We start from the raw sequence: 55,202 nt of genomic DNA, 5'->3' as shown, positions 1-55,202 counted from the left end.
CGCGAACACCCCGACCACGGAGCAGATCCGCCGGGCGCCCAAGGTTCTGCTGCACGACCATCTCGACGGCGGTCTGCGTCCCGGCACCGTCGTCGACCTGGCCCGCGAGTGCGGGTACGCCCAGCTTCCCGAGACCGATCCCGACAAGCTGGGCCTGTGGTTCAGGGAGGCCGCCGACTCGGGCTCCCTGGAGCGGTATCTGGAGACGTTCTCGCACACCGTCGGGGTCATGCAGACCCGCGACGCGCTCGTCCGGGTCGCCGCCGAGTGCGCCGAGGACCTCGCCGAGGACGGTGTCGTCTACGCCGAGGTGCGCTACGCACCCGAGCAGCACCTCACGGGCGGGCTCACCCTCGAAGAGGTCGTCGAGGCGGTCAACGAGGGCTTCCGGCTGGGGGAGCGGCGCGCGAGGGAGGACGGCCGCCGCATCCGGGTCGGCGCCCTGCTCACCGCGATGCGGCACGCCGCCCGCGCCCTGGAGATCGCCGAACTCGCCAACCGGTACCGGGATCTGGGCGTCGTCGGCTTCGACATCGCGGGCGCCGAGGCCGGTTATCCGCCCACCCGGCACCTCGACGCCTTCGAGTATCTGAAGCGCCAGAACAACCACTTCACGATCCACGCCGGTGAGGCGTTCGGACTGCCGTCCATCTGGCAGGCCCTGCAGTGGTGCGGCGCCGACCGGCTGGGGCACGGGGTGCGCATCATCGACGACATCCGGGTCCGCGACGACGGCACGGTGGAACTCGGCCGGCTCGCCTCCTACGTCCGGGACAAGCGCATCCCGCTGGAACTGTGCCCCAGTTCCAATCTGCAGACCGGGGCGGCGGCCTCGTACGCCGAGCATCCCATCGGGCTGCTGCGCCGGCTGCACTTCCGGGCGACGGTGAACACGGACAACCGGCTGATGTCCCACACCACCATGAGCCGGGAATTCGAGCACCTGGTCGACGCATTCGGTTACACGCTCGACGACATGCAGTGGTTCTCCGTCAATGCGATGAAATCAGCGTTCATTCCTTTCGATGAACGACTGGCCATGATCAATGACGTCGTCAAGCCCGGTTATGCCGAGCTGAAATCCGAATGGCTGTTCCGTCAGACCGTCTCCACCAGCGACTCTACGGAGACGGAGGGCTGAGAACGGCGTTCACGGGAAAACGGGAGAGCGGTCGCCGTTCACATGTCGTCCCCATTTCGCTGTTTGCGGCGGAGGGCGGCGGTGATTACGGTCTCAGCACCGCTCACATCCCCGTATCCCATGTCGAGGACGCGTTTACATGAAGCAGTCTGCTGCCAAGACCCTCGGTGTCGCCGCTCTGGGTGCCGCCTTCGCCGCCGCCGGCGCCGGCGCCGCCAGCGCCGCCCCGGCCCTCCCGGACGCCGCCCCGGCGCTGGACACCGTCACCCAGGCCGTACCGGCGGAGAAGGTGACCACCGCGCTGCCCGAGTCGGAGAACGCGCTGGCGACGGGCCAGGAGCTGGCGAGCCCCGCCGCCCCGGCCACCGGTCTGCTCGGCGGCCTGCCGCTGCAGAACCTGCCCACCCAGGGCGTCACCCTCAACGGGGCCCCGCTCGGCGCCTGACCCGCCGCACCGCACCGCACCGACGGGGCGCGACCCGGAAACCGGGCCGCGCCCCGTCGGCGTACGCGCCGGGGACGGTGCTACGGCGTCACCAGGCGGCCGCCCGTGTCTTGTCCTCCGAGGGCAAGAGGATCCACAGCGCTATGTACAGCAGGAACTGCGGCCCGGGCAGCAGACACGACAGCAGGAAGATCACCCGCATCGTGGACGCGGAGGTGCCGAAGCGCCGGGCCAGCGCGGCGCACACTCCGCCGATCATGCGGTCGTGGGTGGGGCGTGCGAGGCTGCTCATGACTGCTCCCTGATGGACGGTGCGAGGCCTCCCGACCGGCTGCCTCTCTACCCTCCACGTTACGGAGACGAAGGGGGCAAAGCGTCGCTCCATGGGGCGATCCCGACCCTGGGAATCGTCGGGGTCCTACCCTGAGCCGGCTCCTCCGGAAGAAGGGCCGTACCGGACCGCCGTACCGCCCGGCGCAGCCAGGCACGGCCCGCGGGCACCACCGCCGCGTGCGCCAGCGCCGCGCCCGCCGTGTTCAGCAGCAGCGAGTCGACGTCCACGACCTGCCCCGGCACCGCCGTCTGCAGCATCTCGATCGCCAGCGACACCAGCGCGGTCGCCGTCACGGTGCGGATCAGCGAACCCAGCCGCGACACGGTCAGCCGGCCCCCGGCCATCGGCAGCAGCACGCCCAGCGGCGCGAGCAGCACCAGCCCCTCACCGAGCCGGCGGACCCCCGTCCGCCAGCCCTGCGCGAAGTCGCCGCGGATGCCGTCCAGCGGCCGCAGACTGGCGGGCATCACCCAGGGGACGTCCAGGGGGCGCAGCGTGTACCAGGCGACGAACGCGAGATACACGGCCAGGAGGACACCTCCTGCCACATGGATACGGGTCGCGGCGGATCCGCCGATGAAGCCTTGACGCTGCACGACCCCCTAGACGCGGCGTTCGGCACGATCGGTTCCGGGATGTCACCCGTTCACCGTATGAGGCATGCGCCACAGCGGGCGCTCACTCGTCGGTGACCTCGGAGGACGGCGGCTCCCCGGCGTCGTCCGGACCCGACCGGACCTCGTCCGTGCACCGGTAGCGGCGCGGCCGGGTGTCGTCGGGGCCGCCCAGGATCACCGAGCCGTCCCCCTCCGCCGCCGCCGAGTCGGAGAACGTGCACACGATCTGCGCCAGCCCGGCGGGCGTGAGGCTCCCCGGCGCGGTGCTCAGCCGCAGCGTGTCCTCCGGATCACCGGAGCGCGGACCGCTCACGGCCGTCCCGCTGCGCACCCGCGTGCTGTACCCGGCCTGCTCCTCGGCGGCCGACGGCTTCTGCGACAGCTCGTCCAGCAGCCCCTGCGCCACCACGGCCCGCCGCGAGTCCGCCGCCCCCTCCGGCACCCGCACCGTCCGGTCGACGGCCACCAGCGAGGACCCGCACAGCAGGAACACCTGAACCGGCAGCCCCCGCTGCGCCTGCGTCGTCACCTCCGGCGTGGCCGGTGAGCAGCGGGCCCGTGACGGTGCCGGACCGAAGTCGGTCGGCACCTCCGTGGCCCGTATCCCGCACCCGGCGAGCAGCGCCGCCAGCGCCCCCACCGCGAGCGGTCCGCGCGCACGCCGTACAGCAGTCCCTACGTTCATCAGGCGTCCCCCTCGGCGCCCTCGTCCCCGACGTCGCCGGTCTTCTCCGAAGCGTCCCGCGCGGACACGTCCCGGGGCAGTCGCAGCGTGAACACCGCGCCGCCCTCCGGGGAGTTGGCCGCGGTGATCTCACCGCCGTGGATATGGGCGTTCTCCAGCGCGATGGACAGACCCAGACCGCTGCCCTCCGAACGCGGCCGGGAGGCACTCGCCTTGTAGAAGCGGTCGAAGACGTGCGGCAGGACCTCCTCCGGGATGCCCGGCCCGTGGTCCCGCACCTCGATGACCAACGCGTCCCCGTCCCCGGTGCCGTCCGTGTCGTCGACCCGTACCGCCACCCGTACCGGCGACCCGCCGTGCTTGAGCGCGTTGCCGATGAGGTTCGCGAGGATCACATCGAGCCTGCGCGGGTCGATCCGTGCGTGGATGCCGCGTTCGGCGTCCAGGTCGACCGCGTCCAGCCAGGCACGCGCGTCGATGCAGGCGGTGATCTGGTCGGCGATGTCGACGTCGTCGAGGACCAGCCGGGCGGTGCCCGCGTCGAAGCGGGTGACCTCCATCAGGTTCTCCACCAGGTCGTTCAGCCGCCGGGTCTCGCTCACCACCAGCCGTACCGCGGGCTCGATCATCGGATCGAATCCGCCGTTCTCGAACTCCAGCTCCTCTTCCAGCACTTCGGTCACGGCCGTGATCGCGGTCAGTGGCGTACGCAGCTCGTGGCTCATGTCGGCCACGAACCGCCGGGACGCCTCGTCACGGCCGGCCATGTCCGCCACCCGCTTCTCCAGCGCCTCGGCCGCCTTGTTGAACGTCCGTGACAGATCCGCGAGTTCATCCGTGCCGGACACTCTGAGCCGGGTGTCCAGCTTCCCCTCGCCGAGCCGCCGCGCGGCCACCCCGAGCCGCTGCACCGGCTTCAGCACCGTCGTGGCCGCCGCGTGCGCGAGCAGCGCGGAACCTATCAGCGCCAGACCGGTGGCGATCCCCAGCGACCAGGCCAGCGAGTTGAGGTCCTTCGCCTCCGGCTCCAGCGACTTCAGCATGTAGCCGGTCGGCCCGCCGCCGATCAGCCGCGTCCCCGCCACCAGATACGGGGTGCCGTCGTCGACGATCCGCTGCCAGTACAGATGGTGCGGATACTTGTTCGTCGACGTGATCTCCTGCCGCTCGGTCACCGCCTCACGCAGCGAGACCGGCACGTCCTCCAGCGAGAAGCCGTTCAGCCCGCCCGAACTGCCGTACACCGTCCGCCCGTCCGGGTTCTCGGCGACCAGCAGCACGGTGAAGCGCTGGCTGCTGGTGGCCATCTGGCCCGCCGTACGCTGCAGTTCGTCCTGGGTCGGACGCTCGGACAGCGTGCCCGCCCGGTTGCGCATCTCCTGCTCGAAGTCGCGCAGCACCGCGTCCTGGGTACGTGTCAGCACCGACTCGCGGTTCAGCCAGTACGCGATACCGGACGCGGACACCGCCGCCGTGAGCGCGACCAGCCCGAACACCACGACCAGGCGCAGCCGCAGGCTGGTGAAGCGCAGCCGTGACCAGACTCCCTTGCGCGCCGCGGACCAGCCGCGGCTTCCCCCCTGGTGCTCCTGTGTCACTGAGGCGGGTCCAGCCGGTAACCGACACCGCGCACGGTACGGATCAGCGTCGGGGACGACGGCACGTCCTCGACCTTGGCGCGCAGCCGCTGCACACACGCGTCCACCAGACGGGAGTCGCCCAGGTAGTCGTGCTCCCACACCAGCCGCAGCAACTGCTGCCGGGACAGTGCCTGCCCCGGCCGCCGGCTCAGCTCGAGCAGCAGCCGCAGCTCGGTCGGGGTGAGCTGCAGATCCTCGCCGTTCTTCGTCACCGTCATCGCGGAACGGTCGATGACGAGGCTGCCGAAGGTCGCCGAGTCACTGGACTCGCGCTCCCCGCGCCGCAGCACCGCCCGGATCCGGGCGTCCAGCACCCGCCCCTGCACCGGTTTGACGACATAGTCGTCGGCGCCGGACTCCAGCCCGACCACCACGTCGATGTCGTCGGTGCGCGCGGTCAGCAGGATGATCGGCAACTGGTCCGTGCGCCGGATGCGACGGCACACCTCGAAACCGTCGATGCCGGGCAGCATCACATCCAGCACGATCAGATCCGGCCGCTGCTCACGCAGCAGCTTCAGACCGTCCTCACCACTGGCAGCGGTCGCCACCCGATGGCCCTGGCGCGTCAGTGAGAGCTCCAGGGCCGTGCGGATGGCGTCGTCGTCCTCGATCAGCAACAGGGAAGGCACGCACTCATTCTGGCCCATGAAGGCCTCCCTGTTCGACCCGTGGGCGACAGATGCCCATGGGGACCCCATACATGCCGATTCATGCACGGACGCGTGTGAAGGATCTGTGGTGCCACGGTGGCCGACCCCTGTGACACGTCTGTGACAGTCGGCTGACACGGCCATGAAGGTCCACCGGCAAGCTTCTCGGCACAAGCACAACAGCGGAGCAGAACACCGGAAGTCCACGACGGGGGGCGCGAGATGAACACGCTGCACGGCACCAGCTCCAGCGCAGTGATCACGCGACTGCACGACGTGCACCGGGGTTCCGAGAAGTCCGGTGCGGCGGGCATGCGGGGGTGCGCCCGCGGCACCGGGCGCCAGCACACCACGATCATGGCGGTGGTTGACGCACCCACGGGGGAGACGAACGGGGGAAGCGCGTACGGGGAGGGCTCGGGGGAGCGCCGCTCGCTGTCGGAGGCGGAGTTCACCGCCTACGTCCAGGAGCGCCGCGCCTCCCTGTACGCCACCGCCTACCACCTGACCGGCGACCGTTTCGAGGCCGAGGACCTGCTGCAGAGCGCGCTGTTCTCGACCTACCGGGCGTGGGACCGGATCAGCGACAAGGCCGCGGTCGGCGGATACCTCCGCCGCACCATGACCAACCTGCACATCAGCGCGTGGCGCCGCCGCAAGCTGAACGAGTACCCGACCGAGGAACTGCCGGAGACGGCCGGCGACACGGACGCGATGCGCGGCACCGAGCTGCGTACGGTCCTGTGGCAGGCCCTGGCCCGGCTGCCCGAGCTCCAGCGCACGATGCTGGTGCTGCGCTACTACGAGGGCCGCACGGACCCGGAGATCGCCGACATCCTCGGCATCAGTGTCGGCACGGTGAAGTCCAGCATCTGGCGGTCGCTCCGCCGGCTGCGCGAGGACGAGGTCCTCAGCTTCGGCCGTGACGAGGAGAACGCCTTCGGGGAGCTCGTCGCCTGAGGGTTACGGGGGAGTCGCGGGGGTGTCGGGGGACGCTTCCGTGACGATCGGGGGGCCACGGGGATGTCGGGGGACGCCACCGTGGCAAGCGGGGGAGGTCGCGGGGATGTCGGGGGACGTCGCCGTGACGATCGGGGGAAAACGCGGGGGCGTCGGGGGACGTCACCGTGGCAAGCGGGGGAGCACGGGGGAGTGCGAAACAGCGGGACTGGAAGGGCCGGGGGGCCCGCCCAGTCCCGCCTTTCGTGTGCGCGGGGCGCCCGCTACACCGCCGTACCCGCACTCGTACTGCCCGCCGTCGCCGAACGCCCGGCGACGGCCGCCTTCGCGAGACGGCCCAACGCCTCGTCGCGGTCACAGGCGTACGCGCCCAGCGCCGTCTGACGGGCCACGATCGACCGCTCCAGCCGCATCAGCCGCCAGCCCCGGCGCAACAGGAACGGCACCGACTTGCGGCCCTCCCGCAGATCCCGCAGGAACCGCCGCCGGAACGTCCGCACCGGCCCCCGGCTCAGACACAGCGCGTCGGCCAGCAGCCCCCGTTCACGGCAGCGCTCGACGATCTCGGCGGCGAAGACGCCCTCGGCGATGAACAGCGGGGTCCCGCCGATGTCGACGGTGGTCTCCCCGGTACGGGCGCTCAGCGAGATGTCGTAGACGGGCACCGGCGTACGACGGGAGCGGCACAGCCGCTCGATCGCGGCGACGGCGATGTCCGCGTCCCAGGAGCCGGGGTGGTCCCAGTCGATGTCGGAACTCCCCGCCACCAGGGGGAGGGTCGGGTCGTCGCCCTCCTTGTAGAAGTCGTCGAGACGCAGCACGGGCAGACCGGAACGGGCCGCGATGAGGGACTTGCCGGAGCCGGAGGGGCCGCAGAGCAGCACGACTCGCGCGGGGAGGGGCGACTGGGAACTCACAGGACACCAGTCTGAGGCATCATCCGGGCGGCGTAGACCCGGCGGTACGGCTTTGAAGCGCGCATCACACGTCAACTACCCTTCGCGTCGACCCGATTACCGAGTGAAGCTGACAGGTGGCACTGCGATGGCCCGACACAAGGCACCCAAGACGCCGACCGCCCGACGCGCCCTGGCCGTTCTCGCGACCGCCGCGGCGGCGCTCGGGGCGGGCGCGGCGACGGCGGCGGCCGCGGACTCCGGAACACTCCTCGACGACGCACGCGGCTCCGTCGGCGCGGTCGCGGACCTCCAGCCCAACCCCCTGGCCGGCACGGGCGTCGACCCCCTCGACAACGGCGTGGGCACCCAGGTCGCCGACTTCGCCCCGGTCGAGTCCCGAGCGGTCACGGGCCCCGTCGCCCAGGCCCCGTCGGTCGACAGCATCCCGCTGGCGGGCCGGGCGACGGACACCCTGCGACGCTGACCGCCGACCGGGACGAGGCGCGTTCCCGGGGAGATGGAGGGCGCCCCTTGCGCCGGAACGGGCGGGCACGTGCGCACGGCGCGACGCGTGTCCCGGCATCCGTTTCTCCCGTGATGTCATTCCAGCGCATCCCCGAAGAGTTTTCCCGCGGTACCTCTTCCGTTGGCCGTGCCTGGCTACCTTTGTCCCGCCCCGCCCGGCCGCAGAAGAGGTATGTCCATGAGCATCCCGGCCCGCCATACCTCGGCACGGCAGTCCGCGGCCGTCCCGACGTCGGCCCGGCAGCGTCAGGAAGGGAGCCGGGCCGGGAGTCCGTCCCGGAACCCGGTGGGGCAGGCCTTCCTCCAGATGCAGTCCAGCGCCGGCAACCGGGCCACGGCCGCGGCGGTGCAGCGTGCCAGGAGCGCGGACAAGGGGAAGGCGCCGGAGAACGGTGACGCGTCCGCCGGGGCGAAGAAGAAGAGCTATCGCGACCGGATCGCCGGGCTCCTGGACAGGTTCAAGAAGAATCTCGAACCCATCGACACCTTCATCAAGGGAGTCCAGACCCCCGTCAACGCGGGCTTCACCCAGCAGGCCGCCGCCGCGGCCAACGAGGGCCTCAAGCACTCCGCCGCCGCCTCGGGGACCTCCGCCGCGTCGGGGAACCTCCTCACGGAGGCCTCCGGCGCCGTGGTCAGCGGCATGGACGCGTACAAGAACATGAAGGACGCCAAGACGCACGAGACCGGGGCCAAGCACCACACGGCGCAGAAGAAGGCCAAGGTCAAGGGGACCGACGCGGTCATCGCCGCCGCCGGTTCGGGAAGCTACAGCGCGGCCATCGCCAAGGAGGTGACCAAGGTCCAGAAGGCGGCGGACGCCGCGGTGGCGTCCGAGGCGAGCGGTATCGCCAGTGCTTCCGTCGGCGCGATCAAGGGCATGCGGGCGGCCTTCCGGGTCGGGGGAGCGGCCCGCAAGTACAAGAGGGTGAAGGAACTCGGAGACCCCCACCTCGTCCAGCCGGCCGCGCTGACCCGGCTGAACGAGTCGTACGAGCAGGCCGAATGGGCCGCGGCGGAGGCGTACGTCGCGCTGGACGCCTACTGGGACCACGAGGGCGAGGAACGGCTGGAGCTCGTCTCCGAGGCCATCGACGCCGCCTGGGAGGCGATGGGTGAGGTCCGTGACACCGCCGAGACCATCCACCGCACGGAGAGACGGTGGGAGGGGGAGGCGGACAGGCTGGCCAGGGCGCAGGAGTACGCGAAGAAGAAGCAGCTCACCAAGATCGGCAAAGAGGCGATCGGCGGCGCGGTGGGCGAGTCCACCAAGGCCGCGGCCGGCGTGGTGACGGCGGTCGCGGCGGGAACGGCCGGGCTGGCGAGCAACCCGGTCGGGTGGGGCCTCGCCGGGGCAGGCGCCGGCCTCGTCCTCGGCGTCACCCTGTACAAGGCGCTCCGCGCCGCCACGAAGCGCTACGAGGAGAAACGCCACCCCGAACGCTGGGCGCCGGAGGGCGAGACCCCGGCGGACGCCGCATCCCGAGGTGACTCGCTGAAGCACGCCCTGACGTTCTGGAAGAAGGTGTCGAAGGGCGAACGCCAGGCCATGGCGCGCGAGATCTACGCTCTGGCGGCGGGCCCCGGCATCCCCGGCAGCGGCGACACGACGCCCGAGATGAGGGAATCCGCGAGGTCCCTCCTCATCGCCCTCAAAGCGGGCCCCACCGACCACAGGCTGGACCCTGAAGCATGGGCGCAGACCCTCGACGACCCGGCGAAGACCGCAGGCTGGATCAGTGAGATAGCGGAACAGCTGGCCTCGGGGTGACGGGGAGGCAGGGAGCGGGACGGTTCACCGCGCGGGCGGATGCCGCCCGTCGCCCGGTAGACGAGTGCGTCGTCCAAGTGGGTCGGGGGCGACAACCGGGCCCACCTGTTCTCACGCAACCTTCGGGACGCCCTGGACGTCTCCGACGTCAACCCCAAGATCCAGGCCACGCTGCTCAGCGAGCCCCAGCACTTCTGGTACTTCAGTAGCGGCGTGAATCAGGCGACACGGGACCTGTTCGAGACTGCGGGGCTCGGGGATCTGCTCGACCTGCGGTGGCATGAGCAGGGGCGGGACCTGGGGTTCGCGCAGCGCGGGGTGGATACGACGACGCTGCGGGCGCTGAACTTCCAGCCACGAGCGCGGACGATACTGCGGCGGATGGGGGCGGTTGAGCATGTGACGTTGGGGGAGGTCTGCCAGGGTGGCCAGATGAGCCGCGGCCTGCGCTTTCCGCGCGTCGACGGCGAGCCTGGCGATACATACAGCTACCGACTGGTGGGCCGACGTCAGGCATTCTGGCTCCGGCCGGAAGGGCGATGGATCAATAAGGCGCACACTTCGAAGGAGGTGTTGGCGGAGGACGAGACGGTTTTGATCGCTTCGCAGCGCGACAAAGCCGATCGCAAGGAAGACCAGGTCCTGACCCGACTGGAAGAGGCTATGGCTCAGCACGCGGGTGTAACCGGTTGAGCAGAGGACGCCCGCTCCCGGCGGGCCGTGGCCGGGGCTTGCCACGGCCCGTTGCTGCCCCTACTTTGAAGCCTGCTTGATGCTTCCAACGAACTGCGCCCAGGCTGGACGCGGGATCATCAGAACGGGGCCCTCTACGTCCTTGCTGTCCCGGACGGGCACAGCGCCGGGGAAGCCGTCGGCGACTTCAAGGCAGTTGCCCCCGTCCACATTGCTGTAGCTCGACTTGCGCCACCGTATGGGGCTCAGTTCGGTTGCTGCTCGCATGGGTTGAAGCCTTCCATCGCTGCTTCGATCATCGCGGCGGACTCCCGCGGCGACAGGGCGTTGGCCCTGAGTAGATCGTAAGCCCGACGTCGCTTCATGGCCTCGGCCGGATCCTCGATGAGTTGGCCGGAGTAGTTGCTCTCCACGTAGGCAACTGCCGTGGTGTTCGGCAGGGTCAGGAGCGTCAGGGTGCTGTCGAGCAGTGCGTGTTCCCCATGCGCGTACGGGATGACCTGCACCTCAATGCGCGGTGACTCGGCGAACGACAACAGGGCCCGGAGCTGCTCACGCGCGATGGCTGGCCCTCCAACGGGACGCCGCAGAACGCCCTCCTCCAGGAGTGCCCACAAGCGGGGCCCCTCCCCCTCCCCCAACCGCCCCTGCCTCCCCACCCGAAGCCCCACCTTCCGCTCGATCTCCTCCCCCGATGCCTCCGGGTCCCCCACCCGCAGCAGCGCCCGCGCGTACGCCGGTGTCTGGAGCAGCCCCGGTACCAGGTGGCCGGCGTATTCGTGGATGTCGGTGGCCTGGTCGGCGAGTTCCATGAAGCGGCGGTAGCGGTCGGGGTAGCGCTCCCGCTGAATGATGCTCCACAGGCCCTCGAACAGCCCGCCCGTGCCGAACGCGGCGTCGAGCTTGGACGAGAGCGGGGGCAGCGGCAGACGCTCGGCGGTCTCGACGCCGTGGAGCTGGGTCTTGCTGTAGTTCACGATGTCGGACAGCCGGTCCAGGGACACCCCGGCAAGCTGTCGCTGACGCCGCAGTTCCGTGCCGTAGAGCTCCCGCGCCGAGCGGGCCGGGTCGAGCTTCTGGGTCTCGGAGGCCATGTGCTTCCCCTGGTGCCGTGCTGTTCAGCGATCCCCGAGCGGGAGGCCGCCACTGTCCACGGTAGTTGCGGACAGTGGCGTAGCGGATGCGAACGGTGAAGTTCCGGAGTGTACGGTGAAATTCTGGAGCCGTCTCCGAGGTAACTGCGGAAGCCGACCCATCCCGAGGGGCTTGCGTACTACCAGCGTCGGATCTGATGTACCGGCCAGGTCGGCACGACTGCCCGGCGCCGGACGACCGGCAGGAGGGCTGGGCGGCCGATCAAGGGCGGGCGCGCACGATCAAGGTCCCGATGTGTCCCGGCCTGGGTGCGTCCACGACCGATGCCTCGACCGAGGAGAATCCGGCCCGGAGCAGGTGTCTCTCCCACACCGTGGGCTTGTAGCTGTAGCGGTAGGTGAACATCGCCTTGCCCGCGAAGCCGCCCTTGTACATGCCTTGCGGCCCGTAGGCGCCGGGGATGGCGGGCGGTTGGGAGAACGCGAACACGCCTCCCGGAGCCAGGTGCCGGCGGACGAGCGGGAACAGCCGGGACGGATCGGTGAACCAGGCCGCGCCGAAGATGGAGTACACGGCGTCGTACCGGTCCCGGTCGGCGGCGAGCCAGTCGAGGACCTCTCCCTGCTCGATCCGTACCCCGAGCGGTGCCCACTTCTCGCCCGCGCGCCGCGCCATCCGCGGGGACAGGTCCACGCCGGTCGCCTTCACGCCCTGTCGCGCGAGGTGGGCGAGGGCCCTCCCGGTGCCGCAGCCCAGTTCCAGGACCGTCTCCGGCGTGCCGAGGAGTTCGGTGCCGGGGCCGTGGCCGGTGTACTGGGTCCAGCAGAACGACGGCTCGGCGTCGTCCTTGAACGCGGACTCGGCGTAGGTGTCCCACAGTTCGGCCTCGGCAGCGATGTTGTGAGGTACGGGCACAGCGGTGGTTTCTCCAGTTGTCGGGATGCGGGAGCCCCGCCCTCGGGATGCCGTGAGGGCGGGGGCGACTGTAGCGCCGGTTCAGTGGCTGTCGGGGACCTTGTCGTCGCACGGTGAGCAGTCCGCACCGTCGACGGCCCACAGTTCCTCGTCGATCGCCCAGCCCTGGTCTCGCAGGAAGTCCCCGGTGCGCAGGCACAGGCCGTCGCTGCGGCGCTTGACGAACGGGGCGTGGTGCTTGAACCGGCCGCCGTTGTACAGGTGGCAGATTCCCCACCAGACAGGTGTGTCGAGGATGAGCTGGTGGACGCCGATGTCGACGAGCCGGCCGACACCGAGGTGGACGCCGGGGTTCTCGATGGAGCCCATGACGTACATGACGGCGTTGCCGAGGATGCGTTCGGCCATGTCGCGGACCATGGTGTGGTCACGCAGGAGCAGGGCGATCTCGCGGTCCCACAGGTTCATGCCGGAGTCGAAGACGTTGACGGTGAGTTCGGTGATGTGCGGGGCGACCGCGTTGAGGAGTTGCTGCGGGTCGCGGGTCCGTGTCGCGGCAAGCTGTTCCAAGGCGAGGGTCACGTCTTCCTCCAGCGGTGAAGTGATGCGGTACTCGGGCCGTGACCAGGACGGTACGGAGGCAGGCTGCGGGTATGTATGCCGATTGCCGCTGATTGCCGAAGGAACTGTCGAGTTGTGGCGGGTTGTTCAGCGCAGGTCGACGGAGGCGCGCGCCCGGCCGATCAGCCGGCGGGCCTGCTCCCCGTAGACCGCGGTCGCGTCGAGCCGGTCCCAGACGCGGCCGTACAGGGCGAGATCCTCGGTGGACTCCAGCACGAACTCCGAGTTGATCGTCTCGACGACCACCCGCTCCTCGTCGAAGATCCAGAAGCCGTGCTTCGGAGACAGCTTCAGCCGGGCCCCGAACGGCACGATCCCGAGTGTCACCTGGGGCATGCCGATCAGCCCTATCAGCCGGTCGTGCTGGCCTGCCATCACCTCACCGGGCCCGACGCGGGCATGCAGCGCGCCTTCCCAGATCAGGACGCGGAAGCTGTGGCCGTCCTCGTACAGCACCTCCTGCCGTCTCATGCGGGCGCTCACGGCTTCGTCGGTGTCCCGCGGTGACTGCATGAGGTCGGCGTTGAGGAGCAGCAGGTGCCGGGCGTAACCGGGGGTTTGGAACAGCCCGGGGATCACGGTGGCTTCGTAGCCGCGGACGGTCGCGGTGCGCCGGTAGGCGGCGACGTAGCGGTCCTGCACGGCCCGGTGCCCGGTGGCGAGCTGACGGCGCCATGACCGTTGCCGGGACTCCAGGCCCCGCAGCCGGCTCAGGAGGTCGGCGGACTCTGCGGGGACGCCGAGGGCCTGCGCCCAGGCCTGGAGGTCGGCGGCCGTCGCGGTCTGCTTCCCATTCTCGAGGCGGGACACCTTCGAGCGCTGCCAGCCCAGCCGATCGGCGAGCTCCTTGCCCTGGAGGCCGGCCTCGCTGCGCAGCTCGCGCAGTCGCGCGCCGAGGGCCTCGCGGCCGGACTGGTGGTCGGTGGCGCTCACCTGGCCGACGGTACCTGTGCCTGGAACCGGCCGGTAGGCACTGCGTGATGCCAGGCGGCATCACGAGCCTGGCAGGCACGCACGACGCTCTCTGCGTCCTCCAGGACTCGGAGGCCGAGGGTGACGCCGTGGTCGTCGATGACGAACTTCGCCAGGGTGCGGGAGTCGAACAGCCAGAAGTCGTAGTCCGGCAGCCCAAGACGTACTGCGTCGGTACGCCAGAGGTTGCGGATGTCCTCACCGGCGGCCACGTTTCCGAGTCCGGTGGCGAGGAGGAACCGCTGGCCCTCGGTAGGCGGATCATCGACGAGGCGTACTCGCTCGTACCGCTTCCCTGCCCGTGTCTGCCGACGGACGGCAGCCTGCCAAGGGTTGGCCGGGTCGTAGCCGAAGGTTTCGCCTCTCTGGAAGCGGGGCCAGTTCGGGCTGTCCCGGTCAGTGGCATAGCCGCGCCGGGTTTCGAGGCGCCAAGCCGTGTGCTGGAAGCTGGTGAAGAGGTGGGTGATCTCGTCGAACGTGACCAGGTCCGGCACGCGGTCTACTCCTTCGGCGGTGTGTCGGTGGCCGGGGAGACGAGGTCGGGCACGAAACGCGTCAGCAACGCGCGCGGGATCCGTACGAACGTCTCCGAGGGCTTGACGTCCCGAAGCTGGGCCAGATGCTCGGGGGCGGTCTCGCGGTCACCCTGTACGAGGATCTCGCCAGTCTCGACGATCTCGTAGAGAGTGGGGCAGTTCCCGTTCTCCGAAGTGGTGCCGATGAACCTGAGCGTCACGGGGGTTCTCCGTTCTGGCTGTCGGACGTCCAGGATGCTGCGGATCGCGAGAGGCTGCTCGTGAATTGCGGGAGATTGCACCGAGTGGCTCCGGGCGCATTGATTGCCGGCAACGGACGCCAAACCGGGGGTATGGCGATCGGCCGGGCGCGCAGGCAGGCCGGAAAGCCTGTAGATCGCCGTGTGTGGTGTTGGACCCAGCTGCCGGTTCCGGGGCTGTGCCTGGTCCGCCCGTCCGCACGGCGCGGACAACTGTGTGGTCCCCGCTTCCCCTGTGGTGTGGACGCACTGTTCCGCGTCCCCGGGGGGAATGCCGTCACCCTGTTCACGGCCGTCGCGGACGGTGACTCTGTGGGTGCGAACAGTGAAACCCCCGAGCTGCCCCGACGCGGCTCCCGCACGAGGAGGCACCACATGGACCCCCGCACCCCGCCGGCCCTGCCCCGCCGCAAGCCCGGCCGTTCCGTCATCGCCGCCGCGGCACAGGCGCACGAGGCCGCCGTACGCGCTGCGCGGGAGGAACGCGCACCGCAGCGGCTGCCCGTCGGGCAGCTCGCGTACGACACCCGGCGGGAACGTCGGGGTGTCGTCATGGATCACCTCGACGGCTTTGTCTGGCTGCGTCCGGAGGGCGGCGGAACCGAGTGGACCGCGCGGCCGGACGAGGTCGAGCCGGCTGCCTCCGTGCTCGGGGGCGATCTGCCCGAGGGCATCCTGCGGTCCCGGGTCGCCGTGGCGAACTCCCGCAGCAGGCGGGAGGTGCTGTGACCGCAAGTGCACTCCCCGAAACAGGCGTTGCGCAAGTGGCACACAGGTTGTCAACGGCTGGGCATAGAGTGGCCGGTGACTCGAAGTGTGCAGGTGCGGACAGGGGGTTGCGGCCGGTGGCGCGGATGATTCCGGTGGGTGAGCCGGTCAACGATGCCGAGCGGATGGTGCTGCGGCACCTGCGGGACCACGCCCCCGACGACTGGACGGTGGTGTCCAACTTCGAGCTGTCCTGCGGGCGCGGCCGACAGGTCTTCGAGGTCGACCTGGCCATCCTCACCGAGCATGTGTGTCTGCTCGCCGACACCAAGGGGGCGCAGGGCCGGATCGAGGTGCGCGGGGCCCGCTGGTACCTGAGCCGGGGGTCGTACTTTCCGAGCCTGGTGCGCAAGTCCCGGGAGCACGCCAAGGTGCTGGGGCGGCTGCTGCGGCGGTCCCGGTCCGGTGCGGCGCTGTCGGTGTGGTGCGATCCGCTGGTCGTCCTGCCCTTCGACGACGCCGTGCTGCGCGACCCGGCGGGTCTGGACGGGCCGCAGACGGTGCGTCTGCGCGACCTCGTGCCGTTCCTCGAGCAGTACCGCCCGGCGGCGCCGTCCTGTTCGCGGCGATCACCGGGGAACAGACCGGTGAGGACGCACAGGTGGTGGAAGGAAGGGACCCCCGGGACCTGCGCACAAGTACGCGGACAGCGGCGGGCTGGTGGCGGGGCTCGTTTCGAGTGTCCGCGAAATGCGGCACAAGGGGATGTCCGTCATCGTCGCCAGTCAGGACCCGCCGTCCGTCCCCACGGCACTGATCGAGCTGTCCAGCCACATCGTGCTGCACAAGTTCACCTCACCGGCGTGGCTCAAGTACCTGCAGAAGGTGAACACCGCCCTGGGAGGCCTTACCCCACAGAAGATGGCGGCCCTGGAACCCGGAGAGGCCTACGTCTGGTCGAGCAAAGCCACGGACGAAGCCTTTACCCAGGGAACCGTGAAGATCCAGTGCCGCCCACGGGTCACCAAGCACGGAGGCGGGACCAGAACGGCGTTCGACTGACGGGCTGCGGTGCCTCAGCGGCAGTGACTCAAGTGCGGGTGATTTCGTAGAGAAATTGCCCTGACGGCGAATAGACAGAGGCCTTGTCGTCACCGGTGAACTTTAATTCGTAGGAGTTCTGATTCGGCGATTGCACCACTGAGAGGGTGTAGCGGTCACTGTCATTCTTGGTCGAGGAGATGGTGCACTGCATGGGGCCACCGATATCCAAGAACCTTCCTTGGGTGTAATAGAATCCCGTGCATGTGCCATTGGTGTTGTATGTCTGTACATCGCCGCTTGCTGTAGCCCAGTTTCCGGACAGCTTCGACGGCCCGTCCTGCGTTCCGTCGGAGTCGTTCGGCGAGGCGTTGAGGTATCCGGCGACGACGGCGAGGAGAGCGGCCAGAGTCGCCGTACCCAGGGCGATGGACCGTTTATTCGATTTGAAGACGTTTCTGACGGAGCTCTTCTGTGTGACACTTATGTCGCGCCCCGCTTGCGCCCCTCCAAGATCGGCTCGGTTGTCCGATGAATTCCGCGAGTTCCCGGTCGGCATGAGGCTCACCCTTTGTTGGACTGTCCGATATTGTATAATTTTGGACTTTATCAAGGTGTGGCCATGGAAAAGGGGTACTGTCAAGTGATTCACTCGAATGGGTGACGTGTGGCAAAGGAAGGCCGCGGCTCCTCCGGACGGAGAGGGGCCGCGGCCTGGTTCGAGTGGGGGTCTGTGATGCGACTGGTCAGTACGCCGAGCCCGACGCCCCCAGGGAACCCGTCGGGTGCCAGACCGTCTTGGTCTCCAGGAACGCCGTCAGGCGGTCCGTACCGGGCGTCGCCGACCAGTCGTCCACAGGCTGTGGACGAAGGACGCGCTTCAGGTTGTCCGCCGCCGCGATCTCCAGTTCCTTCGCCAGCGTCTCGTCCGCGCCCGCGAGGTCGATCGCGTTGACGTCCTGGTGGGCGGCGAGCGGGGTCGCGAGTTCCGCCGTGCGGCCGGAGAGGATGTTGACCACGCCGCCGGGGAGGTCGGAGGTGGCCAGGACCTCGCCGAGGGAGAGGGCGGGGAGGGGGGACTTCTCCGAGGCGATCACGACCGCCGTGTTGCCCGTCGCGATCACGGGGGCCACTACGGAGACCAGGCCCAGCAACGACGACTTCTGGGGGGCCAGTACGGCGACCACGCCCGTCGGCTCCGGGGAGGACAGGTTGAAGAAGGGGCCCGCGACCGGGTTGCCGCCGCCGACCACCTGGGCGATCTTGTCGGTCCAGCCCGCGTACCAGACCCAGCGGTCGATCGCGGCCTCGACCTGCGCCGCCGCCTTCGACTTCGACAGGCCCTCCGCGTCGGCGACCTCCGCGACGTACTGGTCGCGACGGCCCTCCAGCATCTCCGCGACGCGGTAGAGGATCTGGCCGCGGTTGTACGCCGTCGCGCCGGACCAGCCGCCGAACGCCTTGCGCGCGGCGACCACCGCGTCACGGGCGTCCTTGCGGGAGGAGAGCGGCGCGTTCGCCAGCCACGTGCCCTTGGAGTCCGTCACCTCGTACACCCGGCCGCTCTCGGAACGCGGGAACTTCCCGCCGACGTACAGCTTGTAGGTCTTCAGCACGTTGAGTCGGTCAGACATCGAGGTACGCCTCCAGGCCGTGGCGGCCGCCCTCGCGGCCGAAGCCCGACTCCTTGTAACCGCCGAACGGCGAGGTCGGGTCGAACTTGTTGAACGTGTTGGACCAGATGACGCCCGCACGGAGCTTGTTCGCGACCGCGAGGATGCGCGAGCCCTTCTCCGTCCAGATGCCCGCCGACAGGCCGTACGGCGTGTTGTTGGCCTTGGCGACCGCCTCGTCCGGCGTACGGAAGGTCAGCACCGAGAGCACCGGGCCGAAGATCTCGTCGCGGGCCACCGTGTGCGCCTGGGTGACGTTCGTGAACAGCGTCGGGGCGAACCAGTAGCCGTTCTCCGGGAGTTCGCAGGCCGGGGACCAGCGCTCCGCGCCCTCCGCCTCGCCCTGGTCGGCCAGCGCGGTGATCCGGGCCAGCTGCTCGGCGGAGTTGATCGCGCCGATGTCCGTGTTCTTGTCCAGCGGGTCGCCGAGGCGGAGCGTGGACAGGCGGCGCTTGAGGGAGTCGAGCAGCTCGTCGTGGATCGACTCCTGGACCAGCAGACGGGAGCCCGCGCAGCAGACCTGGCCCTGGTTGAAGAAGATGCCGTTGACGATGCCCTCGACGGCCTGGTCGATCGGGGCGTCGTCGAAGACGATGTTGGCGCCCTTGCCGCCCAGTTCGAGGGTGACCTTCTTACGGGTGCCCGCGACCGTGCGCGCGATCTGCTTGCCCACGGCCGTGGAGCCCGTGAAGGCGACCTTGTTCACGTCCGGGTGGGCGATCAGCGCGGCTCCGGCACGGCCGTCACCGGTGATGATGTTGACGACGCCCTTGGGGAGACCGGCCTGACGGCAGATGTCCGCGAAGAACAGGGCGGACAGCGGGGTCGTCTCGGCGGGCTTCAGCACCACCGTGTTGCCCGTCGCGAGCGCCGGGGCGATCTTCCACGCCAGCATGAGGAGGGGGAAGTTCCACGGGATGACCTGGCCGGCCACGCCCAGGGGGCGCGGGCTCGCGCCGTAGCCCGCGTGGTCGAGCTTGTCGGCCCAGCCCGCGTAGTAGAAGAAGTGCGCGGCGACCAGGGGGAGGTCCGCGTCGCGGGTCTCCTTGATCGGCTTGCCGTTGTCCAGCGTCTCGAGGACGGCCAGTTCGCGGCTGCGCTCCTGGATGACGCGGGCGATACGGAACAGGTACTTCGCACGCTCGGAGCCGGGCAGCGCCGACCACTTCTCGAACGCCTTGCGGGCGGCCTTCACCGCGCGGTCGACGTCCGCCTCACCGGCCTCGGCGACCTCGGAGAGGACCTCCTCCGTGGAGGGGGAGACCGTCTTGAAGACCTTGCCGTCGGCCGCGTCCGTGAACTCGCCGTCGATGAACAGGCCGTAGGACGGGGCCAGATCGACGATCGAGCGGGACTCGGGCGCCGGTGCGTACTCGAATGCGGATGCCATGGTGATCAGTCCACCGTCACGTAGTCGGGGCCGGAGTAACGGCCGGTGGCCAGCTTCTGACGCTGCATCAGCAGGTCGTTCAGCAGCGAGGAGGCGCCGAAGCGGAACCAGTGGTTGTCCAGCCAGTCCTCGCCCGCGGTCTCGTTGACCAGGACCAGGAACTTGATGGCGTCCTTCGTCGTACGGATGCCGCCGGCCGGCTTCACGCCGATCTGCACGCCGGTCTGCGCGCGGAAGTCGCGCACCGCCTCCAGCATGAGGAGGGTGTTCGCGGGGGTCGCGTTCACGGCGACCTTGCCGGTCGAGGTCTTGATGAAGTCCGCCCCGGCCAGCATGCCGAGCCAGCTGGCGCGGCGGATGTTGTCGTACGTCGACAGCTCGCCGGTCTCGAAGATGACCTTGAGGCGGGCGCTCGTCCCGCAGGCCTCCTTCACGGCGGTGATCTCGTCGTACACCTTCAGGTAGTTCCCCGCGAGGAACGCCCCGCGGTCGATGACCATGTCGATCTCGTCCGCACCCGCGGCGACGGCCTCGCGGACGTCCGCCAGCTTCACGGCGATCGGGGCGCGTCCGGCCGGGAACGCGGTGGCGACGGAGGCGACCTTGACGGCGGAGCCGGCGACGGCCTCCTTCGCCGTGGCCACCATGTCGGGGTAGACGCAGACCGCGGCCGTGGCGGGCGTGGTGCGGTCGGTCGGGTCGGGGCGGACCGCCTTCGCGCCGAGCGCCCGGACCTTGCCGGGGGTGTCCGCGCCTTCCAGCGTCGTCAGGTCGACCATCGAGATGGCGAGGTCGATGGCGTACGCCTTCGAGGTCGTCTTGATCGAACGGGTGCCGAGGGAGGCGGCGCGCGCCTCCAGGCCGACCGCGTCGACGCCGGGCAGCCCGTGGAGGAAGCGGCGCAGCGTGCCGTCGGACGCGGTGACGTCGCTGAGAGCGTGTGGTGCAGTGGTGGGCATGGTCACCAGACGAGCATATCTACGCGCGTAGCGGCTGTACAGCCCCGTCGGGAATCCCGTCCGGCCTCCACCGCATACGGCGTGCTCCCGGGCGTCGTGCAGAATCGGGAGCATGACCTCCCCCGAGCACCAGTCGCCCGACCCGGAGCCCGCGAAGCCGTCCGGGGCCGCTGCCCGGCCTGCTTCCGCGCCCGCTTCCGGGACTGCGACATCCCCGTACCAGGACCGGATCTACCGCTCGCCCGCGGGCCTCGTCGGCGGGGTGCTGCTGCTCGGCATCATCGGCTGGCTCGGCGTGGACGCGGTGGTCACCGGGGAGGGCCGCACACCGTGGCTCGCCCTCGCCACGATGCTCCTGCTCGTGCCCCTGATCATCGCCTACACCCTGCGCCCCGCCGTCTTCGTGAACGACGACCGGCTGCGCGTGCGCAACCCGTTCCGCGTGATCGTGCTGCCGTGGGGACAGGTCGCCTCGCTGCGGTCCGGTTTCTCCAACGAGGTCTTCACCGAGGCCGGCGCGAAGTACCAGCTGTGGGCGCTCCCGGTCTCACTGCGGGCCCGCAACAAGGCAGCCCGGCAGGAGTCGCGGGCGGCCGCGAGGGCCGCGCGCGAGGGCGGCGACACGGAGGGCGCCACCGAGGCGGACCGGCGGCACGAGAGCGACCGGGCGATGGCGGAGATGCGTGAGACCCACGAGCGGCGCCAGGACGCCGAGGCGGCCCAGGGTGAGGTGACCGTGCGCTGGTCGTACGAGATCGCCGGGCCGGTCGCCGCGGGGGCGGTGCTGCTGGCGGTGCTGCTGGCCGTGGCGTGAGCGCGGTGCGGGGCGAGCGTGCTCGCCCCGCGTGGGCACCGATCAGATGCCGGCTGCCTCGGACAGCTCCCGCTTGATCCGGGTGAGCAGCTCGGCCGCCGCGCCGCGGGCCCGGGGGAGGTCCGTCTTCGAGGCGACCGGGATCACCACCTCCAGGTAGCACTTCAGCTTCGGCTCCGTGCCGCTGGGGCGGACGATGACGCGGGCGCCGTCGAGGGTGTAGCGCAGGCCGTCCGTGGGCGGGAGCGTCTCCGTGCCCTCGGTCAGGTCCTCGGCCCGGGTGACGCGCAGTCCGGCCAGCTCCGTGGGCGGTTGCCCGCGCAGGCGGCGCATCGCGTCGGCGATCAGGCCGAGGTCCTGGACGCGCACCGAGAGCTGGTCGGTGGCGTGCAGCCCGTGCTCCACGGCGAGGTCGTCCAGGAGGTCGAGGAGAGTGAGGCCCTCCTCCTTGAGGACGGACGCCAGCTCCGTGAGGACGAGCGCCGCCGTGATGCCGTCCTTGTCCCGTACGCCGTCCGGGTCCACGCAGTAGCCGAGGGCCTCCTCGTAGCCGTAGCGCAGGCCCTCGGCGCGGGCGATCCACTTGAAACCGGTCAGGGTCTCGGTGTGGCGCAGCCCCGCCTTCCGGGCGATACGGCCGAGGAGGGAGGAGGAGACGATCGACTCCGCGAATGTGCCCCGTGCCCCGCGCCGGACCAGATGGGCGGCGAGCAGCGCACCGACCTCGTCGCCGCGCAGCATGCGCCAGTCGGTGCCGTCCTTGACGGCGGCGGCGCAGCGGTCGGCGTCGGGGTCGTTGGCGATGACCAGGTCGGGGCCGGTGGCGCGGGCCTGCGCGAAGGCGAGGTCCATCGCGCCGGGCTCCTCCGGGTTGGGGAACGCGACGGTCGGGAACTCCGGGTCCGGTTCGGCCTGCTCGGCGACGAGGACGGGCTCCGGGAAGCCGGCCCGGGCGAAGGCGGCGAGGAGGACGTCCTTGCCGACGCCGTGCATCGCCGTGTAGACGGTGCGGGCGGTGCGGGGGGAGTCCTTGGCCAGGACCGCGTCCGTGCGGGCGAGGTAGGCGTCCAGGACGGTCTCGTCGAGGATCTCCCAGCCCTCGGCGGGGCGGGGGACCGTGGCCAGGGACGCCACGGCCTCGATCTCGGCGGCGATCTCCGCGTCGGCCGGGGGGACGATCTGGGAGCCGTCGCCGAGGTACACCTTGTAGCCGTTGTCACGGGGCGGGTTGTGGCTGGCGGTGACCTCCACACCGGCCACGGCGCCGAGGTGCCGTATGGCGAAGGCCAGGACGGGGGTGGGGAGCGGGCGGCTGAGCACGGCCGCCCGCAGGCCCGCGCCGGTCATGACGGCGGCGGTGTCCTCGGCGAAGTCGCGGGACTTGTGGCGGGCGTCGTAGCCGATGACGACGAGACCGCCGTCCTGGCCGTTCTTCCTCAGATACGCGGCGAGGCCGGCGGCCGCCCGGATGACGACGGAGCGGTTCATCCGCATCGGGCCCGCGCCGAGCTCGCCGCGCAGGCCGGCCGTGCCGAACTGGAGGGTGCCGCCGAAGCGGTCGGCGAGTTCCGCGTGGTCGCCTGCGTCGATGAGGCGGGCGAGCTCCTCACGGGTGTCCGGATCGGGGTCCTCGGCGAGCCACGCCTGGGCCTGTGCGATGAGGGCGTCGTCTTGCACGGTCGGTCGGCCTCTCTGAATTCGTCGACTGTCAGCGTTGCATGCCGGTGTGGCGCCGGACCCGTGCGAAACGGTGCCGGCGCCGCTCCCTACAGGCGGCCGAGGACCTGCCCCAGCAGCGACCCCATCCGGGTGGCGGAGTCGCGGCCCGCCTGGAGGACCTCCTCGTGGTTGAGGGGCTCGCCCGTCATGCCCGCGGCCAGGTTGGTGACCAGGGAGATGCCCAGGACCTCCGCGCCGGCCTCACGCGCGGCGATCGCCTCGAGGACCGTCGACATGCCGACCAGGTCCGCCCCGATCACCCGGGCCATCCGGATCTCCGCCGGAGTCTCGTAGTGCGGGCCGGGGAACTGGGCGTACACGCCCTCCTCCAGCGTGGGGTCGATCTCCTTGCACAGCGCGCGCAGGCGGGGCGAGTACAGATCGGTCAGGTCGACGAAGTTCGCCCCGACGATCGGGGACGTCGCCGTGAGGTTGATGTGGTCGCTGATCAGGACCGGCTGGCCGGGACGCATCCCCGCGCGCAGCCCCCCGCAGCCGTTCGTCAGGACGATCGTCTTCGCGCCCGCGGCCACCGCCGTACGGACCCCGTGGGCCACCGAGGCGACGCCCCGGCCCTCGTAGTAGTGCGTACGGCCCAGGAACACCAGGGCCCGCTTCGCGCCGATGGCGTACGAGCGGATCGTGCCGCCGTGGCCCTCGACCGCCGGGGGAGGGAAGCCGGGCAGCTCGGTGACCTGGAACTCGGCCTCGGGGGTGCCGAGGGCGTCCGCGGCCGGAGCCCAGCCGGAGCCCATCACGAGGGCGACGTCGTGGGTCTCGGCGCCGGTGAGGTCGCGCAGGCGCGCGGCGGCGGCGTCGGCTGCGGCGTACGGGTCGCCCTGGATGTCGTCCGGAAGAAGAGAAGCGTTCACGCGATGAGGGTAGCCGGTAATCGCCTACGCGCGTAGATGTCCGGGCGGACGGGTTGGCGATCGTTGTCTTGTCGTTTCCGGCGAAGGGACGTCAGCAGGGACGTTTACGGAGTTCCATCACATAGTCGTGCGGCGCCCCCGCCGACTCCGCCGCGTCGGCGACCTCGCCCAGATAGCGGGCCGAGGGAAGTCCGCCCTCGTAACTGTTGAGGACGTACGCCCAGGCCGGCTCCTCGCCGTCCAGCGTGTGCGCCCGCACCCGGGTACGGCGGTAGAGGTCCAGGCCGCCCGCGCCCTCCCAGCGGTCCAGTGACTCCTCGTCCATCGGGGCGATGTCGTACAGGGCGACGAAGACCGCAGAGATCGGGTCCTCCACCAGCGTGGCCAGCGCGCCCTCCCAGCCCATGTGCTCGCCGCCGAACGTCAGTCTCCACCCGTTCAGCCAGCCGGTGGCGCGCAGCGGCGAGTGCGGGGCGCGGCGGGACATCAGCCGCGCGTCGAGATTGCCGGCGTACGCGGCGTAGAGCGACATGGGGTGAAGGGTACGGCAGCCGGAACCGGCGCCACTCCGGTAACAGGGGGGCCACGGCCGAACCCCCCGGGCGGGCGCACGGTGAAGTGTGCGGGACAATGGAGTACGTGACTCGGATCGTGATCATCGGTGGCGGACCCGGCGGATACGAAGCGGCGCTGGTCGCCGCGCAACTCGGCGCGGAGGTGACCGTCGTCGACTGCGACGGCCTGGGCGGTGCGTCGGTGCTCACCGACTGCGTGCCGTCCAAGACCCTGATCGCCACGGCCGAGGTGATGACCACCTTCGACTCCTCGTACGAGGAGCTGGGCATCATCGTCGCCGACGACACCCCGCCCCTGGAGCAGGCCGCCCGGGTGGTCGGCGTGGACCTCGGCAAGGTCAACCGGCGTGTGAAGCGGCTCGCACTGGCCCAGTCGCACGACATCACCGCCTCCGTGACCCGGGCCGGCGCGCGCGTGCTGCGCGGCCGGGGCCGGCTCGAGGGCATGCAGGCGCTCGACGGCTCCCGCAAGGTCGTGGTGCGCGCCGCCGACGGCACCGAGGAGACCCTCACCGCCGACGCCGTACTGATCGCGACCGGCGGACATCCGCGCGAACTGCCGGAGGCCCGCCCCGACGGCGAACGCATCCTCAACTGGACCCAGGTCTACGACCTCGACGAGCTTCCCGAGGAGCTCATCGTGGTCGGATCGGGTGTCACGGGCGCCGAGTTCGCCGGCGCCTACCAGGCCCTCGGCTCGAAGGTGACGCTGGTCTCCTCGCGCGACCGGGTGCTGCCGGGCGAGGACCCGGACGCGGCGGCCGTGCTGGAGGACGTCTTCCGGCGGCGCGGGATGAACGTCATGGCGCGCTCGCGGGCCCAGTCCGCGAAGCGGGCCGGCGACCGGGTGGAGGTGACGCTCGCCGACGGCCGCGTCATCACCGGGTCGCACTGCCTGATGGCCGTGGGCGCCATCCCGAACTCCGAGGGCATGGGCCTGGAGGAGGCCGGCGTCCGGCTCCGGGACTCCGGCCACATCTGGACCGACAAGGTCTCGCGCACGACGGCCCCCGGCGTGTACGCCGCCGGTGACGTCACCGGCGTCTTCGCGCTCGCCTCCGTGGCGGCGATGCAGGGCCGGATCGCCATGTACCACTTCCTGGGCGACGCGGTGGCCCCGCTGAACCTCAAGACGGTCTCGTCGAACGTGTTCACCGACCCCGAGATCGCCACCGTCGGCTACTCCCAGGCCGACGTCGACTCCGGCAAGATCGACGCCCGCGTGGTGAAGCTGCCGCTGCTGCGCAACCCGCGCGCGAAGATGCAGGGCATCCGGGACGGCTTCGTCAAGATCTTCTGCCGTCCGGGCACCGGCATCGTCGTCGGCGGTGTGGTCGTCGCACCGCGCGCCTCGGAACTCATCCACCCCATCTCGATCGCGGTCGACAACAATCTGACGGTGGAACAGATCGCGAACGCCTTCACGGTCTATCCCTCCCTGTCGGGCTCGATCGCCGAGGTGGCACGGCAGTTGCACACCCGGAAGGCCGGCGGCGAGGGCTGACGTTCCCAAATGACGGTCCTATACCACTTGGTGCAGGGCCGTGCGAACAACTTCTGCTATTCAGCGCAAACTGCTGAAAGCAGACGGTCGTCGGCGTTACTGTCAGTTTCGTGTTCGCTGCAGAACGTCGCCAATTGATCCTCGAAATGGTGCGAGCCAACGGGGCCGTGTCGCTCCGTGAGCTTGCCCGCGTCGTCCAGACCTCCGAAGTGACCGTACGGCGGGACGTGCGCGCACTGGAGGCAGAAGGACTCCTCGACCGCCGGCACGGCGGTGCGGTACTGCCGGGCGGTTTCACGCGAGAGTCCGGTTTTCCGCAGAAGTCACATCTCGCGACCGCCGAGAAGACCGCGATCGCCGACCTCGCCGCGAATATGGTGGACGAGGGCGAGGCCATCGTGGTCGGCGCGGGTACCACCACGCAGGAACTGGCCCGCCGGCTGGCCCGCGTACCCGGCCTGACCGTCGTCACCAACTCCCTGCTGGTCGCCCAGGCGTTGGCCCATGCCAACCGGGTGGAGGTCGTGATGACCGGCGGGACGCTCCGCGGCTCGAACTACGCCCTGGTGGGCAGTGGTGCGGAGCAGTCCCTGCAGGGGCTGCGGGTGTCCCGCGCGTTCCTGTCCGGGAGCGGGCTCACCGCCGAGCGCGGGCTGTCCACGTCCAACATGCTGTCGGCGTCGGTCGACCGTGCGCTGGTCCAGGCCGCGGCGGAGGTCGTGGTCCTCGCGGACCACACCAAGCTCGGTACGGACACGATGTTCCAGACGGTGCCCACGGATCTGATCACGCGGCTGGTGACGGACGAGCCGGCGGGGCATGACGAGCGGGCGGCGACGGAGCTGCAGGCGCTGGCCGATCAGGGTGTGCAGATCGCTGTCGCTGGGGGTGAGGGGGCTTCGGCGGGGCGCCAGCGCCGGGACGTCCCCCTGCCCGGGCCTCGCCGGCAGGGGCCGGGTGGGTTACGCACGGCCGTGGCGCTGGGGGCGGCGGCGGGGGAGCCGGCGCAGGGGAGTGAGCGGGGGGCACGGGTGGCGGACTTGCGCCGCCGCTGAGTCCGAAAGCCGCTCCGCAGGCATCCGGGGCCCGCCCCCACCGGCGTCGAGCCGGTGGGGGCGGGGTCGGTCAGTCCTTGATCTCGCAGATCGCCGCGCCCGAGGTGATCGACGCGCCGACCTCCGCCGCCAGGCCCTTGACCGTGCCCGAGCGGTGGGCGTTGATGGGCTGTTCCATCTTCATGGCCTCCAGGACGACGACCAGATCGCCCTCCTTGACCTCCTGCCCCTCCTCCACCGCGAGCTTCACGATCGTGCCCTGCATCGGCGAGGCCAGCGTGTCACCCGAGGCCACCGGCCCCGACTTCTTCGCCGCCCGCCGCTTCGGCTTCGCGCCCGCCGCCAGCCCCGTACGGGCCAGGGACATGCCCAGCGACGCCGGCAGCGAGACCTCCAGACGCTTGCCGCCGACCTCGACGACGACCGTCTCGCGGTCGGCCTCCTCGTCCGCCCCCGCGTCGAGGGCGGCGGCGAACGGCTTGATCTCGTTGACGAACTCCGTCTCGATCCACCGCGTGTGAACCGTGAACGGATCCGCCGAACCGGTCAGCTCCGGAGCGAACGCCGCGTCCCGCACCACCGCACGGTGGAACGGGATCGCGGTCGCCATGCCCTCGACCTGGAACTCCTCCAGCGCACGGGAGGCCCGCTCCAGCGCCTCTTTGCGCGTACGCCCGGTCACGATCAGCTTCGCCAGCAGCGAGTCCCACGCCGGCCCGATCACCGACCCGGACTCCACGCCCGCGTCCAGCCGCACACCCGGCCCCGACGGCGCGGCGAACGTCGTCACCGTGCCGGGCGCCGGCAGGAAGTTGCGCCCCGGGTCCTCACCGTTGATGCGGAACTCGAACGAGTGACCCCGCAGCACCGGATCGCCGTACCCCAGCTCCTCCCCGTCCGCGATGCGGAACATCTCCCGCACGAGGTCGATCCCCGCGACCTCCTCGGTCACCGGGTGCTCGACCTGCAGACGTGTGTTGACCTCGAGGAAGGAGATCGTGCCGTCGAGGCCGACGAGGAACTCCACGGTGCCCGCGCCGACGTACCCGGCCTCCTTCAGGATCGCCTTGGAGGCGGAGTACAGCTGCGCCACCTGAGCGTCCGACAGGAACGGCGCCGGGGCCTCCTCGACCAGCTTCTGGTGCCGCCGCTGCAGCGAGCAGTCACGGGTGGAGACCACGACCACGTTGCCGTACTTGTCGGCCAGGCACTGCGTCTCCACGTGCCGCGGCTTGTCCAGGTAGCGCTCGACGAAGCACTCGCCGCGACCGAAGGCGGCGACCGCCTCCCGCACCGCGGACTCGTACAGCTCCGGCACCTCCTCCAGCGTGCGCGCCACCTTCAGACCACGCCCGCCACCACCGAACGCCGCCTTGATCGCGATCGGCAGCCCGTGCTCCTCGGCGAAGGCGACGACCTCGTCCGCGCCCGAGACGGGATCCGGCGTACCCGCGACCAGCGGAGCACCCGCGCGCTGCGCGATGTGCCGGGCGGCGACCTTGTCACCGAGGTCGCGGATGGCCTGCGGCGGCGGACCGATCCAGATCAGCCCGGCGTCCAGCACGGCCTGGGCGAACTCCGCGTTCTCGGAGAGGAAGCCGTAGCCGGGGTGGATGGCGTCCGCGCCCGATTCACGCGCGGCGTTCAGCACCTTGTCGATGTCGAGGTAGCTGGTGGCCGGAGTGTCACCGCCCAGGGCGAACGCCTCATCCGCGGCGCGGACATGCAGAGCGTCCCGGTCCGGGTCGGCGTAGACGGCAACGCTCGCGATTCCGGCATCCCGGCAGGCCCGGGCAACGCGGACAGCGATTTCGCCACGGTTGGCGATGAGCACCTTGCGCACGATTGAGGCTCCCTCCTTGAAACAAGCCGAGTTTAGGGACTGCCGACACGGCACTTCGACCCGTCCCCAGTGGTGAGCTTGCCCACACGGAGCGTGATACGAGGCTCGCTCGACCCGCGAAATCCCTTGTCGCACCTCGGTACGCAGGACTCCTCCCGAAAACCCTAGCCGTCCTGTGTGGTCAAGGTCTCTGTGAGAGCGTGCTGCGGCCCACTGGGTTTCTTTGTGGAGTCCCTACGAATGGCCCAATGATTCTTTGCCCTCGGCGGAACCCTTGTACCGAGGTTTACCCGTTAGTAGCCTTCGCGACGTCCCGAACATACTCGGGGTAACGGCAAGCGTGCTCGAAAGTGGGTGGGGGCCGGTGGTACGCAGACCGGTGGCATGGGTCGTGGCGCTCGTACTGTTCGCGGAGGCGCTCGGCGTCGCGGCGCTGAACTGGGTGCTGGCCTCCGTCGTCGACCGCCAGGACATGTCGCTGGCCGGGCTCGACCCGGACATGATGTCGACGTCCTCGAAGGCCGGCGGAGTCGTCTTCGGGCTCTACTTCGCGCTGTGCGGTGTGGTGGCCCTGCTCGCCGGCGTACGCGACCGGTCGCCCGCCGGGCTCGGCAGGGTGCTGCTGATCAGCGCGGCGGTGGTGCACGCGCTGCTGGGCGCGGCCACCTGGGGCCTGGTCGGCCCGACCGCGTTCGGCTACATGGTCGTCGTGTTCGCGCTCATCGTGCTGCTGCTGATGACGTACGACGGCCGTCCGCGGCGGCCGGCCGACACCGTGTCCGACGCCGCTCCGGTGGGCGGCGCCGGCGGTGACGGCGCCCCGGTCACGCCTCCTGCGGCGCCCACAGTTCCGTGATGCCGGTGCCGAGGTCGGCGAGGAGCCGCCGGACCAGGGGCAGGCTGATGCCGATGACGTTGCCGTGGTCGCCGTCGATGCCGTCGATGAACGGGGCCGAGCGGCCGTCCAGGGTGAACGCCCCGGCGACGTACAGCGGTTCGCCGGACGCCACGTAGGCGGCGATCTCCTCGTCGGTGGGTTCGCCGAAGCGGACGACGGTGGAGGCGGTGGCGGAGACGTAGCGGCCGCTGACGGTGTCGTAGACGCAGTGGCCGGTCTGCAGGGTCCCCGCGCGGCCGCGCATGGACTTCCAGCGCGCGGTGGCCTCCTCGGCGTCCGCGGGCTTGCCGAGGGCCTGGCCGTCGAGCTCCAGGACGGAGTCGCAGCCGATCACCAGCGCGCCCTTGACCTCGGGCTTCGCCGCGACGACGGAGGCCTTGGCCTCGGCCAGGGCGAGCGCCAGTTCGGCCGGGGTGGGGGCGGTGACGGCGTCCTCGTCCACCCCGCTGACGATCACCTCGGGGTCCAGCCCGGCCTGGCGGAGCAGCCCGAGCCGGGCGGGGGACTGGGAGGCGAGCACGAGTCGCCTGCGGTGCTGAGCGGTCATGTTCCCAGGTTAGCCACCGGGGCCGGGCCGTATCACCGTATGCCGATCGTGAGCATCGCCAGCACCATGGCCAGGGCCAGGAGAACGCTGAGCCGCCGCAGCATGACCTGGGTGTCCCGCAGTTCCTTGGGCGGCTTGTTCTCGGGGTCGGACCACAGCATGCCACCAGCGTGGTGCCTGACCGGCCGGGGTGCCTGAGTACGCGTACTCAAGTGGGGGCGCGGTATTCCGCGCCCCCGTCCGTGTGCCGTCAGCTCGGCCAGTAGGTACGCGTCCACGACGCCGGGCCCGGGTGGGGCAGGTGGTGCGCCGCGATCCGGGACGGGTCGGACCAGGAGTCGCGGGGTGCGGGCGCGCCGGGCGGGACGGCCGACGCCGCCGCGGCGCGCGCCCGGACCACCGCCAGTGCGGCGGCCAGCTCCTCGGGGGTGGGGTTGCCCCGTACGACTTTGATCACCACAGCGGCTCCTTAGAGAGGGATGTTGCCGTGCTTCTTCGGAGGCAGGGATTCCCGCTTCGTACGCAGCTGACGCAGGCCGCGGACGATGTGCCGGCGGGTGTCGGACGGCATGATCACCGCGTCGACGTAGCCGCGCTCGGCCGCGACGTACGGGTTGAGGAGGGCGTCCTCGTACTCCCGGATCAGGCGCGCGCGGGCCTCCTCCGGGTCCTCGGAGCCGGCGATGGCGCGGCGGTGCAGGATGTTGACCGCGCCCTGCGCGCCCATCACCGCGATCTGGGCCGTCGGCCAGGCGAGGTTGAGATCCGCGCCCAGGTGCTTGGAGCCCATGACGTCGTACGCGCCGCCGAACGCCTTGCGGGTGATGACCGTGATCAGCGGGACCGTCGCCTCGGCGTAGGCGAAGATCAGCTTGGCGCCGCGGCGGATGATGCCGTCGTGCTCCTGGTCGACGCCGGGCAGGAAGCCGGGGACGTCGACGAAGGTGATCACCGGGATGTTGAAGGCGTCGCAGGTGCGGACGAAGCGGGCCGCCTTCTCGGAGGCGGTGATGTCCAGACAGCCGGCGAACTGCATCGGCTGGTTGGCGACGATGCCGACGGGCCGGCCCTCGACGCGGCCGTAGCCGGTGAGGATGTTCGGCGCGAACAGCGGCTGCGTCTCGAAGAACTCGGCGTCGTCGAGGACGTGCTCGATGACGGTGTGCATGTCGTACGGCTGGTTGGCCGAGTCCGGGACGAGCACGTCGAGTTCGCGGTCCTCGTCCGTGACCGTCAGGTCCGCCTCCTCGGGGAAGGCGGGGGGCTCGGAGAGGTTGTTGGACGGGAGGTACGACAGGAGCTGCTTGACGTACTCGATCGCGTCCTTCTCGTCGCCGGCCATGTGGTGGGCGACACCGGAGGCGGTGTTGTGGGTACGGGCGCCGCCGAGCTCCTCGAAGCCGACGTCCTCGCCGGTGACCGTCTTGATGACGTCCGGGCCCGTGATGAACATATGGCTGGTCTGGTCGACCATGATCGTGAAGTCGGTGATCGCGGGGGAGTAGACCGCGCCGCCCGCGCACGGGCCGACGACCAGGGAGATCTGCGGGATCACACCGGAGGCGTGCGTATTGCGGCGGAAGATCTCGCCGTACGCGCCGAGCGAGGCCACGCCCTCCTGGATGCGGGCGCCGCCGGAGTCGTTGATGCCGATGACCGGGCAGCCGGTCTTCAGCGCGAAGTCCATCACCTTGACGATCTTCTGGCCGTAGACCTCGCCGAGGGCTCCGCCGAAGACCGTGAAGTCCTGGGAGAAGACGGCGACCGGACGGCCGTCGACGGTCCCGTAGCCGGTGACGACGCCGTCGCCGTAGGGGCGGTTCGCGTCGAGGCCGAAGTTGGTGGAGCGGTGCCGGGCGAACTCGTCCAGCTCGACGAAGGAGCCCTCGTCGAGCAGGAGGTCGATCCGTTCACGGGCCGTCAGCTTGCCCTTGGCGTGCTGCTTCTCGACGGCGCGCGCGGAGCCGGCGTGCGTCGCCTCTTCGATACGACGCTGGAGATCCGCGAGCTTGCCCGCGGTCGTGCGAATGTCGGGCTGCTGCTCTTCCGGCTCGGACATCGGGATGCGGCTCCCTGCCTGCTCAAAAGGGGGGACGGTTACTCATCCGTAGCGTAGTGGGGGGCCTCCTTGTCGGCAGTGCGGTCTTTCCCACACCTAGTGTGGGTTGCATGACGCCCCGAGATGACTCCGCTTCCCCGCACAGCCGGTGGTCCGACCTGGACCGGCCGCCTCTCAACGCCACCGCGCTGCGGCGGGGGCTGGTGCGGGCGGGGCGTCTGTGGCGGGAGGTGGACGTGGTGCAGCGCACCGGGTCGACCAACTCCGACCTCGTGGCCCGCGAGGGTGGCCTCGAGGAGGGGGTCGTCCTCGTCGCCGAGGAGCAGACCGCCGCGCGGGGGCGGCTCGACCGGCGGTGGACGGCGCCGGCCCGGTCCGGGCTGTTCTTCTCCGTGCTGCTGCGGCCCGCCGAGGTGCCGGTCGCGCGGTGGGGGTGGCTGCCGCTGCTCACCGGTGTCGCGGTGGCGACGGGGCTGTCGCGTGCGGCCGGTGTCGATACGGCGCTGAAGTGGCCGAACGACCTCCTGGTCACCGTGGGCGGCGAGGAACGGAAGGCCGGCGGGATCCTGGCGGAGCGGGCCGGGGACGACGGGGTCGTGATCGGCGTGGGGATCAATGTGAGCCTGCGCGCCGAGGAGCTGCCGGTGCCCGGGGCGGGGTCGCTGGCGCTGGCCGGAGCGGTGAGCACGGACCGGGACCCGCTGCTGCGGGCGGTGCTGCGCTCGCTGGAGGACTGGTACGGCCGCTGGCGGGCGGCATCGGGCGACCCGGGCCCGAGCGGCCTCCAGGAAACGTACGCGGCAGGCTGCGCGACACTCGGCCGGAAGGTGCGAGCGGAGCTCCCGGGAGACCGTCACCTGGTCGGCGAAGCGGTCGCGGTGGACGCCGACGGCCGCCTGATCCTGGCCACGGAGTCGGGAGTACAGGAACCGGTGGGCGCCGGCGACATCATCCACCTACGCCCCCACTGACCCCGCACTCCGCGGGCAACCGCATGCAGCCCCCCCCGCACTCCGCCCCCGCACTCCGCGGGCAACCGCATGCAGCCCCCCGCACTCCGCGGGCAATCGTGCCGCAGGGCGGCACGGGTGGGCGCGACGGCACCCCGCAAGCGCCGGGCCGCGCGAACACCCCCCGGCCCCCCCACGCGGAGCAGCCCGCGGACCACGCCCGCGCCGGGCCCCTGCCCCCTCACCCCCGCCCCGACCTCACGGAGTGAGCTGGCGCACACCTGCCGTAGAGTTGAGCCCGGTCGATACCTGGCCATGTCAGATCGGAAGGGCACGCGTGACCGACGACTCGGGTTCCACGGACGCGCAGGGCGTCGGCGAGGATCCGCTTGCCCTGCGTCTCGAACAGCTCATCCTGGGCGCCGAGCGCCGTTACACACCGTTCCAGGCGGCCCGCAGCGCCGGCGTCACCATGGAGCTCGCCACCCGCTTCTGGCGGGCGATGGGCTTCGCCGACGTGGGCCAGGCCAAGGCCCTCACCGAGGCGGACGTCCTCGCCCTGCGCCGCCTCGCCGGTCTCGTGGAGGCGGGCCTGCTCAGCGAGGCCATGGCGGTGCAGGTGGCGCGGTCCACCGGCCAGACCACCGCCCGACTGGCCGAATGGCAGATCGACTCGTTCCTGGAGGGGCTCACCGAACCCCCCGAGCCCGGTATGACCCGTACCGAGGTGACGTATCCGATCGTCGAACTGCTCCTGCCCGAGCTGGAGGAGTTCCTCGTCTACGTCTGGCGGCGCCAGCTCGCCGCCTCCGCCGGCCGGGTCGTCCAGGGCGCCGACGACGAGGAGATGGTCGACCGGCGGCTCGCCGTCGCCTTCGCGGACCTCGTGGGGTTCACCCGGCTGACCCGCCGGATGGAGGAGGAGGAGCTCGGCGAACTCGTCGAGGCCTTCGAGACGACCGCGGCCGACCTGGTCGCCGCGCGCGGCGGCCGGCTCATCAAGACGCTGGGCGACGAGGTGCTGTACGCCGCCGACGACGCCGGTACGGCCGCGGACATCGCGATGCGGCTGATCGAGACCATGGCGAACGACGAGACCATGCCCGAGCTGCGCGTCGGCATGGCGTTCGGCACGGTGACCACCCGGATGGGCGATGTGTTCGGTACGACCGTGAACCTGGCCTCCCGGCTCACCTCCATAGCCCCCCGCGACGCCGTACTCGTCGACAGCGCCTTCGCCGAGGAGCTGATCCGCACGGGTGACGCCCCCGCCTCCGAGGCGGCGGCGTCAGAGGCGGTGGCCGCGGCGGAGAAGGAGGGCGAGGAGCCGCCGGTGTACCGGTTCGCGCTCCAGCCGATGTGGCAGCGGCCCGTGCGCGGCCTGGGCGTCGTGGAGCCGTGGCTGCTCACCCGCCGCAACGGCGCCGCCGACCCGTCGTCGTCCTAGAGCCTGTCCGGCATTCCGGTCTGCCGCGCGAGGCCATGCACGCACGCGGCGGCCGGCCACCGATCAGCCGCGTCAACAACCCTGCGGGTCAATACACCTGGTCCCCGACGTCCGGGAGGCTCAGGTTCAGACCGCCGCCCACGCAGACACCGATGATCGGTACGCAGAGCCGGGGGCCCGGGGCGGGGTCGTCCGGCCGCGGTGGGGGCGGGTCGTGCGAGGGCGGTGGCGTGTGCTCCGGGCCGCCGCTGCTCGGTGACGGGGACGCGGGCGGGTCCGGTCGGCGGGACGGCGCGGGTGTCGCGGGTGCGGTGACCGGGCCCGGGTCCGCGGCGGTCGTGAGGGACCGGGCCGTCGACGAGCGCTCCGGCGCGGCGAGCGGTGCCGGATTCCTGCCGCCCAGTGCCGTGGGCGAGGACGGACTCGTCTCCGGGACGGGTACGGCGGCAGGGCTCGCGGTCGGGGAGGCGACGGGGGCGCCCGAGTCCGTATGAGGGACGGGGCGCGGGCCCGCCTCCGTACCGAATTCCGGGCCGCCGCCCTGGGTGGTGGCCAGGCGGACCAGGGTCACGGCGCTCGCGGCCACGGCCAGGCTGCCCGCGGCCAAAAGGACCCGGCGGGGACGCGGCTTGCGGTGGCGGCCCCGGAAGCGGGAGGCGCCTGGCGGTGGTTTCTCGGTTGTCGGTGTCATGGTGATCCCTCCCCCGCGTGCACGCCCCCCGGTGCGCCGCGGTGTGCGCACGCTATGCGCTGCCGTGGGGGTCGGGGGGCCGAAGTCGGCGCGATGTCACTCGAACGGGTGGACGGGGGGTGACAAGGGAACCGGCCGTGCGCCCTTTTCCCCGGCGGGGCGGGCTGCGATGATCGGCGCGAGCGGAAGTTAACCCACGTTAACCGGAGGACGGCGATGAGTGAGGAACGGTTCGGGGAGTTCGTGCTGGTGCGCCGGCATGAGCGGGGGCATGTCGCGGAGCTCGTCCTCGACCGGCCCAAGGCCATGAACGCCGTGTCGACGGCGATGGCCCGCTCCATCGCCGGCGCCTGCGCGGCCCTGGGGGAGGACCGGAGCGTACGGGCGGTGGTGCTGAGCTCGTCGCACGAGCGGGCGTTCTGTGTCGGGGCCGACCTGAAGGAGCGCAATTCCTTCAGCGACGCCGACCTGGTGCGCCAGCGGCCCGTGGCGCGCGGCGCGTACACCGGGGTGCTGGAGCTGCCCGTGCCCACGGTCGCGGCGGTGCACGGGTTCGCGCTCGGGGGCGGATTCGAGCTGGCCCTGTCGTGCGACGTGATCGTCGCCGACCGTACGGCGGTCATGGGGCTGCCCGAGGTGTCCGTGGGCGTGATTCCGGGCGGCGGCGGTACGCAGTTGCTGCCCCGGCGCGTGGGAGCGGCCAGAGCCGCCGAGCTGATCTTCACGGCACGCCGGGTGGAGGCCGCCGAGGCCCGGGAGCTGGGCCTGGTCGACGAGCTGGTGGAGGAGGGGCGGGACCGGGAGTCGGCGCTCGCCATGGCGGCCCGGATCGCCGGGAACTCGCCGGTGGGACTGCGGGCGGCCAAGCGGGCGCTGCGGCTGGGGCACGGGCTGGATTTGGCCGCCGGGCTGGAGGTCGAGGACGCCGCCTGGCGGTCGGTGGCGTTCTCCGGGGACCGGGCGGAGGGAGTGGCCGCGTTCAACGAGAAGCGCAGGCCGCAGTGGCCGGGGGAGTAGGCCGGTGAGCCCCGTTCGCACCTTCCGATATCCCGATTGGCCCTGAATCTTCCTAATCTGGAGAGATGGGTGAGGAGAGGCGGCTGGCGGCCGTGGTGGCGCTGGCTCAGGGCATGGCCGCCGCGCACGGCTCGCGGGAGGCCTGGCAGGCCGCGGCCGGTGGCGCCTGCCGGGCGCTGGGCGGGAGCTTCGCCGCCCTGTCGGTGTGGGAGCGCGAGCTGGGGCGGCTGCGGGTGCTGGTGAACGTGGGGGAGCTGGCCGAGGGGGAGGAGGAGTTCCCGGAGGACGAGTCGTATCCGGTGCATCAGTTCGCCGAGATCACCGAGTTCCTGCACGAGCGGTGGGCGGGCGGCGGTGAGCCCGACGCGTGGGTGGAGACCGCCGGGGGCTCCTCGGCGGGGCAGGCCGGCTACTGCCACCAGCGGGTCGTGGCGCTGCGGCGGCGGGGGCGCGGCTGCTGTGTGGTCGCGCCGATCGTGCTGCACGGGCGGGCCTGGGGCGAGCTGTATGTGGCCCGGCCGGCCGGGGTGCCCGTCTTCGGGCGGGGCGACGCCGACTTCGCCACCGTGCTGGCCGCCGTCGTGGCCGCGGGGATCGCGCAGACCGAGCGGCTGGAGGAGGCCCGGCGGCTGGCGTACACGGACTCGTTGACCGGGCTGGCGAACCGGCGTGCCGTCGACGCGCGCCTCGACGAGGCCGTGGAGCGGCACCGGCGGGACGGGGAGGTCGTCAGCCTCGTGGTGTGCGATCTGAACGGGCTGAAGCGGGTCAACGACACGCTGGGCCATGCCGTCGGGGACCGGCTCCTCGAGCGGTTCGGGAGCGTGCTGTCGCTGTGCGGCGCCATGCTGCCGGGGGCGCTGGCGGCGCGGCTCGGCGGGGACGAGTTCTGCCTGCTGGTGGTGGGGCCGCCGGCCGACGAGGTCGTCAAGACGGCCGAGGAGGTGTGCCGGCGGGCCGTGGAGCTGGGGATCGGGGACGGAGTCGCCTGCGGGGTGGCGTCCACCGAGGATCCCGTCGGGCCGGTGCGCTCCGCCCGGCGGCTGTTCCGGCTGGCCGACGCGGCGCAGTACCGGGCCAAGGCCGAGCGGGCCGCGCATCCCGTGGTGGCCGGCCGGGAGGGGCCGGGCGATCCCGTCGTACGGCTCGCGGACGAGCCCTCGCGGGCGCCGGACGGGGAGCGGCGGCGGTTCCGGGGACGGCATTCGCCGTAGCGTGCGGGTAAGGGGCGCGGGGGCGATCCGGTGGTGACATCATCGAATTCAGTGCGTACGCTCCTGAATATGGATATGCACACTGTGGTGGTGGGGACCTCCGGCGTGACCGCGTCCGATGTGCTCGCCGTGGCGCGCGGCGGGGCCCGCGTCGCACTGTCGGCGGAGGCGGTGGCCGCCCTCGCCGCGTCCCGCGGGGTCGTGGACGCGCTGGCCGCGAAGCCGGACCCCGTCTACGGGGTGAGCACCGGTTTCGGCGCCCTGGCGACCCGGCACATCAGTCCCGAACTGCGGGCGCAGCTGCAGCGCAACATCGTCCGCTCGCACGCCGCCGGAATGGGGCCGCGCGTGGAGCGCGAGGTCGTCCGCGCCCTGATGTTCCTGCGGCTGAAGACCCTCTGCTCCGGGCGCACCGGCGTCCGGCCCCAGGTCGCGCGGGCGATGGCCGACGTGCTGAACGCCGGCATCACCCCGGTCGTGCACGAGTACGGCTCCCTCGGCTGCTCCGGCGACCTGGCCCCGCTGTCCCACTGCGCCCTCGCGCTGATGGGCGAGGGCGACGCGGAAGGCCCCGACGGCGGTGTGCGTCCGGCCGGTGAACTGCTCGCCGAGCACGGAATCCGGCCCGTCGAACTGCGCGAGAAGGAGGGGCTCGCCCTTCTCAACGGCACCGACGGCATGCTGGGCATGCTGGTCATGGCCCTCGCCGACCTGGAGCTGCTGTACAAGTCCGCCGATGTCACGGCCGCCCTCAGCCTGGAGGCACTGCTCGGCACCGACAAGGTGCTCGCCCCCGAGCTGCACGCCATCCGCCCGCACCCCGGCCAGGCCGCCAGCGCCGCCAACATGCTGGCCGTACTGAAGGATTCGGGGCTGACCGGGCATCACCAGGACGACGCGCCCCGGGTCCAGGACGCCTACTCGGTGCGCTGCGCCCCGCAGGTAGCCGGAGCCGGCCGGGACACCCTGGCGCACGCCAGGCTGGTCGCCGAGCGGGAACTCGCGGCCGCCGTCGACAACCCGGTCGTACTGCCCGACGGACGGGTGGAGTCCAACGGCAACTTCCACGGGGCGCCGGTCGCCTATGTCCTGGACTTCCTCGCCATCGCCGTCGCCGACCTCGCCTCCATCGCCGAGCGGCGCACCGACCGGCTGCTGGACAAGAACCGCAGCCACGGACTGCCGCCGTTCCTCGCCGACGACGCCGGCGTGGACTCCGGGCTGATGATCGCCCAGTACACGCAGGCCGCCCTGGTCAGCGAGCTGAAGCGGCTCGCCGTACCGGCGTCGGCGGACTCGATCCCGTCCTCGGCGATGCAGGAGGACCACGTCTCCATGGGCTGGTCGGCGGCGCGCAAACTGCGTACGGCCGTCGACAACCTCACCCGGGTCGTCGCCGTCGAGCTGTACGCCGCCGCGCGGGCCGTGGAACTGCGCGAGGGACTGACCCCGGCGCCGGCCACCCGGGCCGTCGTCGCGGCCGCGCGGGAGGCGGGAGTGGGCGGGCCCGGACCGGACCGCCATCTGGCCCCCGACCTGGCGGCGGCGGACGCCTTCGTACGGGACGGGCGGCTGGTGGCGGCCGCGGAGACGGTCACCGGGCCGCTGAACTGAACCGGCCGGGGCCCGGCGGTCGTTCCGCCGGGTCCCGCGCGCGCGTTGTCTCAGAACTCCAGACGTTCCCGGCGTACCGAGTAGACGACGAACCCGGCGCCGAGGAGGAGGCAGGTCGTGCCGCCGGCGATGTACGGAGTGCTGTCGAAGCTGCCCGTGTCCGCGAGGCGCACGTCATCGCCGACGCCGCTCCGAAGTGACGCGGACGTGGTGGTCGACATGACTCTCGCCTGCTCCGTGACCTGCGGAGACGGGTCTGTCTGAGTCGCGTCCGACACCGAGGTGGCGTTCGCGGACGGGACGAACCACAGGGCGCAGAGCAGGGTGCCCGCGGCAGTGGCGGTCAGCAACGGACGGAGCGCGGATGACACGGAATATCGATCCCCTTGTGGCACTGGCGAATTGGCCGTGTGGGGCGATGTTAGTGAACAGTGCGGGTCACAGGAAAGTCACGGGGGCCACGGGCCGTACGCTCCGGTCATGAGCACCCCAGAGACATCACGTTTTGTACGGCTTCGCGTGGAGCTCGTCCTCGAGATCGAGGACGAGGACGCGGTGACCAAGGCGGCCCTGAGCCGGATCGCGGACGACGAGAGCATGCCGGACGAGGAACGGGCACACGCCGAGAGCGCTGTGACGGAAGACACGGCCGAGGCCCTCGCCCAGCTCGTCGACCCGTTCGACCTCGTCGGCGAGGTGCCGGGCGTCGAACTGCTGCAGGCGTCCTGGAGCGGTGAGGAGGTCGACTACGACCCCGATTCGGCGGAATGGGACCTCGACGAGGACGATGACGACGAGCCCTACGACGAGGAAGAGGGCACGGAACGCGTCGGCTGAGGGATCTTGGCGAAATCGTGATCCCGGGCGGCAACCGCCGCCCGGGTGACGACGTCTCAAGCGACGGAGCACGAGCGGCGCCCGCACCGTCCGCCCCGTGGACGTGGCGAGCCCCACATCCACGGGCCGTGGGGAACGGCGACAGCCGGTCGTAGCGTTGAAGGTTGTGGACGAGGTCCCTCTGTCTTCGTACGAGGGCTCGTGGGGTTGGGATTCGGCAACGATGGAGAAGCGTGTGATGACGGACGGTAAGCGGCGGCGCAGGGGTCTGGCGGCCGCGTCCGCTCTGCTCGGCGGAGTGCTGGTGCTCTCGGCGTGTTCCGGCGGTGACGACGGCGGCTCCGACAGCGGCAAGGGCGACTCGCAGGCACAGGTCGACGAGGCGGCGGCGAAGAAGTCCTCCCAGGCGCAGATCAAGATCACGCCGAAGGACGGCTCCAACAACGCCTCCATCAACAACTCCGCCGCCGTGACCGTGGCCAAGGGCACGCTCACCGAGGTGAAGATGACCACCGCCGAGGGCACCGCCGTCGCCGGTGAGATATCCGCCGACAAGAAGACCTGGAAGCCCAGCGCCCAGCTGGAGCGCGCCACCACCTACAAGCTGTCGGCCACCGCCGAGGACTCCGAGGGTCTCGCCGCCCACGAGAACGCGTCGTTCACCACGGTCGCCCCCGACAACAGCTTCATCGGCACCTTCACCCCGGACGACGGCACCACCGTCGGCGTCGGCATGCCCGTGTCGATCAACTTCGACAAGGCCATCACCAACAAGGCCGAGGTGCAGAAGGGCATCACCGTCACCAGCAGCAGCGGCCAGGAGGTCGTCTGCCACTGGTTCAACGCCAACCGCATGGACTGCCGGCCCGACGAGTACTGGCAGGAGGACTCCACCGTCACGCTGAAGCTGGCGCTCGACGGTGTCGAGGGCGCGGACGGCGTCGTCGGGGTCCAGCAGAAGACGGTCACCTTCAAGATCGGCCGTAACCAGGTGACGTACGTCGACGCCAAGACCAAGCAGATGAAGATCACGCAGGACGGCAAGACCGTCCGCAGCATCCCGATCTCCGCCGGGGCGCCGGACAACAAGACGTACGAGGGCCAGATGGTGATCTCCGAGAAGTTCAAGGAGACCCGGATGAACGGCGCGACGGTCGGCTTCACCGACGACGACGGCAAGGGCGAGTACGACATCAAGGACGTGCCGCACGCCATGCGGCTGAGCACCTCCGGCACCTTCATCCACGGCAACTACTGGGGCGCCAAGTCCATCTTCGGCAGCGTCAACACCAGCCACGGCTGCGTGGGCATGTCCGACGCCAAGGGCGCGAACGACCCGAGCACGCCGGGCGCCTGGTTCTACGACAACTCGATCGTCGGTGACGTGGTCGTCGTCCAGAACACCGGAGACAAGACCATCGCCCCGGACAACGGCCTCAACGGCTGGAACATGAGCTGGGAGCAGTGGAAGGCGGGCTCGGCGGTCTGACGCCGGCCGCGCACGCGGCACCCACCCCACCACACCCGCCGATGCCGCCGTCCGCCCCGCAGGGGGCGGGCGGCGGCATCGGCCGTCTTCTCATCGGGCTCTTATCGGTCGCTTATCGCTTCATCACCCGGCGTCCCTACCTTGCGGCCATGTTCTTCACCTACCTGAGGCGCGAGTTGCGCCGCCGCAGAAAGGCGGCCCTCGTCGTCGCCTCCGGTCTCGCCCTGGGCATCGCGCTGGTCGTCGTGGTCAACTCCGTGTCCTCCGGCATGAGCAGGGCCCAGGAGAAGGTCCTGCAGTCCCTGTACGGGCTCGGCACGGACATGACGGTCACCAAGGCCGCGGAGGCCCAGGACACCGGAGAACGGCCCCGGTTCCGCTTCGACGCCCAGGACGACGGCTCCGGCGAGGAGCAGAGCAGCGACCGTGTCATGGTGCAGGGCTTCCAGACCCTCGCGGGCTCCACCGTGGGCAAGGTCGGCGAACAGGACGGTGTCGCCGACGCGGTGGGCGGACTGAGCCTGCAAGTCCTCAAGGTGAGCGGCGAGTTCACCCGCGGCCAGTTCCAGCAGGACGGCCGGGGCGGCGAGGGCGGTCAGGGCGGCGGCCCCGGCGGCGGCCAGTCCTCCCCGCAGGGCCGGGTCCAGGGCGGCGGCGCCGACTTCGACGTCAACAGCTACACCGTCTACGGCACCGACGTCACCGAGCCCGCCCTCGGCCCGCTGACCTCCTCCGAGATCACCGACGGACGCACCTTCAGGACGACCGAGACCGACGCGAAGGTGGCCGTCGCCGACTCCGCCTACGCCAAGGAGAAGAAGCTCGCGACCGGTGACACCGTCACCGTCAAGGGCGTCACGTACGAGGTCGTCGGCATCGCCACCGCCACCAGCGGCGACGCGGCGGCCAACCTCTACCTCCCCCTGAAGCAGGCGCAGACCCTCGCCGACGCCAAGGACAAGGTCACCACGATCTATGTCAAGGCGACCGACTCCCAGCGCATCGACAGCGTCAAGTCCGGTATCCAGAAGAACATCTCCGGGACGACCGTGACGACCTCCGCCGACCTCGCGGACACCGTCTCCGGCTCCCTGTCCACCGCCTCCTCGCTCGCCGCCGGGGTCGGCAAGTGGCTGTCGATCGTGGTGCTCGTGGCCGCGTTCCTCGTCGCCGGCCTGCTCACCTCGTCGGCCGTCTCCCGCCGGGTGCGCGAGTTCGGCACCCTCAAGGCGCTCGGCTGGAAGTCCGGCCGGGTCACCCGGCAGGTGGTCGGCGAGTCCATGGTCCAGGGCCTGATCGGCGGCGCCCTCGGTATCGCGCTCGGCCTGGCGGGCGCCTACGCCGTCACCGCCGTCAGCCCCACCCTCCAGGCCCAGCTCGGCGGCAGCGGCGGCGGTGGTGGCGGTGTGGCCGGGCCCGGCGGTGGCGGCGGCATGGGCGGCCCCGGCCGGCAGACGGCGTCCAAGACCCTCGAGGTCGCCCTCACCGCCCCGGTCAGCCTCACCACCGTCGCCCTTGCGGTCGGCCTCGCCGTGGCCGGCGGTCTCGTCGCCGGCGCCTTCGGCGGCTGGCGCGCCTCCCGGCTGCGGCCGGCCGACGCGCTGCGCCGCGTCGAGTAGCACCCGCCCGGCACCGGCACCGGGGCCCGCCCACGGCGGACGGGCCCCCACCCCCGTACGCGATCCAGGAGCAGACCCATGTACGAACTCAGAGGCGTCACCCGGCGCTACACGCGCGGCAAGGAGACCGTCCACGCGCTGGACGGCGTCGACCTGACCATCCCCGACGGCGACCGGCTCGTCATCCAGGGGCCCACCGGCGGCGGCAAGTCCACGCTGCTGCAGATGCTCGGCGGACTCGACCGGCCCAGCTCCGGCGAGATCGTCCTCGACGGCACCGACCTCGCGAAGCTGCCCGAGGCCCGGCTCACCCGGGTCCGCAGCGAGAACATCGGCTTCGTCTTCCAGTCGTTCAACCTGATCCCCACGCTCACCGCGCAGGAGAACGTCGAGACCGCGCTCGTCCCGCTCGGCGTCAAGGCACGGGAGCGCCGGGAGAAGGCCGCCGAGGCGCTGGCATCGGTCGGTCTGGGCGAGCGGCTGGCACATCTGCCGGGCGAGATGTCCGGCGGCCAGCAGCAGCGCGTCGCCATCGCGCGGGCGCTGGTGAAGGAGCCCAAGGTGCTGCTCGCCGACGAGCCCACCGGAAACCTCGACGAGTCGATGCGCGACGAGATCATGGACGTACTCGTCCGGATGTGGCAGGAGTTGGGGCTGACCTTCGTCATGGTCACCCATGACTCGGCCATCGCGAAGGCGGCCCCGCGCGTGGCGACGATCCGCAAGGGCCGGATCACCGTGAAGGAGAACACCCGCGCCTGATACCGAAATCCCCAACCCGGCGATCGTGTAACGGAGTTCCGGCGGTGGTGTTACAGCCGCCCGTCGACTTCGGCACCGTTTCCGGAGTCCCTTGAGACGCGTGATCACCCCTCGGCATACTCCTTGATCCGGGGGGTGCGCGCATGTGTACGAGACCACCCCCGGCCGGGTGACGACGAGTGCACCCGGGACACCGCTAGGGGGAACCTTGCGCAGACAAGTCAAGAGAGCGTGTGCGGCCACGGTCGCCACGGCGACCGCCGTGGCGCTCGCGGCGGGGATGGCCGGACCGGCGTCGGCCGACGGGGAGCGTACGACCACCGCTTCCCCGGTCTCGAAGCCGGTCAAGCACCGGATCACGCTGATCACGGGAGACCGGGTCGCCGTCGACGCCAAGGGCCGGGTGGTCGGCCTGGAGCGGGCCGAGGGCCGCGAGCACATACCCGTCCAGGTCCGCCGTACCGGCGGCCACACCCTGGTGCTGCCGGTCGACGCCGCCCGGCTGATCGCGAGCGGCAAACTGGACCAGCGGCTGTTCGACGTCACCGAGTTGAACAAGGCCGCGACCCGGGGCTCGCAGCAGCGGGGCCTGAAGGTCATCGTCGGCTACAAGGGCGGCGCTCAGGCCGCCAGGGCCGACGTCCGTGACGCCGGCACGGTCCGCCGGACACTGAAGTCCCTGAACGCGGACGCGGTGCAGACCCCGCACGAGGACACGCCCGAGCTGTGGGAAGCGGTCACCGACGGCGACCGTACCGCCTCCGGTATCGCCCATGTCTGGCTCGACGGGGTCCGCAAGGCGTCCCTCGACACGTCGGTGGCACAGATCGGCACCCCCAAGGCGTGGGCGGCGGGTTACGACGGCAAGGGCGTCAAGATCGCCGTCCTGGACACCGGCGTCGACGGCACCCACCCGGACCTCAAGGGCCAGGTCACCGCGTCCAAGAACTTCAGCTCGGCCGCGACCGCCGGTGACAAGGTCGGCCACGGCACCCATGTCGCGTCCATCGCGGCCGGTACGGGCGCCCAGTCCAAGGGCAAGTACAAGGGCGTCGCACCCGGCGCCAGCATCCTCAACGGCAAGGTGCTCGACGACGCCGGCTTCGGTGACGACTCCGGCATCCTCGCCGGCATGGAATGGGCGGCCGCGCAGGGCGCCGACATCGTCAACATGAGCCTGGGCGGCATGGACACGGCCGAGGTCGATCCGCTGGAGGCGGCGGTCGACAGGCTGTCCGCCGAGAAGGGCGTGCTGTTCGCCATCGCGGCCGGCAACGAGGGCCCGCAGTCGATCGGTTCGCCCGGCAGCGCGGACGCCGCCCTGACCGTCGGCGCCGTCGACGACCAGGACGCGCTCGCCGACTTCTCCTCCACCGGCCCCCGCCTCGGCGACGGCGCCGTCAAGCCGGACGTCACCGCCCCCGGCGTGGACATCACGGCCGCCTCCGCGAAGGGCAACGCGATCGCCGAGGAGGTCGGCGAGAACCCGGCCGGCTACATGACCATCTCCGGTACGTCGATGGCGACCCCGCATGTCGCGGGCGCGGCGGCGATCCTCAAGCAGCAGCACCCGGAGTGGACCTACACGGAGCTGAAGGGCGCGCTCACCGGCTCCACCAAGGGCGGGAAGTACACGCCGTTCGAGCAGGGCTCGGGCCGCGTCCAGGTCGACAAGGCCATCGCGCAGACCGTGATCGCCGAGCCGGTGTCGCTGAGCTTCGGCGTCCAGCAGTGGCCGCACACCGACGACAAGCCGGTCACCAAGGCGCTCACCTACCGCAACCTCGGCACCCAGGACGTCACCCTGAAGCTGACGTCGACCGCCACGAACCCCAAGGGCAAGGCGGCCCCGGCCGGCTTCTTCACCCTGGGCGCCACGACGGTCACCGTCCCCGCGGGCGGCAAGGCATCCGTGGACGTCACCGCCGACACCCGCCTCGGCGGCACGGTGGACGGCGCCTACTCGGCGTACGTGGTCGCGACCGGCGGCGGGCAGAGTGTCCGTACGGCGGCCGCGGTGGAGCGCGAGGTCGAGTCGTACGACGTCACGCTGAAGTTCCTCGACCGTGCGGGCAAGCCGTCCGCCAACTACGTCGCCAGCCTCGCCGGTGTCTCCGGTCTGGGCACCGAGCGGTGGTTCCAGCCCTACGAGGCCGACGGCACCGTCACCCTCCGCGCGCCCAGGGGCGGTTACGTCCTCGACACCAGCATCCTCGTCGGCACCGACCCGGAGACGTACCGGGGCGCCGACTGGATCGCCCAGCCCAAGCTGGACGTCACCAGGAACACGACGATCACCCTGGACGCCCGTAAGGCCAAGCCGGTGAACATCACCGTGCCGGACAAGGCGGCCAAGCCGGTGTTCGCCTCCGCCGACTTCAGTGTCGAGACGAAGGAAACCTCCTTCGGCTTCGGCTGGTGGCTGGACTCGTACAAGAACTTCCGCTCCGCCCACCTCGGCCCGCAGATCACCGACGGCTCGCTGCACCAGCAGTGGGACGCCCACTTCAGCAAGGGCGCCAAGGACCAGTACAGCACCATCGCCGGCGGCAAGGTCAAGAAGCTGTCCACCGGTTACACCCGCGCCTACAAGGCCGGCGAACTCGCCACGGTGAAGGTCGGCATGGGCGCCCCGGCCAAGGGCAAGGAGGGCACCGTCTCCTCCGCGGGGTGGCTGCCCGGCAGTGGCGGCGCCGCCTCGATCGGCAGCGCGCAGAAGCTGCCCGGTACCCGCGTCCTGCACCTGTCCACCGCGGGCGGGGTGAAGTGGGACCTCGACTTCGAGCAGTCGGGCGGGGTCGACGCGGAGGGCTGGCCCGTCTCCGAGGCCGGCTACCTCATCGGCACCGGAAAGGGCTACAAGGCCGGCAAGACCTATCAGGAGACCGTCAACACGGCCGTGTTCGGGCCGCGCCTCACCTCCGACTACGGCATCTTCCGGGACGGCAACAGCATCTCCGGGCTGATACCGCTGTTCGCCGACGGCAAGGGTCACGAGGGGTCCTCGGTGTTCTCCTCGGTCACCACGACCCTGTACCGCAACGGCAAGAAGGTCGGCTCGCACGACGACCCGCTCCTCGGTGACAAGGAGTTCAAGGTCCCGTCCGGTGACGCCGCGTACAAGCTGACCACCTCGGTCAAGCGCAGTGCCAAGGTCGCCGCCGTCTCCACGCGGATCGACGCGAGCTGGACCTTCCGCTCCAAGAAGACCGCGGAGCTGAAGCAGCTGCCCGTCTCCTCGGCCCGCTTCCAGGCGGTCACGGGGCTGGACAGCAAGGTGAAGGCCGGCCAGAAGGCCACGTTCCCGGTCACCGTCGAGGGCGCCGCCAAGGGCAAGAACCTCAAGTCCCTGTCGGTGTACGTGTCGTACGACCTCGGCAAGACCTGGAAGAAGACCACGGTGAAGAAGGGGAAGGTCACCGTCAAGAACCCCGCGAAGGGGAAGGCGGTCTCCCTGCGCGCCAAGATCACCGACAAGAAGGGCAACACGTCGACGATCTCGGTCTACAACGCGTACTACGGCAAGTAGACCGCGTGTGAACGGACGGCCCGCCGGGAGGTCTCCCTCCCGGCGGGCCGTCGCTGTCGTGGCGCGGGGGCGTTCCGGCTCAGGGGGCCGTCGCGTCCGCTCCGGACCGCCGGGCGTCCGCACCCCAGCTGCCCAGCAGCCGCAGTGCCTCCGCCGACGGGGTGCCCGGCTCGGCGAAATAGGTGACCAGCGACTGCCCGGAGTCGTCACCGGCCGGGCGGAACGACTCCCACAGCAGCGTCAGTTCGCCGACCAGCGGATGCCGTACGCGCTTGGTGCCGCGGCACTTCTCCTTGACGTCGTGCGCCGCCCACAGCCTGCGGAACTCCTCGCACTTCACGGAGAGCTCGCCGACCAGCGCGGACAGCTGCGGGTCCTCCGGGTGGACGCCCGCGTCCATGCGCAGATAGCCGACCATGTCGGACGCCTTCTGCTCCCACTCCACGAACAGATCCCGGTAGTCCGGGTTGAGGAAGACGAGCCGCGCCCAGTTCCGCTCCTGCGCCGGGAGTGCTCCCCAGTCGCCGAAGAGCGCCGCCGCCATCCGGTTCCAGGCGAGGATCTCCGCGCGCCGGCCGACGACGTACGCCGGGACGCCGTCCATCGACTCCAGCAGATACCGCAGGGCGGGGCGGGCCTGCTGGGTACGGGCCACGGGCTTGCGCTGCCGCTTCGGCTTCGCCAGATGCGTGAGATGGATCCGCTCGGCGTCGTTGAGGCGCAGGGCGCGCGCGATCGAGTCCAGCACCTCCGCCGAAACGTTCCGCCCGTTGCCCTGCTCCAGGCGCGTGTAGTACGCCACGGACACCCCGGCGAGCTGTGCCAGCTCCTCACGGCGCAGGCCCGGCACCCGGCGGTGGCGGCCGAAGTCCGGCAGGCCCACGTCCTCCGGCTTCAGCCGGGCCCGCCGGGTGCGCAGGAACTCGCTGAGCTCCGCCCGAGGGTCGAGGCCGCCGCCCGCGGAGCCGGTGGGAGGGGTGTGCTGCTCGTCCATGCCTCCAGTATTCCCGGTCGTACGCCCGCCATCCTGTCCCCGTCAGTGGTACGCACGGCCAACGTAGGCAAAGCGGTGGTCTGGGTGAATGCCGGACGTCGTCGCAGGCTGGAGCCGTGCCCGTCCGGAAAGAAGGCGGCCGGGCGCACGACCCCACAAGGAGAACCCCGGCATGACCACCGTTGCCGCGTACGCCGTACCCGCCGCCAAGGCTCCGCTGGAGCGGACGACCATCGAGCGGCGCGCGGTGGGCGAGCACGACGTACTGATCGACATCAAATTCGCCGGCATCTGCCACTCCGACATCCACCAGGCCCAGGAGGGCTGGGGCGAGGCGATCTTCCCCATGGTCCCCGGCCACGAGATCGCCGGTGTGGTCTCCGAGGTCGGCCCCGGTGTCACCCGCTACCGGGTGGGTGACCGCGTCGGCGTCGGCTGCATGGTCGACTCCTGCCGCGAGTGCGAGAACTGCGAGGCCGGCCGGGAGCAGTACTGCACCGGCGGCGGCATGGTCGGCACGTACAACGCCCTGGACCGGAACGGCGAGCCGACCTACGGCGGCTACGCGGAGAAGATCGTCGTCGACGCGGGCTATGTCGTCCGCATCCCCGACGGGATCCCCCTCGACGCGGCCGCCCCGCTGCTGTGCGCCGGCATCACCCTGTACTCCCCGCTCAGGCGCTGGGGCACCGGTCCCGGCAAGAAGGTCGCGATCCTCGGCATGGGCGGCCTCGGCCACATGGGCGTCAAGATCGCGCACGCGCTGGGCGCCGAGGTGACGGTGCTGTCGCAGTCCCTGCGCAAGAAGGACGACGGCCTGAAGCTGGGCGCCGACCACTACTACGCGACCAGCGACCCGAAGACCTTCGAGGAGCTCCGGGGTACCTTCGACCTGATCGTGTCGACGGTCTCGGCCCCGCTGGACTTCAACGCCTATCTGTCCCTGCTGAAGACGGAGGGCGCGCTGGCCAACGTCGGTGCCCCCGAGGCACCGGTCTCCCTCAACCTCTTCTCGCTGCTCGGCGGCGGGAAGATCCTCGCCGGCTCCATGATCGGCGGCATCGCCGAGACCCAGGAGATGCTCGACTTCTGCGCCGCCCACGGCATCGGCGCGGAGATCGAACTGATCGCCGCGTCCGAGATCAACGAGGCCTACGACCGTGTCCAGAACAGCGACGTCCGCTACCGCTTCGTGATCGACACGGCGACGATCTGACCCACCCGGCGCCCCCTCGCCACCGACGAGGGGGGCGCACCGGTCAGTGCGGGAGGGTGGCCGGGTTGCCGCCGTTGGCCTCGTAGCCGGCTACCGCCAGGGCGCGGAAGACGGCGAACTCCGCGGCCGGATCGGGGGAGAGGGTCCAGGGGAGGGCGCCCACGTGGCCGTCGATGTGTATGAGCTGGTCCATGGCCTCCGCCCAGCGCTCGCCGCGCACCAGGAAGAAGACCAGCAGGTGCCGCACGTGCGCCGCCATCGGGTCGTCCGGGCGGGCCGAGTGCACCGCGTGCAGCGCGCCGTGGACCGCCTTGGTGACCGTCTCACTCCGGTAGAAGCCGGAGACCAGGTTCACCTCGGGCAGATGCTCGAACACCGCGAAGAGCGGCATCGCCGCGAGGAGGGAGCCCTGGGGCGCCCGCGCCGCCGCGGCCTCCGCGAACGCGTACGCCTGCTGCCGCGAGCCGTGCCACTTCTCGCACCAGTAGTGCAGCGCCGCCAGATGCGCCCCCATGTGGGCCGGGGCGCGGTCCAGGATCTTCAGCCACAGCTGCTCGAACTCCTGCTGGGAGTAGCCGAGTCCACGCGCCACCGACAGCTCCACGATGTACGGCACCGGGTCACCGGGAGCCAGCAGCGCCGCCTCGCCGCACGCCGCCTTCGCCTCCTCCATGATGATCCGGAACTCGTCCGACCCGGGCGCCGCCGTACGCCACGCCTGCTGCACCAGGAACTCGGCGTGCACCGCGGCGCCCCCGGCGTCCTTCGGCAGCTCAGTCCGCCACACCCGCAGCCACTGCCCGCCCGGTGCCTCGCCCACCCCGCCGGGCCGCTGCTGCAGCTCCAGGGAGGCCGCGCCCGCGAACGCCTGGACGCGCTGCCAGCGCCGCTCGCTCTCCGCGTCCGTGCCGGCCAGCAGCTGCTGGGCCGCGCGGTAGTCCTGGGTGCGCTGCACCAGGTCCAGGACGTCCAGCAGGTCCTGGTCCGGGCCCGGCATACGGATGTCCAGCTCCTCCTCGCGGGCGAAGCCGTAGTTCGCCGGGTCCGCCGCGTCCGGGTGACCGGCGGGGACCTGTGTGATCGTCCCGCGCCCGCGTCGCACGAACGGCACCACCACGAAGCCGAGCATGACGAGCGCGATCAGGACCCAGAGAATCTCCATGTCTCAAGCGAACCAGACGGCGCGGACAATTGGCCAACCCGATGCCGGACCCTGTGGAAAACTCTTCGCCCCTCCGCGGCGCCGGGTCCGCGCCCGGCGCCCGCACCGGGCGCGGACTACCCTCGGGTCCCATGAGCGACAGGCACATCAGTCAGCACTTCGAGACGCTCGCGATCCATGCGGGCAACACGGCCGACCCCCTGACCGGCGCGGTGGTCCCGCCGATCTACCAGGTGTCCACCTACAAGCAGGACGGCGTCGGCGGACTGCGCGGCGGCTACGAGTACAGCCGCAGCGCCAATCCGACCAGGACCGCGCTGGAGGAGAACCTCGCCGCCCTGGAGGGCGGCCGCCGCGGCCTCGCGTTCGCGTCCGGACTGGCGGCCGAGGACTGCCTGCTGCGTACGCTGCTCAGCCCCGGCGACCACGTGGTGATCCCGAACGACGCGTACGGCGGCACGTTCCGCCTCTTCGCCAAGGTCGTCGCCCGCTGGGGCGTGGAATGGTCGGTCGCCGACACCAGCGACCCCTCCGCCGTACGGGCCGCGATCACTCCGAAGACCAAGGCCGTCTGGGTGGAGACCCCCTCCAACCCGCTGCTCGGCATCACCGACATCGCCGCCGTCGCCCAGGTGGCGCGGGACGCGGGCGCCCGGCTCGTCGTCGACAACACCTTCGCCACGCCGTACCTCCAGCAGCCGCTCGCGCTCGGCGCGGACGTCGTCGTGCACTCCCTGACCAAGTACATGGGCGGCCACTCCGACGTCGTCGGCGGCGCCCTGATCACCGGGGACGCGGGGCTGGGCGAGGAGCTCGCCTTCCACCAGAACGCGATGGGCGCGGTCGCCGGCCCCTTCGACTCCTGGCTGGTGCTGCGCGGCACCAAGACGCTCTCGGTCCGCATGGACCGGCACAGCGAGAACGCCACGAAGATCGCCGACATGCTCGGCCGCCACCCTCGCGTGACCAGCGTCCTGTACCCGGGGCTGCCGGACCACCCCGGTCACGAGGTCGCGGCCAAGCAGATGCGGGCCTTCGGCGGCATGGTCTCCTTCCGCGTGGAGGGCGGCGAGGAGGCGGCCGTCGCGGTCTGCGACCGGGCGAAGGTGTTCACCCTCGGTGAGTCCCTGGGCGGTGTCGAGTCGCTGATCGAACACCCGGGCCGGATGACGCACGCGTCCGTGGCCGGTTCCGCGCTCGAGGTCCCCGCCGACCTGGTGCGGCTGTCCGTGGGCATCGAGAACGTCGACGACCTGCTCGAAGACCTCCAGCAGGCGCTCGGCCGGTAGGTCCTGTCGGTCCGGGTCCCGGTCTCACCAGCCCGTGAGCGGTGGAGTCGTCTCCGACGGCGGCTCCACCCAGGGCCGGGCCGTCAGCGCCCACACGACGAACGCCACGGCCACCGCCAGCAGGAGCAGCCACATCGCGCGCCGCGCGAGCGTCCTGCGGCGCAGGATGCGGGCGCCGCGCCGTGCCGCGTCCGCGTGGATCTCGGGCGGCAGGGACGGCGGCGACTGCTCCAGCATCCGCCGCACCGTCGCCTCGCGCTTCAGCCGGGTCACGACGCCACCGCCTTGACGCCGCCCACCGCCGGGGCCGGTCTCGGGGGCGGGCCCAGGACGACCGCCATCGCGCGGTTGAAGACCGCCCGCACCCGCTCCGCCGGCATGCCGAGCAGGGCCGCCGTCTGTTCCTCGGCGATCCCCTCGTACAGCCGCAGCACCAGGATCAGGCGTTCCTGCGGGGTGAGCCGGGCGAGCGGGGTGTCCTGGCGGGCGCGGTTGCGCAGGCGGGCGGCGGGGTGGTGCCAGGCGGTGTTCGCGAAGCGGGTCGCCAGGTACTGGCGGGTGTGGTCGTAGGGGTCTCCGCCGCGCAGCCGGTCCCAGTCCGCGTACGTGTGCGCGAGGGCGAGGGTGAGGAGGCGGCGGGCGCGGGGGTTGGCGGTGGGGGGTTCCGCGGTGAGGAGGGTGGCGGTGTGCAGGAGGCGGGCGCCGGCGCCGGCGACGTAGGCCTCGAAGTCGTGGGATGTGTCGTGCCGTGATCGCAACCGTGCCTCCCCACCCCTGAGAGCCGTTGGCTCTCATATCAGGGCAGGGGGCGGGGCGGGGTCAAGGGGTGTGCGTGGGCGGGGGTACGGGTTTTTTCTCGCCCCCGCCGCCCCTTCCCGTCCCGAACCCGAAGCTCCGCCTCCAGACCCCGCTCCTCAAACGCCGGAGGGGCTGCTTCTTAGCCCGTCCGGCGTTTGAGGACGAAGGCCCGGAAGGCCGGCACAGGGGTGTGGGGGGCGGAGCCCCCGGGGTCAGGAGTCCGAACGGTCAGGGGTGGACATCCGTGCCGACAGCGCTCCGTTGAAGCGCGACAGCAGGCCGCAGAACGCCTCGCGTTCCTCCGGGGCCCAGTCCTCCGTCAGTTCGGCCATCAACTGGCGGCGGGAGGAACGTACTTCCTCCAGGCGGGACTGGCCGCGCGGAGACAGCTGAAGGACGACCGCGCGGCCGTCCTCGGGGTGCGAGGTCCGCTTGACCAGGCCGGTGTCCACGAGCGGGGCGACCTGCCGGGTGACCGTCGAGGAGTCGATGCCCATGCTCGCGGCGAGCGCCTTGACGCCCATCGGGCCTTCCTTGTCCAGGCGGTTGAGCAGCAGATACGCGGCGCGGTCCATCGAGTTGCGCACCTGGCCGACCCCGCCGAGCCGCGTCTGTTCCGCACGGCGGGCGAACAGCGCCACCTCGTGCTGCAGCGTGTCGAGAAGGCCGGTGTCGCCGACGGCCGTCAGGTCCGTCCTCATGTCCATCGACATATCAGGTGATGTGGGCATGGCCGGGGGCTCACTTCGTGGAGGGCTGCTAATTGGGGGACAGGGTACGCGGCCGGACGGCAGGCCGTACGGGCGCTGCGCAAAGCCGCGTCCGCGGGTTGGTCACACCGGTCGCCGCCGCCGGTGAACTGCGATGCTGGAGTCATGAGCTACAGCACGGCCGGCTCCCTGCGGGCCGTCACCCTCGACGATGTGCGCGGCGCCCAGAAGATGCTGTCCGGTGTGGCGCGCACGACCGTGATGGAGGGGAGCCGGTACCTGTCCCGCCTCGCGGCCACCCCGGTCCATCTGAAGTGCGAGAACCTGCAGCGGACGGGGTCGTTCAAGCTGCGTGGCGCGTACGTCCGGATCGCCGGACTGCTGCCCGAGGAGCGGGCCGCCGGTGTCGTGGCGGCGAGCGCCGGCAATCACGCGCAGGGGGTGGCGCTCGCGTCGTCGCTGCTCGGCGTGGCCTCCACCGTGTTCATGCCGAGGGGTGCCCCGCTGCCGAAGATCAGCGCGACCCGGGAGTACGGCGCCGAGGTGCGCCTTCAGGGCCAGGTGGTCGACGAGACGCTGGCCGCGGCGATGGAGTACGCGCACGAGACGGGTGCCGTGTTCATCCATCCCTTCGACCACCCGGACATCATCGCGGGGCAGGGCACGGTGGGCCTGGAGATCCTGGAGCAGTGCCCGGAGGTGCGCACGATCGTCGTCGGGGTCGGCGGGGGCGGGCTGGCCGCCGGGATCGCGGTCGCGGTGAAGGCGCTGCGGCCCGATGTGCGGATCGTGGGGGTGCAGGCGGAGGGCGCGGCCGCGTATCCGCCCTCGCTGGCGGCCGGGCGTCCGGTGTCGGTGGGCGATCCGGTGACGATGGCCGACGGGATCAAGGTGGGGCGGCCCGGTGATGTGCCGTTCGGGATCGTCGACGAGCTGGTGGACGAGGTGTGCACGGTCAGCGAGGGCGAGCTGTCGGCCGCGCTGCTGCTCTGTCTGGAGCGGGCCAAGCTGGTCGTCGAGCCGGCCGGGGCGAGCCCGGTCGCGGCGCTGCTGAGCCGGCCCGGCGCCTTCGAGGGGCCGGTGGTGGCGGTGCTGTCCGGCGGCAACGTGGATCCGGTGCTGATGGAGCGTGTGCTGCGGCACGGCATGGCCGCGCAGGGCCGCTACCTGACCGTACGGCTGCGTCTGACGGACCGGCCGGGCGCCCTCGCCTCGCTCCTGGGGGCGTTGTCAGTGGTGGATGCGAACATCCTCGATGTGGGCCATGTACGGACCGATCCACGGCTCGGGCTCACGGAGGCGGAGGTCGAACTGCGCCTGGAGACCAAGGGCCCGGAGCACTGTGCCGAGGTCGACCGGGCGCTGCGCGAGGCGGGTTACACGGTCATGGACTGATCCCCGGGAAGCTCCGGGACCGGTACCCGACAGGGCGTCACTCCTTCGGGTAAATCCATTGTGAGACGCGA

57 protein-coding genes and 1 pseudogene (1 of these 58 running past the window's edge) are annotated in these 55,202 nt (G+C 71.1%); 26 read left to right on the top strand and 32 right to left on the bottom strand.

The window, feature by feature from the left end:
- A protein-coding gene (locus IF28_RS0117325; protein WP_030220690.1) for an adenosine deaminase crosses the window boundary here: on the top strand, window positions 1-1,141 show its 3' portion. Its footprint begins 17 nt before the window's first position; the window shows 1,141 of its 1,158 coding nt (coding positions 18-1,158); its start codon lies beyond the left edge, outside the window; the stop codon is at window positions 1,139-1,141.
- A gap of 139 nt (window positions 1,142-1,280) precedes the next feature.
- Window positions 1,281-1,586 (top strand): hypothetical protein, encoded by a 306-nt coding sequence (locus tag IF28_RS0117320; RefSeq protein ID WP_030220686.1) that lies wholly within the window; start codon window positions 1,281-1,283, stop codon window positions 1,584-1,586.
- 88 nt (window positions 1,587-1,674) lie between these two features.
- Here the strand turns inward: IF28_RS0117320 and IF28_RS0117315 are convergent, their stop codons facing one another.
- The 5 genes from IF28_RS0117315 to afsQ1 form a co-directional block, all read right to left on the bottom strand.
- Window positions 1,675-1,878, bottom strand: a complete 204-nt coding sequence (locus tag IF28_RS0117315; RefSeq protein WP_030220683.1) for a PspC domain-containing protein — start codon at window positions 1,876-1,878, stop codon at window positions 1,675-1,677.
- A gap of 59 nt (window positions 1,879-1,937) precedes the next feature.
- The gene (locus IF28_RS0117310) at window positions 1,938-2,516 is read right to left on the bottom strand and encodes a VanZ family protein (RefSeq protein ID WP_030220679.1); all 579 of its coding nucleotides are present in this window, start codon (window positions 2,514-2,516) and stop codon (window positions 1,938-1,940) included.
- A gap of 82 nt (window positions 2,517-2,598) precedes the next feature.
- The gene (locus tag IF28_RS0117305; RefSeq protein ID WP_030220676.1) at window positions 2,599-3,222 is read right to left on the bottom strand and encodes a hypothetical protein; all 624 of its coding nucleotides are present in this window, start codon (window positions 3,220-3,222) and stop codon (window positions 2,599-2,601) included.
- The gene (locus tag IF28_RS0117300; RefSeq protein WP_030220674.1) at window positions 3,222-4,820 is read right to left on the bottom strand and encodes a sensor histidine kinase; all 1,599 of its coding nucleotides are present in this window, start codon (window positions 4,818-4,820) and stop codon (window positions 3,222-3,224) included. The genes IF28_RS0117305 and IF28_RS0117300 overlap by 1 nt, the downstream gene beginning before the upstream one ends.
- Window positions 4,817-5,494, bottom strand: coding sequence for a two-component system response regulator AfsQ1 (gene afsQ1, locus IF28_RS0117295; protein WP_158713693.1), 678 nt, complete (start codon window positions 5,492-5,494; stop codon window positions 4,817-4,819). The genes IF28_RS0117300 and afsQ1 overlap by 4 nt, the downstream gene beginning before the upstream one ends.
- Window positions 5,495-5,737: 243 nt before the next feature.
- On the opposite strand from afsQ1, the gene IF28_RS0117290 reads away from it, so the two are divergent.
- Window positions 5,738-6,475 carry a SigE family RNA polymerase sigma factor gene (locus tag IF28_RS0117290; protein ID WP_030220668.1) on the top strand — a complete coding sequence of 246 codons (738 nt, stop codon included), beginning with the start codon at window positions 5,738-5,740 and terminating at the stop codon, window positions 6,473-6,475.
- Window positions 6,476-6,738: 263 nt separating this feature from the next.
- Here the strand turns inward: IF28_RS0117290 and IF28_RS0117285 are convergent, their stop codons facing one another.
- On the bottom strand, window positions 6,739-7,392 hold the full coding sequence (locus IF28_RS0117285; protein ID WP_037893446.1) for a uridine kinase family protein: 654 nt from the start codon (window positions 7,390-7,392) through the stop codon (window positions 6,739-6,741).
- 127 nt (window positions 7,393-7,519) lie between these two features.
- Here IF28_RS0117285 and IF28_RS0117280 point away from each other — a divergent pair, with 127 nt between their 5' ends.
- From IF28_RS0117280 to IF28_RS0117270, 3 genes are all read left to right on the top strand, one after another.
- A complete protein-coding gene (locus IF28_RS0117280) occupies window positions 7,520-7,858 on the top strand; it encodes a hypothetical protein (protein WP_030220664.1) in 339 nt (112 codons plus the stop codon).
- A gap of 219 nt (window positions 7,859-8,077) precedes the next feature.
- A complete protein-coding gene (locus tag IF28_RS0117275) occupies window positions 8,078-9,670 on the top strand; it encodes a hypothetical protein (protein WP_030220662.1) in 1,593 nt (530 codons plus the stop codon).
- A 213-nt stretch (window positions 9,671-9,883) separates the two neighbouring features.
- A complete protein-coding gene (locus IF28_RS0117270) occupies window positions 9,884-10,363 on the top strand; it encodes a hypothetical protein (RefSeq protein WP_030220661.1) in 480 nt (159 codons plus the stop codon).
- 60 nt (window positions 10,364-10,423) lie between these two features.
- Here IF28_RS0117270 and IF28_RS37835 read toward each other — a convergent pair whose 3' ends face one another.
- The 7 genes from IF28_RS37835 to IF28_RS0117240 all read right to left on the bottom strand — a co-directional run bounded on the left by IF28_RS37835 (window position 10,424) and on the right by IF28_RS0117240 (window position 14,702).
- The gene (locus IF28_RS37835; RefSeq protein ID WP_078621225.1) at window positions 10,424-10,630 is read right to left on the bottom strand and encodes a DUF397 domain-containing protein; all 207 of its coding nucleotides are present in this window, start codon (window positions 10,628-10,630) and stop codon (window positions 10,424-10,426) included.
- Window positions 10,609-11,457: a DUF5753 domain-containing protein gene (locus IF28_RS0117265; protein ID WP_030220658.1), complete on the bottom strand. Its 849-nt coding sequence runs from the start codon at window positions 11,455-11,457 to the stop codon at window positions 10,609-10,611. Before IF28_RS0117265 ends, IF28_RS37835 begins: the two co-directional genes overlap by 22 nt.
- A gap of 262 nt (window positions 11,458-11,719) precedes the next feature.
- A complete protein-coding gene (locus IF28_RS0117260) occupies window positions 11,720-12,373 on the bottom strand; it encodes a class I SAM-dependent methyltransferase (protein ID WP_030220656.1) in 654 nt (217 codons plus the stop codon).
- A gap of 81 nt (window positions 12,374-12,454) precedes the next feature.
- On the bottom strand, window positions 12,455-12,955 hold the full coding sequence (locus IF28_RS0117255) for a hypothetical protein (RefSeq protein WP_030220654.1): 501 nt from the start codon (window positions 12,953-12,955) through the stop codon (window positions 12,455-12,457).
- A 126-nt stretch (window positions 12,956-13,081) separates the two neighbouring features.
- Window positions 13,082-13,927, bottom strand: a complete 846-nt coding sequence (locus IF28_RS0117250) for a helix-turn-helix domain-containing protein (protein WP_030220652.1) — start codon at window positions 13,925-13,927, stop codon at window positions 13,082-13,084.
- The gene (locus tag IF28_RS0117245) at window positions 13,924-14,460 is read right to left on the bottom strand and encodes a DUF6879 family protein (RefSeq protein WP_030220650.1); all 537 of its coding nucleotides are present in this window, start codon (window positions 14,458-14,460) and stop codon (window positions 13,924-13,926) included. The genes IF28_RS0117250 and IF28_RS0117245 overlap by 4 nt, the downstream gene beginning before the upstream one ends.
- Window positions 14,461-14,465: 5 nt before the next feature.
- The gene (locus IF28_RS0117240; RefSeq protein ID WP_051713769.1) at window positions 14,466-14,702 is read right to left on the bottom strand and encodes a hypothetical protein; all 237 of its coding nucleotides are present in this window, start codon (window positions 14,700-14,702) and stop codon (window positions 14,466-14,468) included.
- A gap of 414 nt (window positions 14,703-15,116) precedes the next feature.
- Between IF28_RS0117240 and IF28_RS0117235 the strand changes: the two genes are divergently transcribed.
- The 3 genes and pseudogenes from IF28_RS0117235 (at window position 15,117) to IF28_RS39870 (ending at window position 16,511) form a co-directional block, all read left to right on the top strand.
- Window positions 15,117-15,470: a hypothetical protein gene (locus tag IF28_RS0117235; protein WP_051713768.1), complete on the top strand. Its 354-nt coding sequence runs from the start codon at window positions 15,117-15,119 to the stop codon at window positions 15,468-15,470.
- Window positions 15,471-15,595: 125 nt separating this feature from the next.
- A pseudogene (locus tag IF28_RS40375) lies at window positions 15,596-15,946 on the top strand (nuclease-related domain-containing protein); the annotation flags it as partial.
- A gap of 268 nt (window positions 15,947-16,214) precedes the next feature.
- Window positions 16,215-16,511 (top strand): hypothetical protein, encoded by a 297-nt coding sequence (locus IF28_RS39870; RefSeq protein WP_234325217.1) that lies wholly within the window; start codon window positions 16,215-16,217, stop codon window positions 16,509-16,511.
- Between the two features lie 28 nt (window positions 16,512-16,539).
- Here IF28_RS39870 and IF28_RS39220 read toward each other — a convergent pair whose 3' ends face one another.
- From IF28_RS39220 to deoC, 4 genes are all read right to left on the bottom strand, one after another.
- Complete coding sequence (locus tag IF28_RS39220; RefSeq protein WP_158713692.1) at window positions 16,540-17,049, bottom strand: hypothetical protein; 510 nt, start codon at window positions 17,047-17,049, stop codon at window positions 16,540-16,542.
- Window positions 17,050-17,236: 187 nt separating this feature from the next.
- Entirely contained in the window at window positions 17,237-18,124 is an 888-nt protein-coding gene (locus IF28_RS0117225; RefSeq protein WP_030220639.1) for an aldehyde dehydrogenase family protein, read from the bottom strand.
- Window positions 18,117-19,553 (bottom strand): aldehyde dehydrogenase family protein, encoded by a 1,437-nt coding sequence (locus IF28_RS0117220; RefSeq protein WP_030220636.1) that lies wholly within the window; start codon window positions 19,551-19,553, stop codon window positions 18,117-18,119. Before IF28_RS0117220 ends, IF28_RS0117225 begins: the two co-directional genes overlap by 8 nt.
- A 5-nt stretch (window positions 19,554-19,558) precedes the next feature.
- Complete coding sequence (gene deoC / locus IF28_RS0117215; protein WP_030220633.1) at window positions 19,559-20,512, bottom strand: deoxyribose-phosphate aldolase; 954 nt, start codon at window positions 20,510-20,512, stop codon at window positions 19,559-19,561.
- Window positions 20,513-20,624: 112 nt separating this feature from the next.
- Here deoC and IF28_RS0117210 point away from each other — a divergent pair, with 112 nt between their 5' ends.
- Complete coding sequence (locus tag IF28_RS0117210; protein ID WP_030220630.1) at window positions 20,625-21,326, top strand: PH domain-containing protein; 702 nt, start codon at window positions 20,625-20,627, stop codon at window positions 21,324-21,326.
- A 42-nt stretch (window positions 21,327-21,368) separates the two neighbouring features.
- Here the strand turns inward: IF28_RS0117210 and IF28_RS0117205 are convergent, their stop codons facing one another.
- From IF28_RS0117205 to IF28_RS0117195, 3 genes are all read right to left on the bottom strand, one after another.
- Window positions 21,369-23,003, bottom strand: coding sequence for a phospho-sugar mutase (locus tag IF28_RS0117205; protein WP_030220626.1), 1,635 nt, complete (start codon window positions 23,001-23,003; stop codon window positions 21,369-21,371).
- Window positions 23,004-23,092: 89 nt separating this feature from the next.
- Window positions 23,093-23,917 (bottom strand): purine-nucleoside phosphorylase, encoded by an 825-nt coding sequence (locus IF28_RS0117200; RefSeq protein ID WP_030220622.1) that lies wholly within the window; start codon window positions 23,915-23,917, stop codon window positions 23,093-23,095.
- A gap of 91 nt (window positions 23,918-24,008) precedes the next feature.
- Complete coding sequence (locus IF28_RS0117195; RefSeq protein WP_030220619.1) at window positions 24,009-24,449, bottom strand: gamma-glutamylcyclotransferase; 441 nt, start codon at window positions 24,447-24,449, stop codon at window positions 24,009-24,011.
- A gap of 98 nt (window positions 24,450-24,547) precedes the next feature.
- On the opposite strand from IF28_RS0117195, the gene IF28_RS0117190 reads away from it, so the two are divergent.
- Together IF28_RS0117190 and IF28_RS0117185 are read left to right on the top strand one after the other, a co-directional pair.
- Window positions 24,548-25,996 carry an NAD(P)H-quinone dehydrogenase gene (locus IF28_RS0117190; RefSeq protein WP_030220615.1) on the top strand — a complete coding sequence of 483 codons (1,449 nt, stop codon included), beginning with the start codon at window positions 24,548-24,550 and terminating at the stop codon, window positions 25,994-25,996.
- Window positions 25,997-26,106: 110 nt separating this feature from the next.
- Entirely contained in the window at window positions 26,107-27,051 is a 945-nt protein-coding gene (locus tag IF28_RS0117185) for a DeoR/GlpR family DNA-binding transcription regulator (protein ID WP_078621223.1), read from the top strand.
- 70 nt (window positions 27,052-27,121) lie between these two features.
- Here the strand turns inward: IF28_RS0117185 and IF28_RS0117180 are convergent, their stop codons facing one another.
- Window positions 27,122-28,894 (bottom strand): acetyl/propionyl/methylcrotonyl-CoA carboxylase subunit alpha, encoded by a 1,773-nt coding sequence (locus tag IF28_RS0117180; RefSeq protein WP_030220610.1) that lies wholly within the window; start codon window positions 28,892-28,894, stop codon window positions 27,122-27,124.
- A 364-nt stretch (window positions 28,895-29,258) separates the two neighbouring features.
- On the opposite strand from IF28_RS0117180, the gene IF28_RS0117175 reads away from it, so the two are divergent.
- The gene (locus IF28_RS0117175; protein WP_037893441.1) at window positions 29,259-29,750 is read left to right on the top strand and encodes a hypothetical protein; all 492 of its coding nucleotides are present in this window, start codon (window positions 29,259-29,261) and stop codon (window positions 29,748-29,750) included.
- Here the strand turns inward: IF28_RS0117175 and IF28_RS0117170 are convergent.
- From IF28_RS0117170 to IF28_RS0117155, 4 genes are all read right to left on the bottom strand, one after another.
- Window positions 29,719-30,339 (bottom strand): Maf family protein, encoded by a 621-nt coding sequence (locus tag IF28_RS0117170; protein WP_030220604.1) that lies wholly within the window; start codon window positions 30,337-30,339, stop codon window positions 29,719-29,721. The genes IF28_RS0117175 and IF28_RS0117170 overlap by 32 nt on opposite strands.
- 32 nt (window positions 30,340-30,371) lie before the next feature.
- Window positions 30,372-30,500 (bottom strand): morphogenic membrane protein MmpB, encoded by a 129-nt coding sequence (gene mmpB / locus IF28_RS40190; protein ID WP_106982071.1) that lies wholly within the window; start codon window positions 30,498-30,500, stop codon window positions 30,372-30,374.
- 89 nt (window positions 30,501-30,589) lie between these two features.
- Window positions 30,590-30,799 (bottom strand): acyl-CoA carboxylase epsilon subunit, encoded by a 210-nt coding sequence (locus IF28_RS0117160; protein ID WP_030220602.1) that lies wholly within the window; start codon window positions 30,797-30,799, stop codon window positions 30,590-30,592.
- 9 nt (window positions 30,800-30,808) lie between these two features.
- The gene (locus IF28_RS0117155) at window positions 30,809-32,398 is read right to left on the bottom strand and encodes an acyl-CoA carboxylase subunit beta (protein ID WP_030220599.1); all 1,590 of its coding nucleotides are present in this window, start codon (window positions 32,396-32,398) and stop codon (window positions 30,809-30,811) included.
- A gap of 110 nt (window positions 32,399-32,508) precedes the next feature.
- On the opposite strand from IF28_RS0117155, the gene IF28_RS0117150 reads away from it, so the two are divergent.
- The gene (locus IF28_RS0117150) at window positions 32,509-33,369 is read left to right on the top strand and encodes a biotin--[acetyl-CoA-carboxylase] ligase (protein ID WP_030220597.1); all 861 of its coding nucleotides are present in this window, start codon (window positions 32,509-32,511) and stop codon (window positions 33,367-33,369) included.
- 316 nt (window positions 33,370-33,685) lie between these two features.
- Entirely contained in the window at window positions 33,686-34,795 is a 1,110-nt protein-coding gene (locus IF28_RS0117145; RefSeq protein WP_030220594.1) for an adenylate/guanylate cyclase domain-containing protein, read from the top strand.
- A gap of 88 nt (window positions 34,796-34,883) precedes the next feature.
- On the opposite strand, the gene IF28_RS39215 is transcribed toward IF28_RS0117145, so the two are convergent.
- On the bottom strand, window positions 34,884-35,486 hold the full coding sequence (locus tag IF28_RS39215; protein WP_158713691.1) for a hypothetical protein: 603 nt from the start codon (window positions 35,484-35,486) through the stop codon (window positions 34,884-34,886).
- A 216-nt stretch (window positions 35,487-35,702) separates the two neighbouring features.
- On the opposite strand from IF28_RS39215, the gene IF28_RS0117135 reads away from it, so the two are divergent.
- From IF28_RS0117135 to hutH, 3 genes are all read left to right on the top strand, one after another.
- A complete protein-coding gene (locus IF28_RS0117135) occupies window positions 35,703-36,503 on the top strand; it encodes an enoyl-CoA hydratase/isomerase family protein (RefSeq protein ID WP_030220592.1) in 801 nt (266 codons plus the stop codon).
- A 65-nt stretch (window positions 36,504-36,568) separates the two neighbouring features.
- Complete coding sequence (locus IF28_RS0117130; protein WP_030220591.1) at window positions 36,569-37,717, top strand: GGDEF domain-containing protein; 1,149 nt, start codon at window positions 36,569-36,571, stop codon at window positions 37,715-37,717.
- Window positions 37,718-37,792: 75 nt separating this feature from the next.
- A complete protein-coding gene (gene hutH, locus IF28_RS0117125; RefSeq protein WP_030220588.1) occupies window positions 37,793-39,331 on the top strand; it encodes a histidine ammonia-lyase in 1,539 nt (512 codons plus the stop codon).
- 50 nt (window positions 39,332-39,381) lie between these two features.
- Here the strand turns inward: hutH and IF28_RS0117120 are convergent, their stop codons facing one another.
- Window positions 39,382-39,702: an LAETG motif-containing sortase-dependent surface protein gene (locus tag IF28_RS0117120; RefSeq protein WP_199809003.1), complete on the bottom strand. Its 321-nt coding sequence runs from the start codon at window positions 39,700-39,702 to the stop codon at window positions 39,382-39,384.
- A gap of 109 nt (window positions 39,703-39,811) precedes the next feature.
- Between IF28_RS0117120 and IF28_RS0117115 the strand changes: the two genes are divergently transcribed.
- From IF28_RS0117115 to IF28_RS0117095, 5 genes are all read left to right on the top strand, one after another.
- A complete protein-coding gene (locus tag IF28_RS0117115) occupies window positions 39,812-40,168 on the top strand; it encodes a hypothetical protein (protein ID WP_078621221.1) in 357 nt (118 codons plus the stop codon).
- Window positions 40,169-40,406: 238 nt separating this feature from the next.
- Window positions 40,407-41,657, top strand: a complete 1,251-nt coding sequence (locus IF28_RS0117110; protein WP_030220579.1) for a L,D-transpeptidase — start codon at window positions 40,407-40,409, stop codon at window positions 41,655-41,657.
- Between the two features lie 149 nt (window positions 41,658-41,806).
- The gene (locus tag IF28_RS0117105) at window positions 41,807-43,276 is read left to right on the top strand and encodes an ABC transporter permease (protein WP_030220576.1); all 1,470 of its coding nucleotides are present in this window, start codon (window positions 41,807-41,809) and stop codon (window positions 43,274-43,276) included.
- 78 nt (window positions 43,277-43,354) lie between these two features.
- Entirely contained in the window at window positions 43,355-44,038 is a 684-nt protein-coding gene (locus IF28_RS0117100; RefSeq protein ID WP_030220573.1) for an ABC transporter ATP-binding protein, read from the top strand.
- A gap of 280 nt (window positions 44,039-44,318) precedes the next feature.
- Entirely contained in the window at window positions 44,319-47,567 is a 3,249-nt protein-coding gene (locus IF28_RS0117095; RefSeq protein ID WP_051713774.1) for a S8 family peptidase, read from the top strand.
- A 79-nt stretch (window positions 47,568-47,646) separates the two neighbouring features.
- On the opposite strand, the gene IF28_RS0117090 is transcribed toward IF28_RS0117095, so the two are convergent.
- A complete protein-coding gene (locus IF28_RS0117090) occupies window positions 47,647-48,561 on the bottom strand; it encodes a helix-turn-helix domain-containing protein (RefSeq protein ID WP_030220566.1) in 915 nt (304 codons plus the stop codon).
- Between the two features lie 172 nt (window positions 48,562-48,733).
- Here IF28_RS0117090 and IF28_RS0117085 point away from each other — a divergent pair, with 172 nt between their 5' ends.
- Window positions 48,734-49,777, top strand: a complete 1,044-nt coding sequence (locus tag IF28_RS0117085) for an NAD(P)-dependent alcohol dehydrogenase (protein ID WP_030220563.1) — start codon at window positions 48,734-48,736, stop codon at window positions 49,775-49,777.
- 43 nt (window positions 49,778-49,820) lie between these two features.
- Here the strand turns inward: IF28_RS0117085 and IF28_RS0117080 are convergent, their stop codons facing one another.
- Window positions 49,821-50,939, bottom strand: coding sequence for a hypothetical protein (locus IF28_RS0117080; protein WP_030220562.1), 1,119 nt, complete (start codon window positions 50,937-50,939; stop codon window positions 49,821-49,823).
- A 131-nt stretch (window positions 50,940-51,070) separates the two neighbouring features.
- Here IF28_RS0117080 and IF28_RS0117075 point away from each other — a divergent pair, with 131 nt between their 5' ends.
- Window positions 51,071-52,228 carry a cystathionine gamma-synthase gene (locus IF28_RS0117075; RefSeq protein ID WP_030220559.1) on the top strand — a complete coding sequence of 386 codons (1,158 nt, stop codon included), beginning with the start codon at window positions 51,071-51,073 and terminating at the stop codon, window positions 52,226-52,228.
- 24 nt (window positions 52,229-52,252) lie between these two features.
- Here IF28_RS0117075 and IF28_RS39865 read toward each other — a convergent pair whose 3' ends face one another.
- The 3 genes from IF28_RS39865 to IF28_RS0117060 all read right to left on the bottom strand — a co-directional run bounded on the left by IF28_RS39865 (window position 52,253) and on the right by IF28_RS0117060 (window position 53,727).
- On the bottom strand, window positions 52,253-52,501 hold the full coding sequence (locus IF28_RS39865) for a hypothetical protein (RefSeq protein ID WP_030220556.1): 249 nt from the start codon (window positions 52,499-52,501) through the stop codon (window positions 52,253-52,255).
- On the bottom strand, window positions 52,498-52,986 hold the full coding sequence (locus IF28_RS0117065; protein WP_030220553.1) for a sigma factor-like helix-turn-helix DNA-binding protein: 489 nt from the start codon (window positions 52,984-52,986) through the stop codon (window positions 52,498-52,500). Before IF28_RS0117065 ends, IF28_RS39865 begins: the two co-directional genes overlap by 4 nt.
- Before the next feature lie 252 nt (window positions 52,987-53,238).
- On the bottom strand, window positions 53,239-53,727 hold the full coding sequence (locus tag IF28_RS0117060; protein ID WP_030220550.1) for a MarR family winged helix-turn-helix transcriptional regulator: 489 nt from the start codon (window positions 53,725-53,727) through the stop codon (window positions 53,239-53,241).
- A 174-nt stretch (window positions 53,728-53,901) separates the two neighbouring features.
- Between IF28_RS0117060 and ilvA the strand changes: the two genes are divergently transcribed.
- The gene (gene ilvA, locus IF28_RS0117055) at window positions 53,902-55,131 is read left to right on the top strand and encodes a threonine ammonia-lyase (protein ID WP_030220547.1); all 1,230 of its coding nucleotides are present in this window, start codon (window positions 53,902-53,904) and stop codon (window positions 55,129-55,131) included.
- The last annotated feature ends 71 nt before the right edge of the window (window positions 55,132-55,202 follow it).

The sequence above is a fragment of the Streptomyces sp. NRRL WC-3626 genome, assembly GCF_000718785.1.
Taxonomy (GTDB): Bacteria; Actinomycetota; Actinomycetes; order Streptomycetales; family Streptomycetaceae; genus Streptomyces; species Streptomyces edwardsiae.
This window is presented reverse-complemented; position numbering and strand designations above follow the sequence as displayed.

Excerpts from the sequence above, each read along its gene's own strand:
- IF28_RS0117320 (WP_030220686.1), top strand. The coding sequence starts at position 1,281 with ATGAAGCAGTCTGCTGCCAAGACCCTCGGTGTCGCCGCTCTGGGTGCC.
- IF28_RS0117315 (WP_030220683.1), bottom strand. The coding sequence starts at position 1,878 with ATGAGCAGCCTCGCACGCCCCACCCACGACCGCATGATCGGCGGAGTG.
- IF28_RS0117305 (WP_030220676.1), bottom strand. The coding sequence starts at position 3,222 with ATGAACGTAGGGACTGCTGTACGGCGTGCGCGCGGACCGCTCGCGGTG.
- IF28_RS0117290 (WP_030220668.1), top strand. The coding sequence starts at position 5,738 with ATGAACACGCTGCACGGCACCAGCTCCAGCGCAGTGATCACGCGACTG.
- IF28_RS0117280 (WP_030220664.1), top strand. The coding sequence starts at position 7,520 with ATGGCCCGACACAAGGCACCCAAGACGCCGACCGCCCGACGCGCCCTG.
- IF28_RS0117275 (WP_030220662.1), top strand. The coding sequence starts at position 8,078 with ATGAGCATCCCGGCCCGCCATACCTCGGCACGGCAGTCCGCGGCCGTC.
- IF28_RS37835 (WP_078621225.1), bottom strand. The coding sequence starts at position 10,630 with ATGCGAGCAGCAACCGAACTGAGCCCCATACGGTGGCGCAAGTCGAGC.
- IF28_RS0117265 (WP_030220658.1), bottom strand. The coding sequence starts at position 11,457 with ATGGCCTCCGAGACCCAGAAGCTCGACCCGGCCCGCTCGGCGCGGGAG.
- IF28_RS0117235 (WP_051713768.1), top strand. The coding sequence starts at position 15,117 with ATGGACCCCCGCACCCCGCCGGCCCTGCCCCGCCGCAAGCCCGGCCGT.
- IF28_RS39870 (WP_234325217.1), top strand. The coding sequence starts at position 16,215 with ATGTCCGTCATCGTCGCCAGTCAGGACCCGCCGTCCGTCCCCACGGCA.
- IF28_RS39220 (WP_158713692.1), bottom strand. The coding sequence starts at position 17,049 with ATGCCGACCGGGAACTCGCGGAATTCATCGGACAACCGAGCCGATCTT.
- IF28_RS0117225 (WP_030220639.1), bottom strand. The coding sequence starts at position 18,124 with ATGTCTGACCGACTCAACGTGCTGAAGACCTACAAGCTGTACGTCGGC.
- IF28_RS0117220 (WP_030220636.1), bottom strand. The coding sequence starts at position 19,553 with ATGGCATCCGCATTCGAGTACGCACCGGCGCCCGAGTCCCGCTCGATC.
- deoC (WP_030220633.1), bottom strand. The coding sequence starts at position 20,512 with ATGCCCACCACTGCACCACACGCTCTCAGCGACGTCACCGCGTCCGAC.
- IF28_RS0117210 (WP_030220630.1), top strand. The coding sequence starts at position 20,625 with ATGACCTCCCCCGAGCACCAGTCGCCCGACCCGGAGCCCGCGAAGCCG.
- IF28_RS0117195 (WP_030220619.1), bottom strand. The coding sequence starts at position 24,449 with ATGTCGCTCTACGCCGCGTACGCCGGCAATCTCGACGCGCGGCTGATG.
- IF28_RS0117190 (WP_030220615.1), top strand. The coding sequence starts at position 24,548 with ATGGAGTACGTGACTCGGATCGTGATCATCGGTGGCGGACCCGGCGGA.
- IF28_RS0117170 (WP_030220604.1), bottom strand. The coding sequence starts at position 30,339 with ATGACCGCTCAGCACCGCAGGCGACTCGTGCTCGCCTCCCAGTCCCCC.
- mmpB (WP_106982071.1), bottom strand. The coding sequence starts at position 30,500 with ATGCTGTGGTCCGACCCCGAGAACAAGCCGCCCAAGGAACTGCGGGAC.
- IF28_RS0117155 (WP_030220599.1), bottom strand. The coding sequence starts at position 32,398 with ATGTCCGAGCCGGAAGAGCAGCAGCCCGACATTCGCACGACCGCGGGC.
- IF28_RS0117150 (WP_030220597.1), top strand. The coding sequence starts at position 32,509 with ATGACGCCCCGAGATGACTCCGCTTCCCCGCACAGCCGGTGGTCCGAC.
- IF28_RS39215 (WP_158713691.1), bottom strand. The coding sequence starts at position 35,486 with ATGACACCGACAACCGAGAAACCACCGCCAGGCGCCTCCCGCTTCCGG.
- IF28_RS0117135 (WP_030220592.1), top strand. The coding sequence starts at position 35,703 with ATGAGTGAGGAACGGTTCGGGGAGTTCGTGCTGGTGCGCCGGCATGAG.
- IF28_RS0117130 (WP_030220591.1), top strand. The coding sequence starts at position 36,569 with ATGGGTGAGGAGAGGCGGCTGGCGGCCGTGGTGGCGCTGGCTCAGGGC.
- hutH (WP_030220588.1), top strand. The coding sequence starts at position 37,793 with ATGCACACTGTGGTGGTGGGGACCTCCGGCGTGACCGCGTCCGATGTG.
- IF28_RS0117115 (WP_078621221.1), top strand. The coding sequence starts at position 39,812 with ATGAGCACCCCAGAGACATCACGTTTTGTACGGCTTCGCGTGGAGCTC.
- IF28_RS0117110 (WP_030220579.1), top strand. The coding sequence starts at position 40,407 with ATGACGGACGGTAAGCGGCGGCGCAGGGGTCTGGCGGCCGCGTCCGCT.
- IF28_RS0117105 (WP_030220576.1), top strand. The coding sequence starts at position 41,807 with ATGTTCTTCACCTACCTGAGGCGCGAGTTGCGCCGCCGCAGAAAGGCG.
- IF28_RS0117100 (WP_030220573.1), top strand. The coding sequence starts at position 43,355 with ATGTACGAACTCAGAGGCGTCACCCGGCGCTACACGCGCGGCAAGGAG.
- IF28_RS0117095 (WP_051713774.1), top strand. The coding sequence starts at position 44,319 with ATGGCCGGACCGGCGTCGGCCGACGGGGAGCGTACGACCACCGCTTCC.
- IF28_RS0117090 (WP_030220566.1), bottom strand. The coding sequence starts at position 48,561 with ATGGACGAGCAGCACACCCCTCCCACCGGCTCCGCGGGCGGCGGCCTC.
- IF28_RS0117085 (WP_030220563.1), top strand. The coding sequence starts at position 48,734 with ATGACCACCGTTGCCGCGTACGCCGTACCCGCCGCCAAGGCTCCGCTG.
- IF28_RS0117080 (WP_030220562.1), bottom strand. The coding sequence starts at position 50,939 with ATGGAGATTCTCTGGGTCCTGATCGCGCTCGTCATGCTCGGCTTCGTG.
- IF28_RS0117075 (WP_030220559.1), top strand. The coding sequence starts at position 51,071 with ATGAGCGACAGGCACATCAGTCAGCACTTCGAGACGCTCGCGATCCAT.
- IF28_RS0117060 (WP_030220550.1), bottom strand. The coding sequence starts at position 53,727 with ATGAGGACGGACCTGACGGCCGTCGGCGACACCGGCCTTCTCGACACG.
- ilvA (WP_030220547.1), top strand. The coding sequence starts at position 53,902 with ATGAGCTACAGCACGGCCGGCTCCCTGCGGGCCGTCACCCTCGACGAT.